63 protein-coding genes, 2 tRNA genes and 1 riboswitch (2 of these 66 cut by a window edge) are annotated in these 53,262 nt (G+C 67.7%); of the genes, 34 read left to right on the plus strand and 31 right to left on the minus strand.

The genetic code is table 11. From position 1 onward, the window contains the following. From rplB to metE, 7 genes are all read right to left on the minus strand, one after another. A protein-coding gene (gene rplB / locus AC07NC_RS12005; RefSeq protein WP_008259904.1) for a 50S ribosomal protein L2 crosses the window boundary here: on the minus strand, window positions 1-105 show its 5' portion. 732 nt of this gene lie to the left of the window's left edge; the window shows 105 of its 837 coding nt (coding positions 1-105); it begins with the start codon at window positions 103-105; its stop codon lies beyond the left edge, outside the window. A 4-nt stretch (window positions 106-109) separates the two neighbouring features. Beyond that, complete coding sequence (locus AC07NC_RS12010) at window positions 110-412, minus strand: 50S ribosomal protein L23 (protein ID WP_008260292.1); 303 nt, start codon at window positions 410-412, stop codon at window positions 110-112. After that, window positions 412-1,050: a 50S ribosomal protein L4 gene (gene rplD / locus AC07NC_RS12015; protein WP_008260438.1), complete on the minus strand. Its 639-nt coding sequence runs from the start codon at window positions 1,048-1,050 to the stop codon at window positions 412-414. The genes AC07NC_RS12010 and rplD overlap by 1 nt, the downstream gene beginning before the upstream one ends. After that, window positions 1,050-1,799, minus strand: coding sequence for a 50S ribosomal protein L3 (gene rplC, locus AC07NC_RS12020; RefSeq protein ID WP_426026204.1), 750 nt, complete (start codon window positions 1,797-1,799; stop codon window positions 1,050-1,052). The genes rplD and rplC overlap by 1 nt, the downstream gene beginning before the upstream one ends. Before the next feature lie 21 nt (window positions 1,800-1,820). Next, a complete protein-coding gene (gene rpsJ / locus AC07NC_RS12025; RefSeq protein ID WP_003164367.1) occupies window positions 1,821-2,126 on the minus strand; it encodes a 30S ribosomal protein S10 in 306 nt (101 codons plus the stop codon). A gap of 296 nt (window positions 2,127-2,422) precedes the next feature. After that, complete coding sequence (locus tag AC07NC_RS12030; RefSeq protein ID WP_372705660.1) at window positions 2,423-3,190, minus strand: acyl-CoA thioesterase; 768 nt, start codon at window positions 3,188-3,190, stop codon at window positions 2,423-2,425. Continuing rightward, entirely contained in the window at window positions 3,187-5,544 is a 2,358-nt protein-coding gene (metE, locus tag AC07NC_RS12035; protein ID WP_494569684.1) for a 5-methyltetrahydropteroyltriglutamate--homocysteine S-methyltransferase, read from the minus strand. The genes AC07NC_RS12030 and metE overlap by 4 nt, the downstream gene beginning before the upstream one ends. Before the next feature lie 107 nt (window positions 5,545-5,651). Continuing rightward, window positions 5,652-5,854, minus strand: a riboswitch (cobalamin riboswitch). 252 nt (window positions 5,855-6,106) lie between these two features. On the opposite strand from metE, the gene AC07NC_RS12040 reads away from it, so the two are divergent. Next, window positions 6,107-6,865 (plus strand): porin, encoded by a 759-nt coding sequence (locus AC07NC_RS12040; RefSeq protein WP_494569685.1) that lies wholly within the window; start codon window positions 6,107-6,109, stop codon window positions 6,863-6,865. A 140-nt stretch (window positions 6,866-7,005) separates the two neighbouring features. On the opposite strand, the gene AC07NC_RS12045 is transcribed toward AC07NC_RS12040, so the two are convergent. The 3 genes from AC07NC_RS12045 to AC07NC_RS12055 form a co-directional block, all read right to left on the minus strand. After that, a complete protein-coding gene (locus tag AC07NC_RS12045) occupies window positions 7,006-7,896 on the minus strand; it encodes a GIN domain-containing protein (protein WP_494569686.1) in 891 nt (296 codons plus the stop codon). A gap of 84 nt (window positions 7,897-7,980) precedes the next feature. Next, window positions 7,981-8,895: a transcriptional regulator gene (locus tag AC07NC_RS12050; RefSeq protein ID WP_494569687.1), complete on the minus strand. Its 915-nt coding sequence runs from the start codon at window positions 8,893-8,895 to the stop codon at window positions 7,981-7,983. A 10-nt stretch (window positions 8,896-8,905) separates the two neighbouring features. Further along, window positions 8,906-10,066 (minus strand): GNAT family N-acetyltransferase, encoded by a 1,161-nt coding sequence (locus AC07NC_RS12055; protein ID WP_494569688.1) that lies wholly within the window; start codon window positions 10,064-10,066, stop codon window positions 8,906-8,908. 174 nt (window positions 10,067-10,240) lie between these two features. Between AC07NC_RS12055 and AC07NC_RS12060 the strand changes: the two genes are divergently transcribed. Further along, window positions 10,241-10,402 carry a hypothetical protein gene (locus tag AC07NC_RS12060; RefSeq protein WP_008259259.1) on the plus strand — a complete coding sequence of 54 codons (162 nt, stop codon included), beginning with the start codon at window positions 10,241-10,243 and terminating at the stop codon, window positions 10,400-10,402. Between the two features lie 46 nt (window positions 10,403-10,448). Then, on the plus strand, window positions 10,449-11,504 hold the full coding sequence (locus tag AC07NC_RS12065; RefSeq protein WP_494569689.1) for a L,D-transpeptidase family protein: 1,056 nt from the start codon (window positions 10,449-10,451) through the stop codon (window positions 11,502-11,504). On the opposite strand, the gene AC07NC_RS12070 is transcribed toward AC07NC_RS12065, so the two are convergent. Together AC07NC_RS12070 and pdxH are read right to left on the minus strand one after the other, a co-directional pair. Continuing rightward, window positions 11,505-13,100, minus strand: a complete 1,596-nt coding sequence (locus AC07NC_RS12070; protein ID WP_494569690.1) for a carboxylesterase/lipase family protein — start codon at window positions 13,098-13,100, stop codon at window positions 11,505-11,507. Window positions 13,101-13,177: 77 nt separating this feature from the next. Then, entirely contained in the window at window positions 13,178-13,852 is a 675-nt protein-coding gene (gene pdxH, locus AC07NC_RS12075; protein ID WP_494569691.1) for a pyridoxamine 5'-phosphate oxidase, read from the minus strand. A 223-nt stretch (window positions 13,853-14,075) separates the two neighbouring features. Here pdxH and AC07NC_RS12080 point away from each other — a divergent pair, with 223 nt between their 5' ends. The 5 genes from AC07NC_RS12080 (at window position 14,076) to AC07NC_RS12100 (ending at window position 17,144) form a co-directional block, all read left to right on the plus strand. Further along, a complete protein-coding gene (locus AC07NC_RS12080) occupies window positions 14,076-14,810 on the plus strand; it encodes a DnaJ C-terminal domain-containing protein (RefSeq protein WP_494569692.1) in 735 nt (244 codons plus the stop codon). 58 nt (window positions 14,811-14,868) lie between these two features. After that, on the plus strand, window positions 14,869-15,072 hold the full coding sequence (locus tag AC07NC_RS12085) for a type II toxin-antitoxin system VapB family antitoxin (RefSeq protein WP_494569693.1): 204 nt from the start codon (window positions 14,869-14,871) through the stop codon (window positions 15,070-15,072). Next, window positions 15,069-15,440, plus strand: coding sequence for a type II toxin-antitoxin system VapC family toxin (locus AC07NC_RS12090; RefSeq protein WP_492070897.1), 372 nt, complete (start codon window positions 15,069-15,071; stop codon window positions 15,438-15,440). The genes AC07NC_RS12085 and AC07NC_RS12090 overlap by 4 nt, the downstream gene beginning before the upstream one ends. A gap of 8 nt (window positions 15,441-15,448) precedes the next feature. After that, window positions 15,449-16,534, plus strand: coding sequence for a chorismate synthase (gene aroC, locus AC07NC_RS12095; protein WP_008263701.1), 1,086 nt, complete (start codon window positions 15,449-15,451; stop codon window positions 16,532-16,534). 268 nt (window positions 16,535-16,802) lie between these two features. Then, on the plus strand, window positions 16,803-17,144 hold the full coding sequence (locus AC07NC_RS12100) for a VOC family protein (protein ID WP_154726798.1): 342 nt from the start codon (window positions 16,803-16,805) through the stop codon (window positions 17,142-17,144). Window positions 17,145-17,150: 6 nt separating this feature from the next. Here AC07NC_RS12100 and AC07NC_RS12105 read toward each other — a convergent pair whose 3' ends face one another. The 3 genes from AC07NC_RS12105 to thiE form a co-directional block, all read right to left on the minus strand. Next, window positions 17,151-18,089: a hypothetical protein gene (locus AC07NC_RS12105; protein WP_494569694.1), complete on the minus strand. Its 939-nt coding sequence runs from the start codon at window positions 18,087-18,089 to the stop codon at window positions 17,151-17,153. Window positions 18,090-18,132: 43 nt separating this feature from the next. Then, a complete protein-coding gene (locus AC07NC_RS12110) occupies window positions 18,133-19,815 on the minus strand; it encodes a sensor histidine kinase (RefSeq protein ID WP_494569695.1) in 1,683 nt (560 codons plus the stop codon). Window positions 19,816-19,888: 73 nt separating this feature from the next. Next, window positions 19,889-20,542, minus strand: a complete 654-nt coding sequence (gene thiE, locus AC07NC_RS12115) for a thiamine phosphate synthase (protein ID WP_494569696.1) — start codon at window positions 20,540-20,542, stop codon at window positions 19,889-19,891. A 131-nt stretch (window positions 20,543-20,673) separates the two neighbouring features. On the opposite strand from thiE, the gene AC07NC_RS12120 reads away from it, so the two are divergent. Beyond that, a complete protein-coding gene (locus AC07NC_RS12120) occupies window positions 20,674-20,859 on the plus strand; it encodes a (2Fe-2S)-binding protein (RefSeq protein WP_183194912.1) in 186 nt (61 codons plus the stop codon). Window positions 20,860-20,997: 138 nt separating this feature from the next. Further along, window positions 20,998-21,498: a bacterioferritin gene (gene bfr / locus AC07NC_RS12125; RefSeq protein ID WP_008259683.1), complete on the plus strand. Its 501-nt coding sequence runs from the start codon at window positions 20,998-21,000 to the stop codon at window positions 21,496-21,498. A 7-nt stretch (window positions 21,499-21,505) separates the two neighbouring features. Here the strand turns inward: bfr and AC07NC_RS12130 are convergent, their stop codons facing one another. Beyond that, complete coding sequence (locus AC07NC_RS12130) at window positions 21,506-22,228, minus strand: ABC transporter permease (protein WP_494569697.1); 723 nt, start codon at window positions 22,226-22,228, stop codon at window positions 21,506-21,508. Continuing rightward, a complete protein-coding gene (locus AC07NC_RS12135) occupies window positions 22,228-23,094 on the minus strand; it encodes an ATP-binding cassette domain-containing protein (protein ID WP_494569698.1) in 867 nt (288 codons plus the stop codon). The genes AC07NC_RS12130 and AC07NC_RS12135 overlap by 1 nt, the downstream gene beginning before the upstream one ends. Before the next feature lie 165 nt (window positions 23,095-23,259). Between AC07NC_RS12135 and AC07NC_RS12140 the strand changes: the two genes are divergently transcribed. The 6 genes from AC07NC_RS12140 (at window position 23,260) to AC07NC_RS12165 (ending at window position 27,455) form a co-directional block, all read left to right on the plus strand. Next, the gene (locus tag AC07NC_RS12140) at window positions 23,260-23,757 is read left to right on the plus strand and encodes a DUF2975 domain-containing protein (RefSeq protein ID WP_494569699.1); all 498 of its coding nucleotides are present in this window, start codon (window positions 23,260-23,262) and stop codon (window positions 23,755-23,757) included. Beyond that, a complete protein-coding gene (locus AC07NC_RS12145) occupies window positions 23,758-24,000 on the plus strand; it encodes a helix-turn-helix domain-containing protein (protein ID WP_035308935.1) in 243 nt (80 codons plus the stop codon). A gap of 55 nt (window positions 24,001-24,055) precedes the next feature. Continuing rightward, the gene (locus AC07NC_RS12150) at window positions 24,056-24,616 is read left to right on the plus strand and encodes a tryptophan-rich sensory protein (protein WP_008261886.1); all 561 of its coding nucleotides are present in this window, start codon (window positions 24,056-24,058) and stop codon (window positions 24,614-24,616) included. 99 nt (window positions 24,617-24,715) lie between these two features. Next, on the plus strand, window positions 24,716-25,282 hold the full coding sequence (gene efp / locus AC07NC_RS12155) for an elongation factor P (RefSeq protein WP_008264088.1): 567 nt from the start codon (window positions 24,716-24,718) through the stop codon (window positions 25,280-25,282). Between the two features lie 117 nt (window positions 25,283-25,399). After that, window positions 25,400-26,206: an inositol monophosphatase family protein gene (locus AC07NC_RS12160; RefSeq protein ID WP_492070910.1), complete on the plus strand. Its 807-nt coding sequence runs from the start codon at window positions 25,400-25,402 to the stop codon at window positions 26,204-26,206. Window positions 26,207-26,429: 223 nt separating this feature from the next. Then, the gene (locus AC07NC_RS12165) at window positions 26,430-27,455 is read left to right on the plus strand and encodes a glycerophosphodiester phosphodiesterase (protein WP_494569700.1); all 1,026 of its coding nucleotides are present in this window, start codon (window positions 26,430-26,432) and stop codon (window positions 27,453-27,455) included. A gap of 13 nt (window positions 27,456-27,468) precedes the next feature. On the opposite strand, the gene AC07NC_RS12170 is transcribed toward AC07NC_RS12165, so the two are convergent. Next, on the minus strand, window positions 27,469-29,349 hold the full coding sequence (locus tag AC07NC_RS12170; protein WP_494569701.1) for an ABC transporter transmembrane domain-containing protein: 1,881 nt from the start codon (window positions 29,347-29,349) through the stop codon (window positions 27,469-27,471). 136 nt (window positions 29,350-29,485) lie between these two features. Between AC07NC_RS12170 and rpmE the strand changes: the two genes are divergently transcribed. Together rpmE and AC07NC_RS12180 are read left to right on the plus strand one after the other, a co-directional pair. After that, window positions 29,486-29,710 (plus strand): 50S ribosomal protein L31, encoded by a 225-nt coding sequence (gene rpmE / locus AC07NC_RS12175; protein WP_008258897.1) that lies wholly within the window; start codon window positions 29,486-29,488, stop codon window positions 29,708-29,710. A gap of 191 nt (window positions 29,711-29,901) precedes the next feature. Further along, window positions 29,902-31,464 (plus strand): L,D-transpeptidase family protein, encoded by a 1,563-nt coding sequence (locus tag AC07NC_RS12180; RefSeq protein ID WP_494569702.1) that lies wholly within the window; start codon window positions 29,902-29,904, stop codon window positions 31,462-31,464. 56 nt (window positions 31,465-31,520) lie between these two features. Here the strand turns inward: AC07NC_RS12180 and rcdA are convergent, their stop codons facing one another. Beyond that, complete coding sequence (rcdA, locus tag AC07NC_RS12185) at window positions 31,521-32,036, minus strand: protease adaptor protein RcdA (protein ID WP_050771718.1); 516 nt, start codon at window positions 32,034-32,036, stop codon at window positions 31,521-31,523. 107 nt (window positions 32,037-32,143) lie between these two features. Next, a complete protein-coding gene (locus AC07NC_RS12190) occupies window positions 32,144-32,347 on the minus strand; it encodes a DUF1192 domain-containing protein (protein WP_008263967.1) in 204 nt (67 codons plus the stop codon). Window positions 32,348-32,438: 91 nt separating this feature from the next. On the opposite strand from AC07NC_RS12190, the gene AC07NC_RS12195 reads away from it, so the two are divergent. Beyond that, entirely contained in the window at window positions 32,439-33,410 is a 972-nt protein-coding gene (locus tag AC07NC_RS12195) for an NAD(P)H-quinone oxidoreductase (RefSeq protein ID WP_494569703.1), read from the plus strand. Here the strand turns inward: AC07NC_RS12195 and AC07NC_RS12200 are convergent. Then, entirely contained in the window at window positions 33,407-34,042 is a 636-nt protein-coding gene (locus tag AC07NC_RS12200; protein ID WP_291755359.1) for a beta/gamma crystallin-related protein, read from the minus strand. The genes AC07NC_RS12195 and AC07NC_RS12200 overlap by 4 nt on opposite strands. 220 nt (window positions 34,043-34,262) lie before the next feature. On the opposite strand from AC07NC_RS12200, the gene AC07NC_RS12205 reads away from it, so the two are divergent. After that, window positions 34,263-34,928 carry a DUF1013 domain-containing protein gene (locus AC07NC_RS12205; RefSeq protein WP_008263868.1) on the plus strand — a complete coding sequence of 222 codons (666 nt, stop codon included), beginning with the start codon at window positions 34,263-34,265 and terminating at the stop codon, window positions 34,926-34,928. Window positions 34,929-35,037: 109 nt separating this feature from the next. Here the strand turns inward: AC07NC_RS12205 and AC07NC_RS12210 are convergent, their stop codons facing one another. Next, a complete protein-coding gene (locus tag AC07NC_RS12210; RefSeq protein WP_494569704.1) occupies window positions 35,038-35,211 on the minus strand; it encodes a YdcH family protein in 174 nt (57 codons plus the stop codon). A 115-nt stretch (window positions 35,212-35,326) separates the two neighbouring features. On the opposite strand from AC07NC_RS12210, the gene AC07NC_RS12215 reads away from it, so the two are divergent. From AC07NC_RS12215 to AC07NC_RS12250, 8 genes are all read left to right on the plus strand, one after another. After that, window positions 35,327-35,926, plus strand: a complete 600-nt coding sequence (locus tag AC07NC_RS12215) for a UbiX family flavin prenyltransferase (protein ID WP_050771658.1) — start codon at window positions 35,327-35,329, stop codon at window positions 35,924-35,926. Beyond that, window positions 35,923-36,408, plus strand: a complete 486-nt coding sequence (locus AC07NC_RS12220; protein WP_494569705.1) for a TIGR02444 family protein — start codon at window positions 35,923-35,925, stop codon at window positions 36,406-36,408. The genes AC07NC_RS12215 and AC07NC_RS12220 overlap by 4 nt, the downstream gene beginning before the upstream one ends. A gap of 36 nt (window positions 36,409-36,444) precedes the next feature. Beyond that, window positions 36,445-36,669 carry a YdcH family protein gene (locus tag AC07NC_RS12225; RefSeq protein ID WP_008264154.1) on the plus strand — a complete coding sequence of 75 codons (225 nt, stop codon included), beginning with the start codon at window positions 36,445-36,447 and terminating at the stop codon, window positions 36,667-36,669. A 64-nt stretch (window positions 36,670-36,733) separates the two neighbouring features. Then, window positions 36,734-37,354, plus strand: a complete 621-nt coding sequence (locus AC07NC_RS12230) for an SAM-dependent methyltransferase (protein ID WP_494569706.1) — start codon at window positions 36,734-36,736, stop codon at window positions 37,352-37,354. A 146-nt stretch (window positions 37,355-37,500) separates the two neighbouring features. Then, a complete protein-coding gene (locus tag AC07NC_RS12235; RefSeq protein WP_494569707.1) occupies window positions 37,501-38,136 on the plus strand; it encodes a M23 family metallopeptidase in 636 nt (211 codons plus the stop codon). 68 nt (window positions 38,137-38,204) lie between these two features. After that, entirely contained in the window at window positions 38,205-40,091 is a 1,887-nt protein-coding gene (locus AC07NC_RS12240) for a CocE/NonD family hydrolase (RefSeq protein WP_494569708.1), read from the plus strand. Window positions 40,092-40,166: 75 nt separating this feature from the next. Then, window positions 40,167-41,117 (plus strand): ABC transporter ATP-binding protein, encoded by a 951-nt coding sequence (locus tag AC07NC_RS12245; RefSeq protein ID WP_035310679.1) that lies wholly within the window; start codon window positions 40,167-40,169, stop codon window positions 41,115-41,117. Continuing rightward, on the plus strand, window positions 41,114-42,472 hold the full coding sequence (locus tag AC07NC_RS12250) for an ABC transporter permease (protein ID WP_494569709.1): 1,359 nt from the start codon (window positions 41,114-41,116) through the stop codon (window positions 42,470-42,472). The genes AC07NC_RS12245 and AC07NC_RS12250 overlap by 4 nt, the downstream gene beginning before the upstream one ends. Before the next feature lie 101 nt (window positions 42,473-42,573). On the opposite strand, the gene rpsU is transcribed toward AC07NC_RS12250, so the two are convergent. After that, on the minus strand, window positions 42,574-42,834 hold the full coding sequence (gene rpsU, locus AC07NC_RS12255) for a 30S ribosomal protein S21 (protein WP_035310689.1): 261 nt from the start codon (window positions 42,832-42,834) through the stop codon (window positions 42,574-42,576). A 187-nt stretch (window positions 42,835-43,021) separates the two neighbouring features. Between rpsU and AC07NC_RS12260 the strand changes: the two genes are divergently transcribed. Then, window positions 43,022-43,681: a COQ9 family protein gene (locus AC07NC_RS12260; protein ID WP_494569710.1), complete on the plus strand. Its 660-nt coding sequence runs from the start codon at window positions 43,022-43,024 to the stop codon at window positions 43,679-43,681. Between the two features lie 141 nt (window positions 43,682-43,822). Here the strand turns inward: AC07NC_RS12260 and tuf are convergent, their stop codons facing one another. The 3 genes from tuf to AC07NC_RS12275 all read right to left on the minus strand — a co-directional run bounded on the left by tuf (window position 43,823) and on the right by AC07NC_RS12275 (window position 45,304). Next, entirely contained in the window at window positions 43,823-45,013 is a 1,191-nt protein-coding gene (gene tuf, locus AC07NC_RS12265) for an elongation factor Tu (RefSeq protein WP_008260274.1), read from the minus strand. A gap of 52 nt (window positions 45,014-45,065) precedes the next feature. Further along, window positions 45,066-45,139, minus strand: a tRNA-Gly gene (locus AC07NC_RS12270). An 81-nt stretch (window positions 45,140-45,220) separates the two neighbouring features. Next, window positions 45,221-45,304, minus strand: a tRNA-Tyr gene (locus AC07NC_RS12275). A gap of 148 nt (window positions 45,305-45,452) precedes the next feature. On the opposite strand from AC07NC_RS12275, the gene rlmB reads away from it, so the two are divergent. The 3 genes from rlmB to AC07NC_RS12290 are packed head-to-tail and all read left to right on the plus strand — an operon-like array spanning window position 45,453 to window position 47,516. Then, a complete protein-coding gene (gene rlmB, locus AC07NC_RS12280) occupies window positions 45,453-46,337 on the plus strand; it encodes a 23S rRNA (guanosine(2251)-2'-O)-methyltransferase RlmB (protein WP_494569711.1) in 885 nt (294 codons plus the stop codon). Between the two features lie 31 nt (window positions 46,338-46,368). Further along, complete coding sequence (locus tag AC07NC_RS12285; protein WP_008262837.1) at window positions 46,369-47,190, plus strand: TerC family protein; 822 nt, start codon at window positions 46,369-46,371, stop codon at window positions 47,188-47,190. After that, window positions 47,187-47,516 (plus strand): rhodanese-like domain-containing protein, encoded by a 330-nt coding sequence (locus tag AC07NC_RS12290; RefSeq protein WP_494569712.1) that lies wholly within the window; start codon window positions 47,187-47,189, stop codon window positions 47,514-47,516. Before AC07NC_RS12285 ends, AC07NC_RS12290 begins: the two co-directional genes overlap by 4 nt. On the opposite strand, the gene AC07NC_RS12295 is transcribed toward AC07NC_RS12290, so the two are convergent. After that, the gene (locus AC07NC_RS12295) at window positions 47,513-47,860 is read right to left on the minus strand and encodes a carboxymuconolactone decarboxylase family protein (RefSeq protein WP_494569713.1); all 348 of its coding nucleotides are present in this window, start codon (window positions 47,858-47,860) and stop codon (window positions 47,513-47,515) included. The genes AC07NC_RS12290 and AC07NC_RS12295 overlap by 4 nt on opposite strands. A gap of 44 nt (window positions 47,861-47,904) precedes the next feature. On the opposite strand from AC07NC_RS12295, the gene AC07NC_RS12300 reads away from it, so the two are divergent. Next, window positions 47,905-48,237, plus strand: a complete 333-nt coding sequence (locus AC07NC_RS12300) for an ArsR/SmtB family transcription factor (RefSeq protein ID WP_050771659.1) — start codon at window positions 47,905-47,907, stop codon at window positions 48,235-48,237. 89 nt (window positions 48,238-48,326) lie between these two features. On the opposite strand, the gene metG is transcribed toward AC07NC_RS12300, so the two are convergent. The 3 genes from metG to AC07NC_RS12315 form a co-directional block, all read right to left on the minus strand. After that, window positions 48,327-50,027, minus strand: coding sequence for a methionine--tRNA ligase (gene metG / locus AC07NC_RS12305; RefSeq protein WP_494569714.1), 1,701 nt, complete (start codon window positions 50,025-50,027; stop codon window positions 48,327-48,329). Between the two features lie 88 nt (window positions 50,028-50,115). Then, window positions 50,116-51,465 (minus strand): MATE family efflux transporter, encoded by a 1,350-nt coding sequence (locus AC07NC_RS12310; protein ID WP_494569715.1) that lies wholly within the window; start codon window positions 51,463-51,465, stop codon window positions 50,116-50,118. 51 nt (window positions 51,466-51,516) lie between these two features. Further along, a complete protein-coding gene (locus tag AC07NC_RS12315; RefSeq protein WP_035311052.1) occupies window positions 51,517-51,915 on the minus strand; it encodes a DUF1489 family protein in 399 nt (132 codons plus the stop codon). A 95-nt stretch (window positions 51,916-52,010) separates the two neighbouring features. Here AC07NC_RS12315 and AC07NC_RS12320 point away from each other — a divergent pair, with 95 nt between their 5' ends. After that, window positions 52,011-52,301, plus strand: a complete 291-nt coding sequence (locus AC07NC_RS12320) for a putative quinol monooxygenase (protein ID WP_292150569.1) — start codon at window positions 52,011-52,013, stop codon at window positions 52,299-52,301. Here AC07NC_RS12320 and AC07NC_RS12325 read toward each other — a convergent pair. Then, window positions 52,298-53,262: the 3' portion of an acetyl/propionyl/methylcrotonyl-CoA carboxylase subunit alpha gene (locus tag AC07NC_RS12325; RefSeq protein WP_494569716.1), read on the minus strand. The gene runs 1,000 nt beyond the window's last position; only the last 965 of its 1,965 coding nucleotides appear in the window; the start codon falls outside the window, past its right edge; it ends in the stop codon at window positions 52,298-52,300. The two genes, AC07NC_RS12320 and AC07NC_RS12325, sit on opposite strands and share 4 nt — an antisense overlap.

Here is a 53,262-nt window from a genome sequence, read left to right on the forward strand (position 1 = left end):
TTCGGTCAGCGACTTTTCCGGACGGCCCTTGTGGAGCTCCGAACGGTCGACCAGCACGAGGGCGCGACGGCCCGGCGAGGTCGGATTGTAATGTTTCAAGGCCATCTGATCAGAGCCCCGTGGTGACGTCGATCGACTGGCCGTCGGCCAGGGTCACGATCGCTTTTTTGATGTCCACGCGACGACCCAGGATACCCCGGAAGCGCTTGGTCTTGCCCTTTTGAACCAGGGTGTTGACCTTCAGGACGTTGACTTTGAACAGGCTTTCGACCGCAGCGGCGATCTCGTCCTTGGTCGCCGTGTCGGCGACGCGGAAGACGACCTTGTTCTGCTCGGACAGGATCGTGGCCTTTTCGGTGATCACCGGAGCCAGGATGGTGTCGTAGTGCTTGGCGGTAGGTTGAGCGGCCATTACGCGGCTTCCTTATCGCTGAAGCGGGCTTCGATCGCCTCGATAGCGGCCTTGGTCAGCACCAGCTTGTCAGCCCGCAGGATGTCATAGACGTTCAGGCCGGCGTTCGGCAGCACGTCGATGTGCGGGATGTTGCGTGCGGCCAGGCCGAAGTTCGTGTCGACTTCCGGACCCGCGATGATGAGAGCCTTGGTCCAGCCCAGCTTGCCGAGCGTCTCGCGCAGCGAGGCGGTCTTGGCTTCCTTGACCGAGACGGTGTCGACGACGATCAGGTCGCCCGACTTCGCCTTGGAGGACAGGGCGTGACGCAGAGCAAGCGCGCGGATCTTCTTCGGCAGCGAGAAGCCGTGGTCGCGAACGACCGGACCAAAGGCGCGCGAACCGCCGACGAACTGCGGTGCACGGCGCGAACCGTGACGAGCGCCGCCGGTGCCCTTTTGCTTGTACATCTTCTTGCCCGTACGAGAGTTCTCGTTGCGGGTTTGAACCTTGTGCGTGCCGGCGCGGCGCTTGGCCAGTTGCCAGTTGACGGTGCGGGCCAGGATGTCGCCGCGGATGTCGGAGATGCCGAAGACGGCGTCCGACAGTTCCACGTCGCCAGCGGCCTTGCCGTCGAGTTGGATGACAGAGAGTTTCATTACGCTTCACCGCCTTCGGTCGCTTCGACGGGGGCTTCTTCAGCCGGGGTCGAGGCGGGTTGAGCAGCAGACTTGCTCGACTTCAGCGCACCGGGGAACGGAGCGTCAGCCGGACGAGCCTTCTTGATGGCGTCACGAACCTTGACGTAGCCGCCGTCATGACCGGGGACAGCGCCCTTGATCAGGATCAGGCCACGCTCGGCGTCCACGCGGACGACGGTCAGGTTCTGGGTGGTGACGGTTTCGGCCCCGTAGTGACCGGCCATCTTCTTGCCAGGGAAGGTCCGACCCGGGTCCTGACGGTTACCCGTCGAACCGTGCGAACGGTGCGACAGCGAAACACCGTGCGTGGCGCGCAGGCCGCCGAAGTTCCAGCGCTTCATGGCGCCGGCGAAACCCTTACCGATGGTCTCGCCCTGGATATCGACCTTCTGACCCACAACGAAGTGTTCGGCCGAAAGTTCGGCGCCCACGTCCAGCAGACCGTCCGCATCGACGCGGAACTCGGTGACATAGGCTTTCGGTTCGACTTCCGCCTTGGCGAAGGTCTCGCGTTGAGCCTTGTTGGTGTTCTTGGCCTTCTTCGTGCCAGCGCCCAGCTGGAGAGCGACGTAGCCGTCACGCTCCTGGGTACGTTGGCCGACGACCTGGCAGCCGTCGAGCTGAAGCACAGTGACCGGTACGTGCGCGCCGTCATCGGCGAACACGCGGGTCATGCCCAGCTTCTTGGCGATCACGCCCGTGCGCATCGGATCCCGCCTCTTTCTACTTTAAATCTTGATCTCGACGTCCACACCGGCGGACAGGTCGAGCTTCATGAGCGCGTCCACGGTCTGCGGGGTGGGGTCGACGATGTCGAGCACGCGTTTGTGCGTGCGGATTTCAAACTGCTCACGCGACTTCTTATCGACGTGCGGAGAGCGGTTCACGGTGAACTTCTCGATCAGGGTCGGCAGCGGAATTGGACCGCGAACGGTCGCGCCGGTGCGCTTGGCTGTATTGACGATCTCGCGCGTCGAGAAATCGAGGACGCGGTGATCAAAGGCCTTGAGCCTGATGCGGATGCTTTGATCCATATCGGTGCTTACTTCCAATGCGGTCGGAGGACCGCGTCCCTGTGAACCATTTCAAAGACCGAAGGCCTTCGGGCATAGAGCCCTCAGGGAACGCAAATCCGCAAAAACGATCGGCCCACGCAGTCGCCTGCGAAGGCCGCTAAAGTCCTGGGTCACTGCAAAGAACAGGGTCTCAGGTCGTTCCTGCGAACCGCGTCTGCATCCGGGGATGCACAGCCGGTCCAACAAGAGTGGGGCTTATGCCTACCGATTCCATTTTCGTCAAGCGGCGAAACCGTGGCGGCGACAGGATTCCGTCAGGCCGGTTCCAGCGTCGCCGCAGGCTTCGAAATCGGCGCAGATCGCCCCGCCTCATCGACCGCCACCATGACGAATTCGGCCACGGCCGACCGCCGTCGTTCGCCGGTCAACAGCGCCTCCGCCCACAGCTCCACCTCTATGGCGACGGAGGAGCGGCCGACCCGCGTGACGCGCGACGCCAGTTCGATCATGTCTCCTTCTCTTATAGGCGACGAGAAGTCGATGCGGTTCGACGCCGCCATGACCATGACGCCCCTGGCCCGTCGCGTGGCGCAGATGAAGGCGGCCTTGCCCATCAGCTTCAGTGCGTCGCCGCCGTAGAGGGTGCCATAGTGGTTGGTCCAGGTCGGGAAGACCATCTCCGCCGTCCGCAGCCAGCCGTCCCCCCGCTCCGCCCGCTTGTCCGGAACCGGCGGCAGGTCGCCCTGCCCCGCTTCGCGGGGCGCCACCATGTTGAACACGCCGCGCGTACACAGGCGGCGCTCGCCGCTGACCGGCGCCTCGGCCCACAGTTCGACCTCGACCCCCATGGAGGTTCGGCCCACGCGCGCCACCCGGCCCGTCGCCTCGACCATTTCACCGATCCGGGCGGGTGCGGCGAAGTCGATCCGCTCGCAGCCCGCCGTGACCGTGTGCCGCCGCGCATGACGCGCGGCGGCCAGGAAGGCGACCTTGTCCAGGTGCGCCAGACCGACGCCCCCGAACAATGTGCCGTGGTGGTTGGCGTCGCCGGGGAACACCATGTCTATAAGCGTGACGCTCATCCCCCTACGGCCTCCAGGCGCGCGGCCTTCGCGGCCGAGACCATATTGGTCAGCGCCGCCTCGGTCTCGGCCCAACCGCGGGTCTTCAGGCCGCAGTCCGGGTTCACCCACAGCCGGTCCGCCGGCAGCTTGCCCGCCGCCGCCGTCAGCAGGGCCGCCATCTCGTCCACAGACGGCACGCGCGGCGAGTGGATGTCATAGACGCCCGGGCCGATCTCGGCCGGATAGCGATAGTCGGAGAAGGCGTCGAGCAGCTCCATCCTGGACCGCGAGGTCTCGATGGAGATGACGTCGGCGTCCATGGCCCCGATGGACTGGATGATGTCGTTGAACTCGGAATAGCACATGTGGGTGTGGATCTGGGTCTCGTCCCGCACGCCCGATGCGGTGATGCGGAAACACTCGACCGCCCAGTCCAGATAGGCGGCCCAGTCGGCGCGGCGCAGCGGCAGGCCCTCGCGCAGGGCCGCCTCGTCGATCTGGATCACGACGGCGCCGGCGGTTTCCAGATCGATCACCTCGTCACGGATGGCGAAGGCGATCTGGCGGCAGGTCTCGCTGCGCGGCTGGTCGTCGCGCACGAAGGACCAGTTCAGGATCGTCACCGGGCCGGTCAGCATCCCCTTCATCGGCCGATCGGTCAGGCCCTGGGCGTAACGCCACCATTCCACCGTCATCGGCCTGGGCCGCGACACGTCGCCATAGATGATCGGCGGCCGCACGCAGCGCGAACCATAGGACTGGACCCAGGCGGCCTTGGTGAAGACGAAGCCGGACAGCTGTTCCCCGAAATACTGGACCATGTCGTTCCGTTCGAACTCGCCGTGGACCAGCACGTCCAGACCCAGGTCTTCCTGCCATTTCACCGTCCGCGCGGTCTCCTCGCGCAGGAAGGCGGCGTAGGCGGCGTCGTCGATGACGCCCTTGCCGTGATCGGCGCGCGCCTTTCGAACCTCGGCCGTCTGGGGGAAGGAGCCGATGGTGGTGGTCGGATAGGCGGGCAGGTTCAGCCGCCGCCGCTGCACCGTGCGCCGGATTTCGAAGCTGGAGGTGCGGGTCGACAGGGCGGGGTCGGCGTCGGCGGCGCGCGCCTGGACCTTCGGATCATTGATGCGCGGCGAGGTGCGGCGCGAGGCGACGGCGGCGGTCGAGGCGTCCAGTTCGGCCTTCACCGCATCGCGGCCATGGTTCAGGGCGCGGGCCAGGATCGCCAGTTCGGCCACTTTCTGCACGGCGAAGGCCAGCCAGTTCCTGATCTCCGGCTCCAGGGCCGTCTCACGCTCCAGATCGATGGGGGTGTGGAGCAGCGAGCAGGACGGCGCCAGCACCACCTGGCGACCCGAGGCGACCAGGGGCTCGACCCGGTCCAATACGGCGTTCAGATCGGCCTTCCACACATTGCGGCCGTCGATGACGCCCAGCGACAACACCTGATCGGGACGCATGTCCGAAGCGACCGGGGCCAGTTGCTCCGGGGCGCGGATCAGGTCGAGATGCAGGCCATGCACCGGCAGCTTCAACGCCGTATGCAGATTGTCGCCCAGCGCGCCGAAATAGGGGGTCAGCATCAGCTTGATCGGCGGCGTCACATCGGCCAGCACGCGATAGGCGTGATCATAGGCGGCCTTGGCCTCGTCGCTCAGGTCCGTGACCAGGCAGGGTTCGTCCATCTGCACCCAGGTCGCGCCCGCGCGCGCCAGCGACCGCAACACCTCGGCATAGACCGGCAGCAGGCGAGGCAGCAGGCTGAGGACGTCGAAGTCGGCCCCGCGCGTCTTGCCCAGCAGCAGATAGCTGACCGGCCCCAGCAGCACCGGCCGGGTGTCGATCCCCTGCCCCCTGGCTTCCAGGTACTCGTCCAGCGCCTTGGTCGAGCCCAGCCGGAAGACCAGATCCGCCGTGAACTCAGGCGCGAGATAATGGTAGTTGGTGTCGAACCATTTGGTCATCTCCATCGCCGGCGCGCCCTCACCGCCGCCGTGGACATGACCGTGTTCGCAGACCGGACTGTCGCCGCCGCGAGACCCCGGCGCCCCAGACCCTCGAGCCATGGCGAAATAGGTCGCCAGATCGACCCGATCCCCGCTCCAGCCATAGGCGGCGGGCACGGCCCCGACCATGGCGGTCAGGTCCAGCACCTGATCATAAAGAGAGAAGTCGTTCGACGGCACGATGTCGGCGCCCAGATCGCGCTGGCGGGCCCAGGTGAGGGCGCGCAGCTCGGCGGCGGTGGACAGCAGGGCGTCCCCGTCGATCCTGCCGGCCCAATAGGCCTCGAGCGCGGTCTTCAGCTCGCGTTTGGGGCCGATGCGGGGAAAGCCGAGGGTGGCGACCTGGACAGTGTGGCGGGTCATGACGTTCGAAACCTGTATTATGGCCAGGCTTCGGACAGGGTCGCGCGGACGCCGACGCGAACAAGGGTCCGGCGGCGCGCATGCGGCCTGACCGGACACCCCGCCGGAGGACGTTATCTGTCGGGGCAGGTCTCCTGGCTCACGGGTCGACGCCTCGGATCCGGCCTTCCCGGCGCGAACGCCAGTGACACGAGATGGACCCTCGACTCGCCGCTTACAGTTGCGGGGGCAGCGCCGGTTTCACACCGGCTTCCCTCTTAGCTCCACGCGCCCCGAAGACCGCGTGCAGACCACGACCCGGGCACATGACCGCAATGAAGCGCAGCCGTCAATACATATAAGGATATCCTTATATGATTATATGATTTCGGCCCGTTAACTCCTTGCCGCAGGAAACGCGCTCGAGTGACACATTTTGACCACAAGGCGTGGCAGATGAGACACATGTCAGTTTCAAGACACTTATGTAACGACGGTTTATTGCTCAGCTTCTCGCGCCGGCTGGTAGCAGCCGCCCTCCCCGGGCCTCCACCCGGGCACAGACTGCTAAGGACAAAAGAAAATGAAGACGATCCTCCTCGCCTCGGCCGCCGCCGCCGCCACCCTGTTCGCCGCCCCGGCCTTCGCCCAGAACGCCATCGGTTCGGTCGGCGTGACCTACTCCAACCCGTCGGTCGAAGTCGCCGGCGATGACGTCGACGCCGACGTCTGGACCGTGGACGGCACCGTCGCCCTGCCGGCCGCCGACTGGACCGTGACCCTGAACGGCGCCGTCGACTACACCAAGGCCTTCGGTGAAGAAGACGTCACCGGCGTCGCCGCCGCTCACCTGACCAAGATGTGGACCTCGGACGTCCGCGCCGGCGCCTTCGTCGCCGCCAACGACATCGGTTCGGGCAACGATCCCGTCTGGACCGTCGGCGCCGAAGCCCAGAAGTACCTGTCCAACGCGACCCTGACCGGCCTGGTCGCCTACACCACGTCTGACGACAGCGACGCCGACATCTGGACCGTCGGCGGCGACGCCGCCTTCTACGTCATGCCGAACCTGCGCCTGAACGCCGGCGTCAGCTACAACAACGTGGACGTGGCCGGCGGCGACGTGGACGCCTGGACCTATGGCGTGGGCGCCGAGTACGAAATCGAGAACACCCCGTTCTCGGTCGGCGCCGCCTACACCCGCGCCGACGTCGACTCGATCGACGTCGACACCTGGTCGCTGGGCCTGCGCTACAGCTTCGGCGGCGGTCTGCAAGCGCGTGACCGCGCCGGCGCCGGCCTGAACGTCTCGTCGATCACGAGCGTCCTGGGCGGCCTGTAAGCAACGGCCTCCCTCACGGTGTGAGAAGAGCCCCGGCGGAGCGATCCGCCGGGGCTTTTTTCATGTCCGGATCGACGCACGAAAAAGGCCCCCAGGGTTCCACGACCGGGGGCCTTTCCTCTCGCGGCGAGATACGGGTCTTAACGCCCGATATGAAGCGTCCCGGATCCGACGACGGTGCGGGACACTGAGCCTGTGGCGGCGGCGACGCGGACGTTCCCCGAGCCGGCGATGGCGACGCTGAGGTCGCGGGTCGTTCCGCCGTAGCGGACGTCCCCGGACCCGCCGATGGCGACCGACAGCTTGTCCATCCGACCCTGGCGGACGTTCACCCCGCCCGAGCCGCCGATGGAGATGTCGCCCTGACCATTGGCGCTGGCGACCTCCACATTGCCCGAGCCGCCGACGGCGACCTTGAGGTCGCCGGTGCCGCCGGCCGAAACCGAGCCTGAACCGCCGACGCTGGCGTCCAGCGCCCGCGACGTCCCGGCGCGGATCGCCCCCGAACCGCCGACGCCCAGCTCAAGGTCGCCGTCCACATTGGCGATGGTCCAGCCGCCGCAGCCGCCGCTGTCCAGTTCGACCGAGCGCGCGCCGCGTCCCACGGCGCCGAACACGGCGCCGCCGGCGCTGACATCCACGTTCCGCGGCGTGCGCAGGATGATCAGGGGCGCGTCCTCCAGCCGGATGCGGCCCAGATCGCGCACCTCGACCGTCGCGCCCTGGCCGGGCTGGGCTGCGTCTGCGCGGCCCGAGTTGCAGTTGCGTATGCCGTCGCCACGACCCCAGAGGCCATTGCGGCGGAGCCCGCCGTCGATCTCCACGTCACGGCCGTTGCGCCGCACCTGTACGGCCGGCAGCCGTGACCGGCCCTGCGTCACCTCGACGGCGATGTCCTGGCGGTCCTCGACGATGACGACCACGCGCGCCACGGCGTTGCGGATCTCGACTTCGCCGGCCGATGCGGGCGCGGCGGCGGCCAACCCCGTCAGGGCGGCGACGGCGGCGGCGGCGATCAGAGCGGTTTTCATGGAGGCGTTCCCTTTCCCGGATATGAGGAAAAGGTGCGCGCTGGCGACCCGCGAGTCATTTTAACTCGAGGTCATGAACTCGAATTAACGGGTGGCGTTCAAGGCGCCCGCGCCGTCCGCAGCCCCGACCTCGGGCTGGAAGTCGCGCTCGAAGGTCGCGATCCGGCTCTTCATCGCCCCGGCCCGCTTCAAAGCGAGCGACGCGACCCAGCGCGCCGCCAACTCCGGCGCCGCCATGCCGTCGGTGAGGCGCGGCTCGCCGCCCCGGCTGCGGATCACGGCGTTAGTGAACAGCGCGCCGTTTCTGAACCGCGACGGCCAGGTCTGGAAATCCATCGACAGGCTGACGCAGAACCGGTCCAGGTTCTCCACACGATGCGGCGCATACAAGGGCCAGGTCAGGGCGCGGCCGGGCTCCAGATCCATGATCTGGGCGTCTTTCTCGAACGCCAGATCATAGGGCAGTTCCTCCGTCGTCTGGCGCGCGACGACCTGTTCCATGCTGCGCTCGGGCAGATGCCGCTCGTCGCCCGGATAGACGAACAGCCGCTTGCGCCCGCGCAGGTGGAACAGAACTACCCCCGCCGCATCGAAATGATAGGGCACCCGCGCCTTGGGCGAGGACAGGATCAGCTGACCGGCGTTCCGCACCGCCCGCAGGCCTGGATAGCTCGCCTGGATCGCGGCGAAATCCTTCATCGCCGCCGCCCACAATTCGGGCCAGGCCGTCTCGACCCCGCGCAGATTGACCCAGAGCCGGCCCTGTTTGATCGCCTCCAGGAGATCCTCGCCCGACAGCCGCCCCCGCGCGCCGGTGCGCAGGCTGACCTGGCCCGCGTCGTCGTAATCGTACAGATTGATGTCGAACAGTTCGGCCGGATAGCGGTCCAGCACGGCGGCCAGGGCCGCATCCTCGGCGAAGCCCTGTTCGACCAGGCTGTGCGGATGGGTCTTGGCCTCGGCGATGGGGCCGGGATAGCGGGTGCGGCGGCCGCTCATGATCCTATCCTCAGACATGGGCGACGCGCGTGGGCGTCTTCCTGCGGGCGGCGGCCTTGCTGACGGCGGATCGAACCGCGACGGCCGCGCCGCGCAGCCGCCCGACGGGCGAGGCCTCGCAGGCCTCGATGGTGGACCAGCGACGGCGCAGCGACGCCCGCAGCGCCTCGCCCCGGCCGCCCGCCTTGTCCAGCACGCCTACCGCTGCGTCGCCCAGCGCCTGGGTCAGGCCGGGCCGCATCACCACCGCCTCGCGCACCGTCTGCCGGGCGTTGACGAAATACTTCTTGTAGCTCTCGCCCTCGAACCCGAAGTCGAAGACCCGGAAACCCTCGGCCGAAGCCAGCCGCATCGTGTCCATGCTCAGCAATATCCCCGGCGAGCAACGCGCCAGGCTGGGTTCATAGACCGGGAACCAGAAATGATAATGCCGACCAGCGTGTAGCGAGAACTCGATCGCCACCAGCTTGTCCCCCGCATGCATGGCCGCCATCGAGGCCCCGAAGTCCGGCCGGGGGTCCGCCATCAGGGCGTGGAGCAGGTCGCGCGTCCAGCCACAGGCGAAAATGTCGTGCAGGCCCGAGCGGCGATACTGGGCCGCCTTCAGATCGATCAACTGGTCCAGCAGGGCGGGGGCGCGCAGGCCGCGTTCGACCCGAACGGGGCCCAGCTCGGCCTCCAGGCTGCGGCGGGCCCGTTCCTTGTCCTTGAAATATTTGCCGAAGGTCACGCGACGCTCGGCGTACCAGGCGTCGAAGCCGGCGTCCGGCATGGCGACCTGAACGGTCTCACGCGCCTGGCCGGTCTCGGCCGCGCCGATCCAGCCGGGGACGTTCAACCGGCGTGCATGAAGCAGGTGCGCCACCTGTTCCAGCGTGATGGTCTCGCCCTCGGCGGCGATCACGCCATGATAGTCGTTCATCGGCGCACCCAGCGGCTGCACCGATCCGCCGCGTTTCTGATGCGGGAAGAAGCCGACGATCCGCCCGCCGCGCCGAAACACGGCCACGGCCGCGCCCGGACAGACGCGGGCGGCGATCTGCGTATAGTCCCAGCGGAAATAGGGACTGGTCAGGGCCGGATTGGTCGTCGTCCAGTCGCGCCACAGGGCGATCGCGGCGGCGTCCATCGCCTCCGCGCTCATGATCTCGACCTGCAGCGTTTCGGCCATGCGCGTCCTCATGCGACCCTTGGGAGCAAGGTCCATTCCAGAAACCATGCGCCACGGCCCGTTTCGGTATGGTTCATCGTCATGGTGAACGGGGTGATATCGCCACAGCCGGGAGCCCCGCCGCCCCGCGCGCGTTGACATCCCTGCGGAGGCCTGCTCCGCCAGGAGACCCAGATGACAGACGCACGTCCCGACAATCGCAACGTAGAGAACGAAAACCTGCGTCCGGACCACGACGGCGAACCGCCGCGCCCCGCGACCGAACCCAAGGGCTCAGAAGGCTCCAGCAACTCCGGCGAGACCGCGACCGATCCCGCGACGGGCGAAGAGAACTGAACCCGACGCCACCACGCCCTTGTCTGTCGCTTCCGAAAGCTCCCGAATGAACCGCCGTTTCGCCTGCATCGCCTCCAGTCTCGCCGTCCTGACCCTGGCCGCCTGTTCCCCGCCCGCCGACCATGACCGAGATGCGGCGACGTCCCCCGCCGCCGAAGTCGGGCAGTCAGGGCCCCTGTCGCGCGACGCCATCGAGAACAGCGCCTATTCGCCCCCCGCGCCCGACGCGCCTCCGACGACGGCGCAGAATCCGGCTCAACCGGAACCGGCCCTGATCCGCGCCCAGATTTTGCTGGAACGGGCGCGGTTTTCGCCCGGCGCCATCGACGGACTGGCCGGCTCGAACATGCGTCAGGCGATCTCGGCCTTCCAGGAGGCGCAGGGTCTGCCCGTCACCGGCGAACTGGACGCCGACATCATGGGCCGGCTTCGCGCCGTGGGGATCGGCGCCGTGACCTCGACCTATCGGATCACCCAGGAGGACGTGGCCGGCCCCTATATCGGCGTGGTTCCGACTGATCTGGAAGCCCAGGGCGAGGCGGCCGCCATGGGCTACGCCAATATCGTCGAGGCCCTGGCCGAGCGGTTCCACGTGACCGAGGGCCTGCTGAGGGCGATGAACCCGGGCGCGGACTTCAACCGCGTCGGCCAGACCCTGCTGGTTCCGGCGGTGAACACCACGCCCCTGCCCGCCGAGGTGGACCATATCGACGTCGACAAGGCCGAAGGTTCGGTCAAGGCCTTCGCCGCCGACGGCAAGCTGATCGCCTATTTCCCGGCCACCATCGGCAGCGGCGATAATCCGACGCCGACCGGGACGGTCAAGGTCAACGGCGTCGCCCGCAATCCGAACTATACCTATGACCCGTCCAAGCTGAGCTTTGGCGAAGGGAGCCGCAAGGTCGTGGTTCAGCCGGGACCGAACAATCCGGTCGGCGTGGTCTGGATCGATCTGAACAAGCCCAGCTACGGCATCCACGGCACGCCCGACCCGCATCTGGTCGGCAAGACCGCCTCGCACGGCTGCGTCCGCCTGACCAACTGGGACGCCTGGATGCTGGCCGACAAGGTCAAGCCCGGCGTGACCGTGCGGTTCGTCTGACTACTGAACCGCGCCGAAAGGCGTTCCGTCCCAGAAGTCGCAGTGGTGGCGGCCGAAGAAGTCCTTATCCAGTCGGTCGCCCTGGGCCGTGAACACCCGCACCGGCCCCGCACCCTCGACGCGGGGCCATTCGGGGCCGAAGTCGCCCTGGCCGAAACCGGCCCACAACCTCTGCATCCGGTCGGACAGGACCTTCTGTCGGGGTGTGAACCGCTTCACATCGGTGAAGACCCAACTGGTCCCGAACACATAGGCCAGTTCGCTGGCGTGATAGGCGCCCAGGTCGAGGCCGACCAGCCAGTCCGGCAGGACGAAGGGCGCGCCGCGATCCGCGAACTCATAGCCCCAGACCGGCACATAGCGGGACAACTGACGGCGCAGGGCCTGGGACGGACAGGCGAACCTCTGGTCGGTGAAGTTCGCAGCGATGGCGTAGGCCGGCCCCTCAGGACCGACCGGATAACGGTCCAGCACGCGCGGGCCGACATCGCCGTACATCCAGATCGTCTCCTTCTGGTAGCGATCCATGTCCTTGACCTCATTGGCGAACAGCCGCCCCTCGTCCAGGTTCGTGCCGACGATGACCGGCACGCGGGTGAAGCGGCCCTCGTGGATCGCCAGGGCCGGGTTTTCCGGCACGGTCGCGTCGGTATGAACCGGTCCCCAGGATCCAGGCCCATTGATCCCCGCCCGCAGGGACGGCGCGCGCGCCAACCGCCAGGCCGGCAGGGCCTTCAGACAGTCGATCTGATCGAGGCCGCCACACCCCAGGTTTTCCGCAAACTTCGGCCCGGTCCTAGCCGCCTCCTCCGCGCTGACCAGGGACGACGGCTCCAGACATCCGCCGCTTTGCATGATGACCCGCTGGTACAGGCCCTCGGATTTGGGCGAGGCCATCAGGTAGCAGGCCGTCCACGCGCCTGCGCTCTCGGCGAACAGGGTCACATTGGCCGGATCGCCGCCGAAGGCCGCGATGTTCCGATTCACCCATTGCAGGGCCGCCTGCTGGTCCATCAGGCCGAAATTGCCGCCGAAGCCTTCGCTTTCCGCCTGGAATTTCGGATGGGCCAGCCAGCCCAGGGCGCCCAGGCGGTAGTTCAGGGTGACGACCACCCGATCCTGATCGGCGGCCAGTTTCGACGGATCATAGTTGACGCCCGAGCCGACAGTGAAGGCGCCCCCGGGAATATAGACCATCACCGGCCGCAGCTCGGCGGCGTCTCCGGCGGGCGCATAGATGTTCAGATACAGACAGTCCTCGCCCCCCACGACGAGGCCGCCGCCCCCGCCCAGAATGGCCTTGCGCCCAATGGCCTGGGTGCAGTCCGATCCCGGCCGGGTCGCATCGCGCACGCCGGTCCAGGCCTGGACCGGCTGGGGCGCGCGCCAGCGCAGATCGCCGACCGGCGGACGGGCGAAGGGCACGCCCAGAAAGGCGCGAACTCCCGCGCCCTGAACGCCGCGCACCGTCCCGGCCTGTGTCGCCGCCAGCACGGACCGGGCGTCGCCGGCGAACCGGACATGAGAGACCTTGCCGGGATGGGTGGCGCAGGCCGCAAGCAGCAAAGACGCGAACAGAAGCGGCAGAAAACGCATGAAGACCCTTGGCCGAGACGAGCGAGCTTAACGCGGCCGAAGCCAGAGCGTTTCGTTCGCGCCGAACGGCCGCAACATCAAGGCCAGAGGCGTTCGCGGCTCCAGGCGTCGCCGTCGCGCGTGAAGCGCAGCCGGTCGTGCAGGCGGAATGGACGGTCGCGCCAGAATTCGACGCTTTGCGGCGTCACACGCCAGCCGGTCCAGCGTTCGGGGCGCGGCACCTCGTCGCCCTCGAACCGGGCCGTCTCGCGCGCCACGGCGCCTTCCAGCGTCGCACGCGCGTCGAGCGGACGAGACTGGTCCGAGGCCCAGGCCCCGACCCGGCTCTCGCGGGCGCGGCTGGCGAAATAGGCGTCGGCCTCTTCCTTGCTGACCGGCTGCACCTGGCCGCGCACCCGCACCTGACGCCGCAACGACTTCCAGTGGAAGGTCAGGGCGGCCACCGGACGGGCGTCCAGCTCCAGACCCTTGGCGCTCTCGCGGTTCGAATAGAAGGTGAAGCCGCGCCCATCCACGTCCTTCAGCAGGACGATCCGGGCGTCGGGCATGCCGTCAGCGTCCACCGTGGACAGGGTCATGGCGTTGGAATCATTGACCTCGTGCCCCCCCGCCTCGGCCAGCCATTCGACGAACAGGCCGATGGGCTCGACCCGGTCAAAGATCGTCTCGTCGCCATTGGCGGCAAGGGCGGCGGCATAGTCGCGCGCGTACTCTTCGCGCGACGGGCTGGGCGGGATCACGGGGGGGGTCATGCGCCTGACTTAGCGCGGGACAGAGGCGGTGGAAATGATCCGGATCAAAACGCCCCCCCCCCGGGCTCAAGTAGCGCGAGGCGCGGTAGCCCCCCGACATAAATGGCCTCAAGTCGCGCGAGGCGCGGTAGCCCAACATGAATGGCCTCAAGGTGCGCGAAGCGCGGTAGCCTGAAAAGTTAAGTTAACCCGGCATTGACCCTAAGGCGCGAACGGTACGGGAATGAGCGCCATCCGTTCCACCTCCGACGCCGCCGCCGTTCGCGAAGCCTTGTCGATCCTGGGCCTGCACGGCGCGGCCGACGCCGCCGCCCTGAAGGCCGCCTTCCGCGCAGCGGTGAAGGCGGCGCGCCCGGACCAGGCCGGCGGAGACGCCGAACGGTTCCGGCGGGTGATCGCCGCCTATCGCCTGATCCAGGCCCATGTCCCCGCCCGCCCCAGTCTGGCCGCCCCCGCCGAACGCCCTGCGCCGAGGCCGGTGCTGGGGCTCAACCCGATGCAGGCTCTGGCCGGCGCGCGGGTCGAACTGAGGCTGGGCGCGCGCACGGTTCGGGTCGCCGTCCCGGCGGGCCTGCGCACGGGCGAGCATCTGCGGCTGCGCGGCGGCGCGGCGGACGGGTCGGACCTGTATCTGGCGGTGTTGATCCGGCCCGAGGACGGGCTTTCAGTCATGGGCGACGACCTGTTCATGACCTGGCCCACCCCCTCGCGCCTGCTGGACGAAGGCGGCCGGGTCGAGATCGAAACCCACGCAGGCCCCCGCTCGGCCTGGATCACGCCCGAGATGGCGGCCCCGGCGCGGGTGCGGTTCAAGGCCATGGGCCTGCCGGCGCGCGGCCCCCATCCGGCGGGCCATCTGTTCGTGACCCTGACCCCGTCGTCGGAGGCGCCCTCGGCCGCCGAGGATATGCTGGTCCGGTTCACCCGCGCCTGGGCGCCGGAGCGTCTGGCGGCCTGATCTTGAAGCGTCACCTCATTGAGCGCATCATCTGGTGACGTTTTTGATGAGGCACGCCATGCGGACCCCCGTGACACTCGATGACGAACTGATGGAAATGGCGGCGGAATACTCCGGTCTGTCCGAGCGGTCCGCGATCATTCGTGAAGCCCTAAAGGCGTTCGTCGCCCGCGAGGCGGCGCGTCGCCTGGCCGCCATGGGCGGAACTGACCCCAAAGCCACAGCCGCGCCTCGGCGACGCCCCGAATTGGTCGAGGAATGATCCTGGCCGACAGTTCGGTATGGATCGCGCACCTGCGATCAACAGACCAGACCCTGGTTGAGCGGCTTCGTGGCGAGGACATCCTGTGCCATCCCGCCATCATCGGTGAACTGGCCGCTGGAAACCTCGCCAACCGCCGCGCCTTTCTCGACCAACTCTCGCGATTGCCGACCGCTGTCGCCGCCTCGCACCAAGAGGTGCTGACCCTGATCGAAAAGAACCGGCTTTTCGGGATTGGCGTCGGCTATCTGGATCTTCACCTCCTCGCCTCCACCCGACTGACGCCCGGCGCGCGGCTGTGGACGCGGGATCGTCGGCTACAGGAGGCCGCCCGGACACTGGACCTGGCCGCCGTCCTCGACCATTAGGTTGCGCCATGTCGCACAACACCTTCGGCCATCTCTTTCGCGTGACCACCTGGGGCGAGAGCCATGGGCCGGCTATCGGCTGCGTCGTGGACGGCTGTCCGCCGCTGATCCCGCTGACCGAGGCCGATCTCCAGCCCTGGTTGGATCAGCGCAAGCCCGGGGGTTCGCGCTTCGTGACCCAGAGGCGCGAGAGCGATACGGCCCAGATCCTGTCGGGCGTGTTCGACGACGGCGAAGGCCCGGTGACCACCGGCACGCCCATCTCGATCCTGATCCAGAACGAGGACCAGCGGTCCAAGGACTATGGCGAGATCGCCCGCGCCTATCGGCCGGGCCACGCCGACTTCACCTATCAGACCAAATACGGGGTTCGTGATCCGCGCGGCGGCGGACGGTCCTCGGCGCGGGAAACCGCCAGCCGGGTGGCGGCGGGCGCCGTGGCGCGCAAGGTGCTGGGCGACGGCGTGAAGATCCGCGCCGGCGTGGTCCAGATCGGGCCGCACAGGATCGCCCCCGAAGACATCGATTTCGACGCCGTCCACGACAATCCCCTGTTCGCCGCGTCGCGCGCCGTCGTGTCCGCGTGGGAGGCCTATCTGGACGATATCCGCAAGGCCGGCTCGTCCATCGGCGCCGTGGTCGCGCTGGAGGTCACAGGCGTGCCGGCCGGCTGGGGCGCCCCCCTGTACGGCAAGCTGGATTCCGAACTGGCCGCCGCCCTGATGTCGATCAACGCCGCCAAGGGCGTCGAGATCGGCGCCGGCTTCGCAGCCGCTGAACTGTCGGGCGAGGACAACGCCGACCAGATGCGGCTGGACCTGAACAAGCAGCCGGTCTTTCTGTCCAACCATGCGGGCGGGGTTCTGGGCGGCATATCGACGGGGCAGCCGGTGACGGCGCGGGTGGCGTTCAAACCCACCTCCTCGATCCTGACGCCGCGCCAGACCATTACCCGCGACGGCGAGGAGACCGACCTGCGCACCAAGGGCCGCCACGACCCCTGCGTCGCCCTTCGCGCCGTGCCGGTTGTCGAGGCCATGGCCGCCTGCGTCCTGGCCGACGCCCTGCTGCGCCACCGCGCCCAGGTGGGCTGACGGCCAAGGACTGAGGGCGGGTCGATCAGCCCGGTCGGGCGCGCAGCTTTTGACTGTCCGAAACCACTGTCGGGCGGACAGGCGCGCGCTCTTCCGTTCGTGCGGCCGTCTTCTCATCCTGTCGCATCAGAGCCATCAGGCCGGTTAGACCCGTCGTCATCACGATCATCAGCGACTCCTGCAACTGCGAACCGTTTGCAGGTTTGCGCACATCCGGGCGGCGTGCAAGAGAGGTTCGTCGGTGGCGCCGCACCCCAGGAGATCACCCGTGCGTGAAGACGGAAAACTGGACTACCTCGAACTGCCCGCCGCCAGCCTGCCCGAAACCAAGGAATTCTACAGCCGGGCCTTCGGCTGGACCTTCGTCGACTACGGCCCCACCTACGCCGCGTTCGACCAGGGACTGGATGGAGGGTTCGACGCCGATCAGGCCGAGCGGACCAAGACGCCCCTGCCCATCCTTTACGCCCACGATCTGGAAGCCATGCAGGCCAAGGTCCAGGCGGCGGGCGGCGTGATCCTGAAGCCGATCTACGCCTTTCCCGGCGGCCGGCGGTTCCACTTCGCCGATCCGGCAGGAACCGAAATGGCGGTCTGGTCCGAAAACTGAGATCGCCTAGCGGGCGTCGACCGACTGGGCGATCCGTTCGCCCTGTTCGCGGTCGGCGCCGTCCGGCGACGCCACCCAGACGTGGATTTCCAGCGGCGCGGTCGCACGCTGGAACAGATGCTCGATGGCCAGGCGGCGTCCGCCCTCGGTCACGACGATGGAGGCCCGTCCGCCGGCCTGGATCATCTGGCCGTCATAGATGGGAAACTGCGACGCCGGCCCCGCGTAGATCATGACCAGAACCGTGTCCGCGCGACGGACGGCGTAGATTCGGGCGTCAGCGCCGGCGCGCGACTGGGTCAGCACGGTTCCGGACGGCAGATCCAGCGTGAACGGCAAGGCGGCCATGGCCGCAGCGTCCAATCCTTGAGGCGCGACGGGCGGCGCAGGCGCCGGAGCGACCGTTGACGGCGTCTGGGTTGGCGCGGGCGCAGCAGGCGCGTGCCGCACGGGACTGGCCTGAACCGGCGCAGGCGTCGGCGCAACGGTCGCGGGGCGCTGGGCGACGGGGGCGGTCGATGGAGACCGGACAGGGGTCTGCGCAGGCGGCGGCGTAACCGGCCTCTGGGCAGCAGGCGTCTGGGCAGCAGGCGTTTGGGCGGCGGGCGTCTGGGCAACAGGCGTCTGGGCAACAGGCGTCTGGGCAACAGGCGTCTGGGCCCCGGGCGTCACGGGCCGGGCGGTCGAGGCCGGCGCGCTGTTCAGGTCGCGGGTCAAGGTCGAGGGCTGGGGCGCTGGTCTGGACTGCGGGGCCGGCTCCACCCGGACGGGCGCAGGCGCAGGCGCAGGGGCGACCTGCGCGGGGGCCGAAACAGGAGCCGAGGTCGGGGCGGAGGTCGCGAACGGCGGTCCGCTGTTGAGATCGCGCGTCAGATCCGAGGCCGAGCGCGGCGTGGACGTGTCCTGCCCGGACACAAGAGCGACGGCGAGAGCGATGACGACCATGGCCGGACCATTACCCGGCGCCGAAGGAACCGCAAGCGTGCGGTCAGGCGTGCGGCAGATTCACCCAGAAGGTCGCGCCCTCGCCGGGGCTCGAGATCACGCCGATGGCGCCGCCCTGCAGTTCGACCAGTCGTTTGGCGATGGCCAGACCGACGCCGTGGCCCTCCACGCTGGATCGCTCCAGTCCCAGACGATTGAAGGGCTCGAACAGCTGCGATTGCTTCTGCGAGGACAGGCCCGGGCCGAAATCGACCACCTCGATGCGGATATGCTGGTCCGCACGAAGCGCCCGCAGAATCACCCGCCCGCCCGAGCCGCCGTATTTGAGGGCGTTGCTGGTCAGATTGTCGATCACCTGCGCCAGTCGCTGGGAATCGGCCACCGCGATCAGACCGTCGCCCTCGCAGACCACCTGCACATCCACCGACTGGGCTTCCGACCTGAGCATGGCCGCGCGCCTTACGTCTTCCAGCAGGCCGGGAATATCGGTCGGCCGCAGATCGACCTTGACCGCGCCGGACTCGGCTCGCGCCACATCGAGCAGGTCGTGGGCCAACGCCTCCACCTGGCGCGCGGTCTTGACCAGCACGTCCGCCATTTCCGACTGCTGGGGCGTGACAGGCCCGAGCTGGCCGGTCGACCACAGATTGCCGATGCCGATCACGCCGGCGACCGGGCTCTTGATCTCATGCGCCACATTGGCGAGCAGGCGCGACTTGGCCTCCGAGGCTTGCTCCGCCCGGACCTGCCCGGATCGCGCCCGTTCGGACAGACGGTCGCGCTCCTCCAGAAGGGCCGCGACCAGCAGGATCGGCATATAGCCGACCAGAACCTGGAGCTGGGCCGCCAGAACCTGTTCCGACCGGCTCAGGGTCTCGAAATGGGGACCGTAGCCGAGCATGGCGCCCCCGACCGACAGCAGGGTGACGACCAGCAGGCTGAAGGCCGTGCCCGCGACGCCGAGTCGGACCGCGACCCCGAGCAACAAGGGGATCATCGCCACACCGATCTCGGCACGGCCGGTGAGGCCGAAGAACTGGACAGCCAGCACGCCCGCCAGCAACAGGCCGGCCTCCAACAGCGCGCCGGGGCGGGTGAGACGGGCCAGGGTGGACCAGGTCAGAGACAAGCCGAGCGTGCCTATGACGGCCAAGCCCAGCGCATGACCGAACCACCAGGTCTGAAACGTCTCCAGCACATCGCCCGAACCGAACGGCGCCAAGGCGATCGACGCGAACACGCCCGCCGGGATCGGCGCGAGAGCCGCGGTGCAAATGAGAAACCGCGCCACGCCGTTCAGGCTGGACACGTTCAGCGTCGGGGCGAAGCGGCGCGCCAGAAGAACCGCCCCGATGATCTCCACCATGTTCGCCAGGGCGAACAGCAGGGACAGCATGGGCTTGTAGCCGGCGATCAACTCGCCGATCAGGATGCTGATCATCAGGACGGTGGCGAAGGCCACGTCGTGACGCCGCCCCCGCCCGGTCCGAAGCCAGACGGCGACCGCCACCCCGCATACGCCCCAAAGTCCCGAGATGAGCCCCAGACTATGGGCCCAGCCGATGGACACCGCCGCCAGAACAGCGACAGCCACGCCGGTCATCACGGGAATCAAGGGGTGGGCGAAGACATCGCCGCTGCTCGGCTCAGCCGCGCGCATGCGCGCGCCCGACGGCTGCGTCGGCGGCGCCGCGACATCGATGTCGAGCACACGGCTCAGGGGCATGCAGGGTCTCGAGGCAATTGATCGCGCCATCAAACCATGCGGTTCCTAATATCCCCTGAAACATGGTCACATGCTAATTATTCAATCTATGATTGAAGTCCTTAACCGCTGAAGCTGGACCTGTGTCATAAGACCAGACCCCGGCGCTGACGGCGATGAAATCTGCGCCCGCACGCGCCACCTCCGCCGCCGTCTCGACGGTGATTCCGCCGATGGCGACGCAGGGCGTCTCGACGGTCTCCTGCCAGACCGTCAGGATCTCCAGACCGGGTCGGTGGACCGTCGTCTTGGTGTCGGTCGGATAGAAGGCGCCGAAGGCGACATAATCCGCCCCGCCCTCGGCCGCGTCCCAGGCCAGGTCGCGGTCGTCGTGGCAGGTCACACCGATCATGGCGTCCGGCCCCAGGATGCGCCGCGCCTCGGCCAGCGAACCGTCCTCCTGACCGATATGAACCCCGTCGCAGCCCGTGGCCTTCGCCAGATCGGGTCGGTCGTTCAGCAGGACCGCCACCCCATGACGCCGCGCGATCGGCGCCAGCCGCTCAACGGCCGCGCAAATGGCGGCGTCGTCGGCGGGCTTGAGCCGAATCTGCAGGGCGGCCACGTCGCCGGCGCCCAGGGCCTCGTCCAGGGTCGCGGCGAAGGCGTCCAGATCGGGAATCGCGGGCGGGGTGATCAGATACAGCCGGCAGGGCGGGCGGTCGGGAACGGTCGGGGTTCTGGCCATGGGGCTGACTTCCCCCTCCTGCGACCATTCGTCAACGGGTCCGTCGTCGCACACCCATGCGAACGACTTGCAATCGCCTTAAGGCCTGCTATAGCGAACCATTCTCAGTCTATGGAACGCGTAGAACCCTCGTGTACGTCTGTAACTGCAATGGTCTTCGCAAGCGGGATGTGGCCCAGGCCATCGAGGCCGGGGCCTGTCGCCCGCGCGACATCTTCGCCAGCCATCAGTGCCAGGCCCAATGCGCCAAATGCGTCTGCGAGATGCGCCAGATGATCCAGGACAGCCGCGAAGCCTTCGCGCTGGCGGCTGAATAGCCACCGCCCCGCTGCCGAAAATCACTCGCACTATCAATGCAGTGATAAAAACTCGCAAATAAGCAGGGTCGATTTTACTGTGGTATTGCGTCGCTCGACAGACGGCGAAGGCGCCGTCGCAAGACCAAGGACACGGCCATGAAGGGCGACCCCGCTATCCTCCGCACGCTGAACGCGGTGCTCACCAACGAGCTGACGGCGGTGAACCAGTATTTCCTGCATGCGCGCATGTTCGAAAGCTGGGGTCTGGCCCACCTGGGGCACGTCATCTACGAAGAATCGATCGGCGAGATGAAACACGCCGACATGCTGATCAAACGCATCCTCTTCCTGGACGGCCTGCCGAATCTGCAGGACCTGCACAAGCTGAAGGTCGGCGAGGATCCGATCGAATGTCTGGGCGCCGACCTGCAACTCGAGCTGGACAGCCGCGTCGCGACCGCCGCCGCCGTGACCCTGTGCGAAGAGACCCGCGACTACGTCAGCCGCGACCTGCTGATGAAGATTCTGGCCGACACCGAGGAACACATCGACTTCCTCGAGAACCAGCACAAGCTGATCGAGCTGATGGGCGCGCAGAACTATCTGCAGTCGGCCATGAAGGAAATTGTCACCGACAACAGCGCCACCGGCGGCTGATCGATCCTCAGCCCTCGCGGCGGGCCAGGTGGATCACCGCCGCCGCGAGGACGACGAGACCCAGACCGCCGCCCAGGGTCAAGGCGGTCTGAACGCGCCACGCCTCGGTCGCCAGGATGTTCACCGGCATCTGCCAGGGCATGAAGACGCCCTGTTTGGCCGAAGTCGCGACCACGGCGAAGAAGGTGCCGCCGATACCCAGCACCAGACCAGGCACGAAACTGGCGAACCGGATCGCCGTCCAGAACTGGATGGCGATCATAAGCACCGCCGCTACGGCGATCCGGATCAGGGTCCAGGCATAGCCGGCCAGGTCCAGACGGCCGACCGCCGCGACCTCGGGTTTGACCATGCCGCCCAGAACGACCGCCCCAACCGTCATGCCCAGGACGGCGGCGCTCATCACCAGAACCAGACCGATCACGCAGATCGCCTTTGACGCATAGAGGGTCCAGCGCGGAACCGGCAGGGCGCGCAGATGGTCCCAGCTGCGCGGCGCATGTTCCATCTGGGCGATCAGGGCGGTCAGGGCGGTGACGCACATGGGCATCAGGAAATAGGCCCATATGGCCAGGCCACTGCCGATCCACATGTCCCATTCCGACGGCTGTCGCGACCGCAACATCATGGCGAAGGCGAAGATGGCGATCAGGGCTGGGGCGGCCGCCGCCAGCAGCAAGGCCAGAGACCGGTTCAACTTGCGGATTTCGACGGACAGGACGGCGAGCATCAGACGGTCTCCAGGTGGCGGGAGGGGATCGGGGTGGAGGCGGCGCGGTAGATGCTTTCCAGCGAACGCGCGCGCGGCCCTATGGCGAAAACGGACACGCCGGCGGCGATCAGATCGCGATTGAGGGCGGCGGAGACCTGGTCGTGATCGTCGCCGGGACGCAGCCGGGCCACGAGGCCTTCGGCGTCTTTGCTCAAGGTGAGATCACGGGTCCGCAGCACCGCACTGGCCCGATCCGGATCATCGACGCGCAGACCGATCTCGGGCGCCAGATCGGCCTTCAGCCGGCTCAGTTCCCCCTCCACCACCAGCCGACCCTCGTGAATGATGCCGACGTGGCTGGCCGTCTGTTCGATCTCGCCCAGCAGGTGGCTGGACAGCAGCACGGTCGCCCCTGCCCGGTCCGGCAGTTCGCGCAGGAAGCGTCGCATGTCCGCAATGCCGTCGGGATCCAGGCCGTTGGTCGGCTCGTCAAGCAGGAGCACCGGCGGCGAGCCCAGCATGGCCCGCGCGATACCCAGCCTCTGACGCATGCCCAGGGAATAGTCGCTCACCCGGCGCCCGCCGTCGCGCAACATGTCGACAACCGCCAGCACCCGGTCGATCTCGGTCGCCGGTAGGCCCAGCAAGCGTCGGGACAGGTCCAGGTTCTCGCGGCCCGTCAGATGGCCGTAGAAGCCATGCGCCTCAAGCAGGGCGCCGATCTTACGCGCCGCCCCCATTCGGTCCCGCGCTACATCGACGCCGCAGACCCGCGCCACGCCCGAGGTCGGGCGCAACAGGCCGATCAGCATCTTCATCGTCGTGGTCTTGCCGGCGCCGTTGCGCCCCAGGAACCCATAGACCGCATGCTTGGGGGCCGTCATGGACACCGAGTCCACCGCACAACGACGACCGAACATGCGCGTCAGCCCTACTGTCTCTATGGCCGCTATAACCCACCCCGCATTTAACTCTTAGATAAAGTTGCGCGAGGAGGATTTTTAAGTCAAGATTAAAGACACGACAGGTTCAGCTCCGCAGGGAAACCCATGGCCGCCGACGATCTCGCCCGTTTTCGCCGCATGTGCCGGCAGTTTCGCTGGCTCGCGGTTTTCATGGTTTGCAGCGTCGGCGCGATCTTGGGGCTGATGTATGTGATCGTGCCTGCGGTCTTCGCCGCACGCGGAGAACACAGAGACCTCACCCTCCTGCTTCGGGAGATCGTCTGGGCCTCGCCGACGCTTCTCTACCTGTTCGCCGTCTGGTCGATCGGGTCGGCGCTAGGGCAGTTGGCCAAGGGGCGGCTGATCCAGCCGACCCTGTCGTCCGCCCTGCGTCGTGTGGGGATGGCGCTGGGCTTCGGCGGGCTGCTCAGCGTGTTCGGCGTCACCAATCTGATGCGGCTTCTGGGCGACGAGCGGAGCAGTTGGGCCTATTTCGACGTCGCCGGCATGACCCTGGGCATGATCGGCGGCGCCCTCTTCCTTCTGGGACGGGTGATCGATCAGGCGGGCCTGCTGCAGGCCGAGATGGACGAAATGATCTGAATGCCCGTTCGCGTGACCCTGAATGATCTGATGGTCCGCAAGGGCCTGAAGGCGCGCGATGTCGCCGCCCAGGTCGGCCTGAGCGAAACCCAGTTCTCCCTGTTCCGGTCCGGCAAGGTGAAGGGCATTCGCTTCAGCACCCTGTCGCGACTATGCGCCGTTCTGGAGTGTCGCCCAGGCGATCTGCTGGACTATGATTTCGATCCGCGCGAGATGGAACCGGTCGAGCCGGAAGAGGTCTGACGGAACCGCGTCCGGTCCCGGCCATTAGATTTCGACGGGCAAGCTGGAGCGGACCATGACGGATATCGACGACGCCATTGATGATGTGCGCGACGCGGCTGTGGACCTGCTGAACAGCGAGGGGCGCAGCGCCGGGCATGTGGCCATGGGCGTCGCCCTGACGGTGGGGTTCGCCTTGCTGGCGACGGGCATAGCCTCTGGCGCGCTGAGGCCGAAACGGTCCTTGAGACAGGTTCGCGACCGCGACCTGCCGATCACCGAGAAGCCCCACGGCGCCTTCAGTCTGATCCTTCCTGCGGTGTTCTCGGCCACCACCCTGTCGGCCGTGCGTGTCTGGAACGCCCCGCCGGCGCGCGAGCGGACCAGAGCCATGGGCCTGTGGGTCGCGGCCCAGACCGTCAACGCCGTCTGGCTGGGTCTGCGCCCGTCGTCGATGTGGAAACAGGTGCTGGCGGCCATGTCGTCCGCGGGCCTGGCCGCCGCCTTCGCCCACGAGGCGCGCAAGCTGGACGAAGGGGCGGGCAAGATGGCGGCGCCGACCGGATCGGGCGTGCGGATGGGCAATCTGCTTCATCGCAAGGCGGACGACGTCTCGGGCGGCCGCAGCCTGCATTAGGCCGCCTTGCCCTTTGCCGGGGCTTCCTCTAGGGATCGCGCCCTATTCGCCACGCCCCATCCGGGCGCGTGGGCGCAACCCCATTCCCGATGTGACCCCATGAAGATCAACGGCAACACCATCAAGCCCGGCATGGTCCTGCAGCACAATGGCGGCCTGTGGGTCGTCACCAAGGCCAGCCACGTCAAGCCCGGCAAGGGCGGCGCCTTCGCCAACGTCGAGGCCAAGAACCTCGAGACCGGCAACAAGCTGAACGAGCGCTTCCGGTCGGAAGACAAGGTCGAGCGCGTGACGCTGGAGCAGAAGGACTTCTCCTATCTGTTCGACAACGGCGACAGCCTGGTCTTCATGGACGACGCCACCTACGAGCAGATCGAGCTGCAGAAGGACTGGGTCGGCGAAGAGCGCATCCCCTATCTGCAAGAGGGCATGAAGGTGATCATCGAGATGCACGAAGAGCGTCCGATCGGCCTGGAACTGCCGGATCAGGTCGTGCTGGAAGTCGCCGAAACCGAGCCGACCGTGAAGGGCCAGACGGCCTCGTCCTCGTACAAGCCCGCCATCGCCTCGAACGGCGTGCGGATCATGATCCCGCCCTATATGTCGGCCGGTGAACGCATCATCGTCGACACGACCAGCGGCGAATACGTCCGCCGCGCGGACTAAGACACACTGCCGGCCTCATCCGGGGCCGTTCCCTTTCTTGCACTTCTCCGCATGTCCGGGCTCTCATCCTACTGAAGAATGGGCCTTTTCAGGACATGCGGACCAGGAGATCCGCCGATGGCCCTCGCTTCCGCCCTGCTCCAAGTCATGCTCGACGCGGTGCGCAAGACCGCACGCCCCATGCTGCGCGACTTCGGCGAGGTGTCGCAGCTTCAGGTGTCGAGGAAGGGGCCGGGCGATTTCGTCACGACCGCCGACCTGCGCGCCGAAGACACCCTGTACGAACTGCTGATGAAGGCCCGCCCGGGCTACGGCTTCCTGGGTGAAGAGCGCGGCATGATCGAGGGGACCGACAAGTCCCACACCTGGATCGTCGATCCCATCGACGGCACCACCAACTTCATGCACGCCATGCCGCATTTCGCCGTCACGGTGGGGCTGGAGCGCAGGGCGCCCGACGGTTCGAGCGAGATCGTGGCCGGCGTGACCTATAATCCCGTGATGAACGAGCTGTTCTGGGCCGAAAAGGGCAAGGGCTGCTATCTGAACGACCAGCGGATCCGCGTCGCCGGCCGTCGCGACCTGTCGGAGAGCCTGGTCGCCACGGGCCTGCCCTTCATCGGCAAGTCGGGCCACGCCCAGGCCATCAAGGACATCCACGCCATCGGCCAGCGCGTCGCCGGCATCCGCCGCCTGGGCTCGGCCGCCCTGGACTTCGCCTGGGTCGCGGCCGGCCGCTACGACGCCTTTTTCGAGCGCGGCCTGAAGCCCTGGGACGTGGCGGCGGGCATCCTGTTCGTCACCGAGGCCGGCGGGTCGGTGACCACCATCGAGGCGGACGGCGATCCCAAGACGGGCGTGTCGGTTCTGGCCAGCAACAGCGAACTGCATCCGCAGCTGCGCAAGGTGCTGCAGGCGTCCTGAGGCCGCATAGCCGCCTCTCTCCCTCCCCGACCGGGGAGGGGCGTCGCGAAGCGACGGGGTGGGGGCGGCGAGGCCAGGGCGCACGGACTGAGGCGATCCGGTCTGTGGGACTTCGCCCTGCCCGTCCCACCCGGCTCCGCTGCGCTTCACCCCCCTCCCCCGCAGGAGGAGGGAGAAACGCCGTCGTCATTCGGTTGTCGCGCGGCGCCCCTATCCAAGGAGCATGATCCGCGCCATCGTCACCGCCCTCGCCCTGCTCGTTGGAACGCCCGCCGTGGCCCAGCCCCTGATCATCGCCCATCGCGGCGCGTCCGGCGAACGGCCGGAGCATACGCGCGCGGCCTATCAACTGGCGATCGAACAGGGCGCCGATGTGATCGAGCCGGATCTGGTGATGTCCAGGGACGGGGTCTTCATCGACCGGCACGAGAACGAGATCGGCGGCACGACCGACGTGGCCGACCGGCCCGAGTTCGCGGATCGCAAGACCACCAAGACCATCGACGGCGCGGCCATCACCGGATGGTTCACCGAGGACTTCACCTTGGCCGAGCTGAAGACCCTGCGGGCCAGGGAGCGGCTGCCCGAGTTCCGGCCCGGCAATGTCGCCTATGACGGGCAAGAACCCATCCTGACCTTCGACGAGGTCGTGGCCATCGCGCGCGAAGCCTCCGCCCGGACCGGCCGCACCATCGCCGTGGCCCCCGAGCTGAAACACCCGACCTATTTCGCCGCCATCGGCCTGCCGATGGAGGACGCCTTCGTGATCGAACTGGAACGGCTGGGCCTGACCGGGGCCGATGCGCCCGTCATCGTCCAGTGTTTTGAGGTCGGGCCTCTAGAGCGGCTGTCACAGCGGATCGACGTCCCGCTGGCGCAACTGGTCAGCGCAGCCGGCGCGCCGGAAGACCGGCCGTCGCTGACCTACGCCCAGATGATCACGCCCGAGGGGCTCAACGCGATGGCCGCCTATGCCGACTGGATCGCGCCGGAGATGACCCTGGTCCTGCCGCGCGACGCCGAAGGCCGCACGACCGCGCCCAGCGCCCTGGTCACGGACGCCCATGCGGCGGGGCTGAAGGTGGTGATCTGGACCCTGCGGGCCGAGAACGCCTTCCTCCCGGCCGAGCGGCGGCGGGGCGAAGGGTTCGCCGACCATGGCGACATGGCGGGCTACGCCGCCGCCTTCGCGGAGGCGGGTGTGGACGCCGTCTTCTCCGACTTCCCGGCCCTGGCGCGATCCAGGTAGCCGGACCGCGCGTCTATCCGGCGCGGAACTGCAGTTCGGCCAACCGCGCGTAAAGCCCGCCCTTGGCCACCAGTTGGTCGTGCGTCCCCTCCTCCACCACGCGGCCGTCGTCCATGACGACGATGCGGTCGGCGCGAAGCACGGTGGCCAGGCGGTGGGCGATGACCAGGGTGGTGCGTTCCTGCATGGCCTGGTCGAGGGCGATCTGGACCAGACGCTCGCTTTCGGCGTCCAGGGCGCTGGTCGCCTCGTCCAGCAGCAGGATGGGCGCGTCGCGGACCAGGGCGCGGGCGATGGCCAGACGCTGGCGCTGACCGCCCGACAGGCTCTTGCCGCGTTCGCCCAGGGGGGTGTCGAAACCTTCCGGCAGGGCGTCGATGAAGCCCAGGGCCTGGGCCTTGTCGGCGACGGCGCGGGCCTCTTCCAGGGTGGCGGTCTCGCGGCCGAAGCGGATGTTCTCCAGGGCCGAACCCGAGAACAGCGGCGTCTCCTGCGACACCCAGGCGAAACGGTCGCGCACGGCGACGGGATCGGCCTGGCGCACGTCGACGCCGTCGACCGAGACCACGCCGGTCTGGGGGTCATAGAAGCGCAGCAGCAGGCGGAAGACAGTGGACTTGCCCGCCCCCGACGGACCGACCAGGGCCACGGTCTCGCCCGGACGCACGGTCAGGCTGAACCCCTTCAGGGCCGGCAGGTCGGGACGGCCGGGATAGGAGAAGCCGACGGCGGACATGGACACCTCGCCGCGCGGCGGCGACGGCAAGGTGACAGGCTGGGCCGGCGGGGCGATGTCGGGCGTGGCCTGCATCAGCTCCTCGATCCGCTCCATGGCGCCGGCGGCCTTCTGGACATCGCCCCAGCTTTCGCCCAGGGCGCCGACCGCCCCTGCGGCGAAGACCGACAGCAGCACGAACTGCAGCAGGGCGCCGGGCGTCATCACCCCCGCCACCACGTCCAGCGCCCCCAGCCACAGCACCAGGGTGACGCCGCCGAACATGACGATGATGATCAGGGCGGTCATCCAGGCTCGCGCCCGCATCCGGGTCAGGGAGGCGGCGAAGGCGTCCTCGACCGCCGCGCCGAAGCGGGCGATGGCGCTGCGTTCGCGGCCGAAGGCCTGAACGGTCTCGATGGCGTCCACGCTCTCGCCGGCGAAGCCGACGGCGTTGGCGAACCGGTCCTGAGAGGCGACGGTCAGTTTGCGCACCCGGCGGCCGAAGATGAAGATGGGGCCCAGCAGGAAGGGCACGATCAGCATGACCAGACCCGTCAGCTTGGGGCTGACGAAGAACAGCAGGGCGACCCCGCCGATCAGGGTCAGGAAGTTGCGCAGGGCATAGGAGACCGAGGTGGTCATCAGGGTCTCGACCAGGGCGATGTCGGTCGTCAGGCGCGACAGCACCTCGCCGGTGCGCATATGGGCGTAGAAGGACGGGTCCAGCGTCAGGATGCGGCCGAACAAGCCCTTGCGGACATCGGCGATGACGCGCTCGCCCGTGCGGGTGACGTAGAAATAGCGGGCGGCGGTGGCCAGGCCCAGGAACAGGGCGTTGGCGCCCAGCAGCAGGAACCACCGGTTCAGATTGGCGCCGCCGGCCTCAAACCCGTGGTCGATGGCCCCGCGGGCCAGGACCGTCAGCCCCAGCGAGGCGGTGGTGGACAGCAGCAGCCAGAAGACCGCCATCAGGGCATGGCCCTTGTGGCGCATGGCGAAGGGGATCAGGCGCGCCAGGGGGCGAATGTCGCGGCGTTTGGCGCGTTTCTCGCCCGCCTCGGACATCTGCTCCATCAAAAGGGCCCCGGCGCTGGGTCGGCCTTCGGCCGTTCCGACGCCGGAGGCGCGCCCCGAAACGGCGGCGGAACGGGCGGGAGCGGCGGTTTGATCGGTCATTGCGCCCGCCTCTTGCCCCGGAACGCCCCCCGGTGTAAACGCCCCGCTCTTTCCCGCTGACTCTTTCGGCGGGATTCTCAATTTCACGCGCACCGACGGTCGGCATCGTCACCGCGCCAGAGACCGGACGACGACCATGAAGGCCGATACGCACCCCGACTATCACTTCATCACCGTGGTGATGACCGATGGCACCTCGTACCAAACCCGCTCGACCTACGGTAAGGAAGGCGGCACGCTGAACCTGGACATCGATCCGCTGACCCACCCGGCCTGGACCGGCGGCAACGCCCACCTGCTGGACCGCGGCGGCCGCGTTTCGCGCTTCAACAACAAGTTCGCCGGCTTCATCAAGAAGTAAGCGCGTCCTGGCTGCGACACGTTGCAGCATTTGGGCAGCATCTGAGCAGCAATCGGCTCACGAAGAGCGCCGGTCCCGGGACCGGCGCTTTTTGTTTGCCGGGAACATCGGTAACATAAGCGGCGTTCGCACATACGGCGAAGCAAGGGCGTCGATCCACGGGGATCGACCCATCGGGAAGCGGACGGGTTATGAATAGACGGGAACTGGGTCTGGGCGTCGCGACGGCGACCGTGACCCTCGCCTCCACGGCGCGCGCGCAGCAGGTGACCGTGCAGCGCGGTTCGCAGGCGACCGCCTTCTACAACAGTTTCAACGACCAGATTTCGCGTCTGCCCGAGATGCAACAGGCCGACGTCCGCGCCTTCTATGAAATGAACGGCTGGCGGCCGGTGTGGACCGCCGATCGGCTGCGCGCCCTCAACGCCGTCGCTGGTCGGACCGAGCGGCACGGCCTGTCGGCCGGCGACTATTTCGACTTCGTCGGCCTGGCCGCCGATCCCGCCTCGTCGGATCTGCGCACCACGGCCGCAGCCCTGGCCTATGGCCGCGTCCTGGCCGAGGGCAAGGTCCGACCCGAGACGGTCGAAGACCTGTGGGAGATGCAGAAGAACCGCGTGGACCTGCCGCGCGGCCTGAGCGACGCCCTGGCGCGCAACATCCTGCTGGACTGGTTCGAGGGTCTGGCGCCGACCGACATCGGCTATCAGAACCTGTCGGCGGGCTATGTCCGTTATCGTCGCCTGGCGGCCCAGGGCGGCTGGCCCGCCTTCCCGGCCGGGCCGACGATCGAGCCGAACATGAGCGACCGGCGCATCCCGGCCCTGATCGACCGGCTGACGGCCGAAGGCGACCTGACGGCGGCGAACGGCGCGCGGCTGAAGACCGAGGGCCTGACCTATGGGTCGGAGCTGCAACAGGCGGTTCAGGGCTTCCAGGTCCGCCACGGCCTGGGCGCCGACGGCCGCATCGGCACGGGGACCCAGCGTTCGCTGTCGGCCTCGGCCGAGGACCGCGCCCGCCAGATCGCCCTGAACCTGGAACGCCGCCGCTGGCTGAAGCGCGAGGTCGCGCCCGAGCGGATCGAGGTCAACACCGCCGCCGCCATCATGGTCTATTGGAAGGACGCCAAGCCGGTCCACTCCAACCGCGTCGTCGTCGGCTCGGCCGAAAACCAGACGCCCAGCCTGGAGAAGCCCTTCGCCTCGGTGGTCGCCAATCCGCCCTGGTATGTCCCGGCCAGCATCGCCCGCCGGGAGATCCTGCCCAAGGGGCCGGCCTATCTGGCCGCCAACGACATGTATGTTCAGAACGGCACGGTGATCCAGCGCGCCGGGCCGAAAGCCGCACTGGGCTATGTGAAGTTCGAGCTGCGCGACAGCTACGCCATCTTCCTGCACGACACCCCGTCCAAGGCGGCGTTCAACCTTTCAATGCGCCAGCGCAGCCACGGCTGCGTGCGGGTGCAGAATGCGGTCGAGTTCGCGCGGCTGCTGCTGTCGCCCGACCCGGTTAAGCTGGCGCAGTTCGACACGGCCCAGGACACGCGCGAGACGACCCGCGTCACCACCGGCCGCGAGATCTCGGTGCGCCTGCTCTATTGGACCGCCTTCGTGGACGGTCAGGGCCGGGTGGCGTTCCGCGAGGACGTCTATGGCCGCGACGACAAGCTGGCCCAGGCCCTGGGCATCGCCGTCAGCCTGCCCAAACCGGTCGACGACGGCCGCCGCGACGTCAACGACGTCGGGCCGTAGAACTCATAGTCGTCTCCCTCCCCCTGCGGGGAGGGAGAAGTTCAGCGTTATACGCTTCAGCCCTTGAACGCGGCTTCCAGCAGGCCGTGCTGGCTCAGCACGGGATTTTGCGGCTGCTCTTCCTGGACGTCCAGATACATGCGGCGGTCCAGATATAGCGCCCGGTCGAACAGTTTTTCGGACCGGACCAGATATTCCACCAGGGCGATGGGCAGTTCGGCGTGGCTGGGTTCGCTCTCGATCTTGCGGTCGTTCAGGCGATAACGCGGCTCGCAGGCGGCGTCCGGCGTCATGTCATCCTCGCGCACGGCCCGCTGGACCAGCAGCCACGAGGCGATCTGCATCAGGCGCGTGGTCAGCTTCATGCTCTCGGCGGCATAGGCCAGGGCGGCGGCGCGGGACAGCATCTTGGAATCGCGGCGCCCCTCCCCGTCCAGATAGGCGGCGGTCTCCTCGACCAGCTCCATCCCCTCGCGGAAGGTGCGGTCGAACAGTTCCGAGCGGGCGAAGTCCTGCACCTTGCGACCGCGGTCGGCCTTGGAGCCCGTGCTCTGGGTGTCGCTCAGGGTCATGGTGGACATCATCATCGAGAGTGGACGCTTGTTCTGACTTTGGGCAAGGACGGCGCCCGTGTCGTCAGGACTGCAACCGTCATGCCACGGTTTCGATCCTTGCGCGATCACGCTCCAAATTTGAACAGGGCGTCGGCGGCGCTCTTCTTGGATTTCTTGCCTTCTATGGCCGAGCGGGCGCGCTGTATCTCATGGTCCAGCGCCTCGATCCGTTCCTCGAGGTCGTCGATCGAATAGAGGTCCAGATCTTCGCGCCCCAGGGCCGTCAGGGCCTCGCCGCGCCGGGGGCGGGGTTCGATATCCTCGAACATCGTCGTCGCCTTTCTTCATTCTGCCATGGCCGCGCGCGGCCGGGGCGCCTATCTGAACGCCCGGACACGGACGATTGCAAGCGGAGCGACTATGCGGGTCATCGAGATCGAAGGCGGTTCAGGACCGGCCGAGGCGCTGCGGCTGGCGGACCGGCCCGACCCTGTGGCCCGCGCCGGCGAGGTGATGATTCGGGTTCACGCGGCGGGAATCAATAGGCCGGACCTGTTGCAGCGAAATGGCGTCTATCCGCCGCCGCCGGGGGCTTCGGACATCGTGGGGCTGGAAGTCGCCGGCGAGGTCGAGACCGTGGGCGAGGGCGTGACGCGCTGGGCCGTCGGCGACCGGGTCTGCGCCCTGCTGGGCGGGGGCGGTTACGCCGACAGGGTCGTGGTGGACGCCCGGCATCTGCTGCCGATCCCGGACGGACTGGACTATGTGCAGGCGGCGGTCCTGCCCGAGACGGTCTTCACCGTCTTCGCCAATGTGTTCGAGGCGGGCGGGCTGAAGGCGGGCCAGACGCTGCTGATCCACGGCGCGACCAGCGGCATCGGCGTCACCGCCATCCAGATGGCCAAGGCCGCCGGCGCGACGGTGATCGCCACCTCGCGCGGGGCGGACAAGACCGCCGCCGCACGCGCCCTGGGCGCCGACGTCAGCCTGGACGCCAAAACCGACGATCTGGCCGCCGCCATCGCCGAGGCGGGCGGGGCCGATGTGGTGCTGGACATGGTGGGGCGGGACTACGCCGAACTGAACCTGAAGGCGCTGAAGGCCGGCGGGCGCTGGGTGGTCATCGCCTCGCTGTCGGGGTCCAAGGTCGAGATCGACCTGATGCGGGTGATGCTGAAACGACTGGTGCTGACCGGCTCGACCCTGCGCAGCCGTTCAGCCGACGAAAAGGCCCGGTTGACCGCCGCCGTGGAGGCGACGGTCTGGCCCTGGGTGGTCTCGGGGGCGGTCCGGCCGCCGGTGCAGGCGACCTTCCCGCTGGAGCGCGCCGCCGACGCCCATCGCGCGCTGGAGGCGGGCGATCACGTCGGCAAGTTCGTGCTGACGGCCTAGTAGCGACCGCCCCGCACCGGGCGCATCGACGAGATGCTGTCGTTGAAGCCGCCGCTCAGATTGCGGATGTCGCCCTCGACGATACGGCAACGGCCCCGGAACTCGGCGTCGGTGCAGACTTCCCACCGCCCCTGGACGCGCACCGAACTGATCCGGTCATTGAAAGGCGTGCGGCCCAGGTTGCGGTCCTCGCCGACGAATTCCCGCGAGGCGCCGCGGAAGTTCGAATTCTCATAGACGGTGATCGAAGACCGGCCCCAGCCGCCGCCGTTCCACCCCCCGCCGTGGCCGCCGTTCCAACCGCCGCCATTTCCGCCGTTCCAACCACCCCCATTGCCGGGCCCGCCGCCGGGCCGATCGGGCTGGCGATCCTCGTAGTCGCCCCGGAACCGGCCGCACACCAGCAGGCCGTTGTCGTTGTTGATCTCCTCATCGCCGCAGCGCGCCAGCTCGATCGAGGTGCCGCGAATCTGGCCGCGCATGTCGCGACAATCGGCGTACAGGCGGCCCCGGTGCGTATAGGCCTCGGTGCAGGACCGGGCGTAGCTGCCGCGCGGCGCGACCCGCTGGGCGGTGATGTCCTGGCCCGAAGCCAGGGCTGCGGCCATGGCGGCCCCAAGCAGAATGGACATGATGTTTCTCCTCTCCCGAAGGCGAAAGCCTCGACTACCGCGAAGGTTGCCTCGGCGCACATGAACCGTGGCTGTACGTGAATGTTCGGCGGCGTTTTCTTTTCGGGCGAATAGGCCTATATCGAAACCATAAGCGCCCGGTCGAAAGGCCGGGCGCCGTCGTATCCAACGCCAGCCGAACCCCCATTCGGCGGCCCCACCATTCCGGGACGAACGCCCCATGAGCGACATTCTTATGCCGAAGGCCACTGCGGTCTGGCTGGTCGACAACACCTCCCTCAGCTTCGAGCAGATCGCCGATTTCTGCGGCCTGCATCCGCTTGAAGTGCGCGGCATCGCCGACGGCGACGTGGCCCGCGACATCCGCGGCGTCGATCCCGTCACCGGCGGCCAGCTGACCCGCGAGGAACTGGACAAGGCCCAGGCCGACGAGAACTATCGCCTGAAGGCCATCGTCAGCCGTCACGCCGAACTGATGAAGTCGGCCAAGCCTGCCCCCAAATACACGCCGGTCTCGCGTCGCCAGGACCGTCCGGACGCCATCGCCTGGTTCGTGCGCAACCACCCGGAAGTGACCGACGCCCAGATCGCCAAACTGCTGGGCACCACCAAGTCCACGATCGAAAGCGTGCGCAACCGCACCCACTGGAACAGCGCCAACATCAAGCCGGTCGATCCCGTCACCCTGGGCCTGGTCGGCCAGCTGGTGCTGGACGAAATCGTCAAGAAGGCCGCCGACAAGAAGACCAAGGACGACCTGAAAAAGGGCGGCGGCACCATCCAGCCGGTGGAGGAAGTCGAGGCCGAACCCGAGTTCGTGCCGGAAGCCCGCCAGCGTCCCGGCGCCGAACCGACCGCCGCGTCGGTGTTCGGCACCAAGGACTGAGACGCGTCGCCTCCTCCCATCGCTACGCGACAGGGCGGAGGCAGAACGAAAAACGGCCCCGGAGATCGCGCTCCGGGGCCGTCGTCGTTTTCGGGAGGTCGAGCGCCCCTTAGTGGGCCCGCGCCTCCAGACTGGTGATTTCTTCCTTCAGCCGGAGCTTCTTCTGCTTCAGCTCCCTGACCTGCAACGTGTCCACGGACGGACGGGTGAGCTCCTTCTGGATGGTCTCATCCAGGGTGCGATGACGATTACCCAGTTCGCGAATACGAGCCTCGATGGTCATGGCTTGCGCCTCCGTAGGTTAGGGACCAGTAGAGTGAGCGCCCGGTTCGGCAGGCTGTGGAATCACATTCCAGTGACAGCCGGTCTCGCCGGACCCACGGAGGCTGACCCTTAAAATGGTCCATGATGTGAACGGAGCCATACGGAACCCTCCTTATCGGCTGGTCGTAGGAATTTCAGGGGCTTCCGGAGCGATTTATGGCGCACGGGTGCTGGACGCCCTGAAGGATCTCGGCGTCGAGAGCCATCTGGTGGTGTCCAAGGCGGCCCTGCTCACATTGTCGCAGGAGACGGATTTGTCGCCTGCCGAGCTGACCGCCAAGGCGACCGTCGTCCACAAGATGGCCGACGTCGGGGCCACCATCGCGTCGGGGTCGTTCAAGACCCTGGGCATGATCGTCGCCCCCTGTTCAGTGAAGACGATGAGCGAGATCGCCACCGGCGTGACCTCGTCCCTTCTGACCCGCGCCGCCGACGTGACCCTGAAGGAACGTCGGCCTCTGGTGCTGATGGTGCGCGAGACGCCCTTCCATCTGGGCCATCTGCGGACCATGACGGCCCTGACCGAGATGGGGGCGATCATCGCCCCGCCCCTGCCCGCCTTCTACGCCCGGCCGGCGTCGATCCTGGAGATGGTGGACCAGTCGGTCGGCCGGTCCCTGGACCTGTTCGGCCTGGACTGGAGCGCCGTGCGGCGCTGGGAGGGGCTCAAGTGACGGCCGCTCAATCCACACCCCTGTGGGACTGGGCGGTCGCCGCCTATGGCGCGCCGGGCGTCAGCGAGGCCTGTGTGGCCTTGCAGGACAATCATGAGCAGAACGTGCCGGTCCTGCTGTGGTCCGCCTGGATCGCGGCCACGGGTCGCAATCCGGACGCCGAGACCATCGAGGCCGCCTGCGACACCGCTCGCGCCTGGGACAGCGTCGTCGTGGCGCCGCTGCGCGCGATCCGCCGCACCCTGAAGGCGCCGATCCCCGACATCGACGACGAACCCCGCCAGGCCGTGCGCGACCGGGTCAAGGCGCTGGAGCTGCTGGCGGAGCGACACCTGCTCGAGGCCTTGGAGGCCCTGGCGTCGGAGGCCCCGACAGGCTCGCCTCGCCCCTTTGTCGAGGCCCTGGTCGCGACGGCGCGGGTCTGGGCCCAGGTTACGCCGCGTCCCGCCCTGATCCGGCTGGCCGACGCCCTTCCGGCCTGAGACGCCGGTGGCTATAATCGTTTCGGGGATTGCACGATGAATGACGACGTTCCGGAATACAGCGAGGAAGAGGCGGCGCTTCACGCCCGCGTCAAACTGCTGCGCCTCGAACATTCTGACCTTTCCGCCTCCATCGACGCCCTGACCGAAGCCGCCGTTCCCGACCAGCTGATGATCGCCCGGCTGAAGCGCAAGAAACTGGCTATCAAGGACGAGATCGTGAAGATCGAGGACCAGATCCTGCCCGACATCATCGCCTGACCCTTCGGCGGATTGCGCCGGGCGCGGAATGTTGATAACGACTCGCAAAATAACGAGGGCGATCATGGCGACTGCAAGCACCGGCTGGGACGCGCGCTATGCCGCGACCGACGACTATGTGTTCGGCACGGCCCCCAGCCGCTTTCTGCTGAACCACGCGAAGGCTCTGACACCGGGCAGTCGGATTCTCGCCCCCGCAGACGGCGAGGGTCGCAACTCCGTGTATTTGGCGTCTCTGGGTCACGATGTGGTGGCGACCGACATCTCGCCATCCGGCCAGGACAAGGCGCGAAGCCTGGCTCGCGAAGCGGGCGTGGAGGTGGATTTCAGGGTGCAGGACCTGCAGGACTGGGCTTGGCCCCAGGCCGCCTATGACGCCGTGGTCGCTGTCTTCATCCAGTTCGCCGCCCCTGATTTCAGACACCAGATTTTCGAGGGCATGAAGAGGGCCGTCAAACCCGGCGGCTTGATCCTGCTGCACGGCTACACCCCGCGCCAGATCGAATACGGCACCGGCGGTCCGCCCCAGGTGGACCACCTCTATACGCCGGAGCTGTTGCGCCAGGCCTTCGGGGATTTCGAGATCGAGACGCTGGACGCTTATGACGCCGATCTTCACGAAGGTTCGGGCCACCATGGCCGCTCGGCCCTGATCGATCTGATCGCACGCCGTCCCCTGGGCTGACGCTCTGCGACCATCCGCCGCCAGACGACGGCCCAAAAGTCGCCCCAGCCGCCGGGCATAAGCCGGCCTCCCCTGGGACGGCCGCCGCGAGATCGCGCCGCCGCGCCTTCAAATCCAGAGCGTGAATACGCTGGAGACGCCGCCGAATGCGACGCCTGCTGACCGACGCGCCCCTGGCGCGCTGCAAGAGCCTTCTGATCCACTCCGGCCAGACGGTCGCCTTCGCCGCCGTGGCCGTGCTGGCCGCCGCCGCCGCCCCCGGCGTGACGCGCGAGACCCCGCCGCCCGTCCTGGCCGCCGCCCCCGTGGCCCCGCCGGTCAAGGCCCAGGTCGAGGCGCCCGGTCCGGTGATGCGCCAGATCGTCTTCTCGGCCCCGGTGCGCGGCTATGCGATCAACTCGCCCTATGGCCTGCGCAAACTGGCGATCAAGGCCCGGGCCCGCGCCCACAAGGGCGTCGACATCGCCGCGCCCAAGGGAACGACCGTCTTCACCGCCGCCGAGGGCCGGATCGTCCGCACCGGCTATGACGCCGGCGGCTACGGCAACTTCATCGAAGTCCGCCACCCCAACGGCCTCAGCACCGTCTATGGCCATCTCAGCCGCATCGACGTGGCCAGCGGCGACGCGGTCACGCCCGGCCATCGCATCGGCCTTGTCGGCTCCACCGGCTATTCCACCGGTCCCCACCTTCATTTCGAGGTCCGCCGCAACGGCGGCCAGGTGAACCCCACCAAGGTCATGGGCCGACATTTCGACGTGGCGGTGAAGGCCAAGGCCTGAGCCTGAGCAATCCGTTGCGACGCGGGCCGAGATCGTCCTAACCTCCCCTTTCTGTGGAGGGACTGGATATGAACAGATTTGTCGCCGCCGTTGTCGCGGCCGCCTTGTCAGCCGCCCCCATCGCCGCCTCGGCCCAGAACTACAACCGCTACAGCGACGCGGCGGCCCAGTCCGAACTGTCCCGCATCGCCGATGTCGAGATGGCGGTGATGGTTCCGATGCGGGACGGGGTGGGCCTGGCGACCAACATCTATCGGCCCAAGGGCGCCAAGGGCCCCCTGCCCACCGTCTTCGTCAGAACGCCCTATAACGAACTGGCCTACAACGCCCGCTCGACGCGCAGCGCCCTGACCTGGGTCAGCCGGGGCTACGCCCTGGTGATGCAGAACGAACGCGGCCGCTACTTCTCGCAGGGCGATTACGAGATCCTGGGCTATCCCCAGACCGACGGCTATGACGCCCTGACCTGGATCGCGGCCCAGCCCTGGTCGAACGGCAAGGTCGGCACCCTGGGCTGTTCCTCCTCGGCCGAGTGGCAGCTGGCCCTGGCCGCCCAGAACCACCCGGCCCACGCCGCCATGGTGCCCCAGGCGTCCGGCGCCGGCATCGGCAAGGTCGGCCGGTTCCAGGAACAGGGCAACTGGTACACGGGCGGCGTGCCCCGCAACCTGTTCTTCGTCTGGCTGTACGGCGTGGACAATCCGCAGCGGGCCCAGATCCCCGGCGATATCGATCAGGAAACCCGCGCCCGGATCGTCCGCTACAACGACCTGGACGCCGAGAAGCCGGACGTGAACTGGCCCAGCCAGATCCGCCACCTGCCCGTCAACGAGATGATGAAGGACCTGGGCGAGCCGCCGGCGACCTTCGAGGCGTTGATCGCGCGGACGCCGGATGATCCGGCCTGGCGCGAAGGGGGCCTGTATCACGACGACATGGGCTGGGGCGTGCCGTCGCTGTGGTTCAACAGCTGGTACGACGTCTCCATCGGCCCGAACATGGAGCTGTTCAACCACGCCCGTTCCACCACCCAGGACCGCGAGGCGGCCGAGAACCAATATGTCGTCGTCGGACCGAACAACCACTGCGCCTTCGGCGGCCTGGGGCCGAACTTCCGCTCGGGCGACCGGCCGCTGGGCGACGCCAGTTTCGACAGCGACGCCCTGGTCGCCGCCTGGTTCGACCGCTGGCTGAAGGGCGAGGCCCGCGCCTTCCCCGCCACCACCCCGCATGTCCAGTATTTCAACATGGGCGAAAACAGGTGGCGCACCGCCGCCCAGTGGCCGCCGCAGGGCGTCAAGACGGTGCGGATGTATCTGCGCTCGGGCGGCGAGGCCAACAGCCTGAACGGCGACGGCCGCCTCAGCCTGGAGGCGCCGCCCGTCGGCGAAGCGGCCGACCGCTATCGCTATGACCCGATGAACCCGGTCCAGACCATCGGCGGCGGCGACTGCTGCAACGGCGGCCTGGTCACGGCCGGCGCCTTCGACCAGCGCCCGATCGAGGCGCGCAACGACGTGCTGGTCTATACGTCCGAGCCGTTGACCGCGCCGATGCAGGTGACCGGCTTCATCGATGCGGTGCTGAAAGTCTCGTCGTCGGCGCAGGACACCGACTTCGCCGTCAAGCTGGTGGATGTGGCGCCGGACGGGACGGCCTATATCCTGGGCGACACCATCATGCGGGCGCGCTACCGCGACGGCTATGCGCGGCCGACGCCCCTGGTCCCCGGCCAGGTGGCGACGGTGCAGCCCACGCCGATGACGATCAGCAACACCTTCCAGCCGGGCCACCGGATCCGCGTGGAGGTGACCAGCTCCAACTTCCCGAAGTTCGTCCGCAACCTGAATACGGGCGGTCCAAACGAGACGGAAACCCAGGGCGTGATCGCAGACAACGCCATCCACCACGCGGGCGAGGACGCCTCCTATATCGACCTGCCCGTCCTGAAGTAGGGGCGCGACGCCGAAGCGGCTGGCCTGAACCGCTTCGGCCTTGCTAGGCTGACTGCAACTGTGGGGGGAGACGAGATGACGGCGGCGTTGACGCTGGAGAGCGTAAGCAAGCGGTATGGCGGGTTCGACGCCGTGCGCGATCTCAGTTTTCAGGTGCCCAAAGGCTCGATCTGCGGCTTTCTGGGCCCGAACGGGGCGGGCAAGACCTCAACCCTGCGGATGATCCTGGGGCTGCAGGAGGCGACCGCGGGGCGGATCGATATTCTGGGCGCGCCCAATGGGCGGCTCGTGCGCGACCGGATCGGCTTCCTGCCCGAGGAACGCGGCCTCTACAAGAAGATGACCCCGGTCGAGGCCATCGCCTTCTTCGGCGCCCTGAAGGGCCTGCCGATGAACGAGGGCAAGAAGCGCGCGAAACTTTTGCTGGAGCAGCAGGGCCTGGGCGCGGCGCAGAAGAAGAAGATGAAAGAGCTGTCCAAGGGGATGGCCCAGAAGGTCCAGCTGATCGCCGCCGTGGTCCACAAGCCCGAGTTCGTCATCCTGGACGAGCCCTTCTCGGGCCTGGACCCGATGAATCAGCAGGGACTCGAAGAGATGATCCGGGGGCTGGCGGCGGACGGGGCCACCGTCCTGTTCTCCACCCATGTGATGCAGCACGCCGAACGGCTGTGCGACAAGGTCGTGCTGCTGGCCCGGGGCAAGAAGGCGTTCGAAGGGTCGGTGGACGAGGCCAAGGCCACCTCGCCGCGCTTTCTTGATCTGGACGGCGCCATCACGCCCGAGGCTGCGGCGGCCTTGCCCGGCGTGGCGGGGGTCGAGACCCTGTCCGACACGGACGGGGTGCGGCGGCTGAAGATCGCCCTGGCGCCCGGCGCCGGCGGCCAGGAGACGCTGAAGGCGGCCTTCCTGAACGGGCTGGACGTGCGCGGCTTCGCCCTGAAGGAGCCGACCCTGCACGACGCCTTCATCGGCCTGACCGGGGACAATCCCGATCAAGCCGTCACCCTTTCGGAGGCGGTCCAATGAAGCGCACCCTGCTGATCGCCCGGCGCGAATATGTCGCCTACGCCAAGACCGTGGGCTTCTGGCTGTCGCTGCTGGCCTTGCCGTTGTTCGCCGTGCTGGGCGGCGGCATTCCCCTGCTGATCCAGTCGGCCGAACCGATCAAGGCCGTGGCCGTCGTCGAGGACGGTCCGACCGCCACGGGCCTGGCCGCCGCCGTGCGGGCCTCGCTCCAGTCCGATCTGGACCGTCAGAACGAGCGTCTGCGCGAAGCCGCCGAAAAGGGACAGGCCGGTGCCGGCCGCGCCGTCGCCTCCATCAGCGGTCCCAAGATCCGCCTGGTCGCCCCGCCGCCCGCCATCGCCGAGGCGACCGGCCCGGCCCGCGACGCCGCCATCAAGACGGCCCTGGACAAGGAGACGCCCAAGGACCGCCGCCTGGACGCGGTCGTCTTCCTGAGCCGCGTCGACGGCAAGCCCGCCGCCCAGGTCTGGACCGGCCGCGCCAATGACAACGACGTCTCCGGCTTCATTCGCGGCGCCCTGCGCGACGCCCGCCGCACCGAACTGCTGACCGCCGCCGGGGTCGCCCCGGCCGTGGCCCAGGAGGTGCAGAGCTTCCGCCCCGAGGTGAAGGCCTTCTCGCCCAACGCCGCCAGCGGGGGCGAGGTCTCGATGCGCGACCGCATCCCCTCCTTCATCGGCCTGGCCGCCGGCTTCCTGCTATGGTCCCTGGTCATCACCGGGGCCTCCATCCTGCTGAACAGCGTGATGGAGGAGAAGTCGAACAAGATCCTGGAGGTCCTGCTGTCATCGGCCTCGGCGACCGAGATCCTGACCGGCAAGGTGCTGGGCGTGGCGATGCTGACCCTCAGCGTGCTGGTGGTCTGGGGCGGGATCGGAACGTTCGGCCTGCTGTCCGCCTCGCCCCAGACGGCGGCGACGGTCGGACAGGTGCTGATGCACGACGGCCTGGTCTTCTATTTCATCGCCTATATGGTCGGCGGCTATCTGATGTACGCGGTCCTGTTCGCGGCCATCGGCGCCTTCTGCGAGACGCCGCGCGACGCCCAGACCCTGATGGGACCGATCATGATGATCCTGGTCGTGCCCATGCTGGTCATGCAGATGGCCCTGACCAGTCCCGACGCGCCGGTGGTCAAGGTCCTGTCGTGGATTCCCTTCTTCACCCCCTTCCTGATGAGCGCCCGCGCGCCCAGCGATCCGCCTCTGGTCGAGATCGTCCTGACCCTGATCGGCATGTTCGCCACCGCCGCCCTGATGGTCTGGATCGCCGGCCGCGCCTTCCGGGCCGGCGCCCTGTCGGACGTCAAACTGAGCTGGAAGAGCTTCGGCCGGGCGATCACCGGCCGGGGGTGAGGGCGCGACGCGGTCTCCTCCCCGCTTCGCAGGGATGAGACAAAGAAAAAGGCCGCCTCCTTGCGGAGGCGGCCTTGAATCTTTTGGCCTGAGCCTGAGCCTTAGCGGCTGCCGCCAGCGGCGCCGGGGCCGGGAACCCGCGGCTTCGGCGGGGGCAGCAGGCCTTCGCGCTGAGCGCGCTTGCGGGCCAGCTTACGGGCGCGGCGGACAGCTTCGGCCTTTTGACGGGCGCGCTTTTCCGACGGCTTTTCGTAATGCACGTGGCGCTTCATTTCACGGAAGCTGCCTTCGCGTTGCATCTTCTTCTTGAGGGCTTTCAGCGCTTGATCGACGTTATTATCGCGAACGAAAATCTGTACCAGGTTGAACTCTCCTTTGGCCGCCCGCCGCGTCCTGTGAGGGAGACGGGCGAACAAAATAAAATTGTCTTCCGAAAGTCGGGCTCCCGGATGAAGGCGCGCTGATACACGAGCCGCCCCATTCTGTCCAGTTCGTCGCAACCATTCTTCGAGGCTCGAAAGCCCGATGAGACGGGCGTATGATCCGCCCATGACACAGAACGACGATTGGGCCGACCGGACCGAACAGACCGTGCTGGATGCGGCCGTCGCGCGCGCCCCCGCCCTGGGCTGGAACGCCCGTCTGGTGCGGGAAGCCTGCGAGGCCTGCGGCCTGTCGCGCGGCGACGAGGAACTGCTTCTGCCCAATGGCGCGCGCGATCTGGCCGCCCTGTTCTCGCGCCGCCATGACGCCCGTGCGCTTGAGGCCCTGGGCGTAGTCGACGCCAAGTCCTTGAAGATACGTGAGAGAATCGCCCGCGCCGTGTCCGAGCGGATGGAGGCCGGCGCCGCCGACCTGGAGGCGACCCGTCGCTGCGCCGCCTTCCTCGCCCTGCCGACCAACGCCGACCTGGGGCTGAAACTGGCCTGGGAGAGCGCCGACCACCTGTGGCGCTGGGCCGGCGACGAGACCACGGACTGGAACCACTATTCCAAGCGCACCATCCTGTCGGGCATCCTGATCCCCGCCCTGACGATGCGCTGGTTCGACGGTCGCGCGCCGGCCGAGGCCTTCGTCGCCCGCCGAATCGAAAACGTCATGGCCTTCGAGAAATGGAAGGCCGGCAAGGATTTCGAGGCGCCGTTCCGCAGGGTGAGCGACGCCCTGAGTCGGATGCGCTACGGGGCGAAGGACCAGCCGGCGTCCTGATTCGCGCGTCGGCCGCGCCAAAGCCGCCAGCCTCCGCCCCACAGCAAAACGGCCCCCGGATCGCTCCGGGGGCCGTTCTGTTAGGCGACGACATCCGTCTGGCCTCAAGCAGCGCGTGAGCGCGTTAGGCCAAAAGAATGATTACTCGATGATCTTGGCGACGACGCCGGCGCCGACGGTGCGGCCGCCTTCACGGATGGCGAAGCGCAGGCCCTGGTCCATGGCGATCGGGGTGATCAGTTCGACGTTCAGCTCGGCGTTGTCGCCGGGCATGATCATTTCGACGCCTTCCTTCAGCTGCACGATGCCGGTCACGTCGGTCGTGCGGAAGTAGAACTGCGGACGATAGTTGGTGAAGAACGGGGTGTGACGGCCGCCTTCTTCCTTGGTCAGGATGTAGGCTTCGGCCAGGAACTTGGTGTGCGGGGTGATCGAACCCGGCTTGCACAGAACCTGACCGCGCTCGACGTCTTCGCGCTTGGTGCCGCGCAGCAGAACGCCGACGTTGTCGCCCGCTTGACCTTGGTCCAGCAGCTTGCGGAACATTTCGACGCCCGTGCAGGTCGTCTTCTGAACCGGACGGATGCCAACGATTTCGACTTCTTCACCGACCTTGACGATGCCTTTTTCGACGCGGCCCGTGACCACGGTGCCGCGGCCCGAGATCGAGAAGACGTCTTCGACCGGCATCAGGAAGGGCAGGTCGACCGGACGTTCCGGCTGCGGGATATAGGCGTCGACGGTTTCCATCAGGGCCAGAACGCGCTGTTCGCCGATTTCCGGGTTCACGCCGTCGGTCGCGGCCTTGGCCGAACCCTTGGTGATCGGAATATCGTCGCCCGGGAACTGGTACGAGCTCAGCAGCTCGCGCACTTCCATCTCGACCAGCTCGAGCAGTTCTTCGTCGTCGACCAGGTCGACCTTGTTCATGAAGACCACCAGGGCCGGCACGCCGACCTGACGGGCCAGCAGGATGTGCTCGCGGGTCTGCGGCATCGGGCCGTCAGCGGCCGAAACCACCAGGATCGCGCCGTCCATCTGCGCCGCGCCGGTGATCATGTTCTTCACATAGTCGGCGTGGCCGGGGCAGTCGACGTGGGCGTAGTGACGGTTGGCCGTCTCATATTCCACGTGCGCGGTGTTGATCGTGATGCCGCGCGCCTTTTCTTCCGGCGCAGCGTCGATGTCCGCATAGGCCATCGCCTTGGCGCCGCCAGCCTTCGCCAGCGTCATCGTGATCGCCGCCGTCAGCGTCGTCTTGCCGTGGTCAACGTGGCCGATCGTGCCGATGTTGCAGTGCGGCTTCGTGCGTTCGAACTTTTCCTTGGCCATGGCCAAACTCCTGATGGCCCGGGTTGAGGGGCGCGATGCTGATCAAAAAACCTGGAGCGGGTAGACGGGATCGAACCGACATCCTCAGCTTGGAAGGCTGCTGCACTACCATTGTGCTATACCCGCGCGGAGACTGCGGAAGTTCTTGGGGAACGCCGCAGCCGGTTCCTCTCCGTCGTCCTGATCCATCGTATCCGTCAAGGCGCGTGGTGGGGGAAGAAGGACTCGAACCTTCGAAGCTTACGCAGGGGATTTACAGTCCCCCCCCTTTGCCACTCGGGACATTCCCCCAGCGCGCCTTGTCGAACCGATGGACCCCTCGTTCCGCCCTTAATCAAGCGGGACGAAACAAAAGCCTTCGGCTTGTCGCCTCCTCTAGGATAGAGGGGGCGCCCAGACCCGAAAGCCCTTGGGGCTCCAAATCGGAGGGCGTCTTATAGTGTCGTCGAAAACAGAACGCAACGACCGTAAAAGCGGTAAAAAACCGGTCTTCGGAAACCGGTCTTCCGGCCCGCGCGAAAAGGGGCAAAAGCCCGTCGCACAAGGCTTTTCCAGCCGCGAGGAGTCCCCTCGCGCGCCCCGTCCGGCGGACCGGAGCAAGTCCGACGCCGATAATTTTCTCTGGGGCCGTCATCCGGTCCTGGCCGCGCTGGCGAATCCCGCGCGTCGCGGCATGGGCCGGTTGCTGGCCACGGCCGAGCGCGCCGCCGAGATCGAACAGGGCCAACTGGCCCACGGCCACAAGATCGAGGTCGTCGAGGTTCAGGCCCTGACCCGGATGCTGCCGGCCGGCGCCGTCCACCAGGGCCTGGCCTTCAAGGTTCAGCCGCTGGAGGGCGTTTCGCTGGAAGAGCTGGCCGAGCCGGCCCAGGGCGTCATCGTCATGCTGGACCAGCTGACGGATCCCCAGAACGTGGGCGCCATCTTCCGCTCGGCCCTGGCCTTCGGCGCGCGGGGAATCGTCGTCCAGGACCGCCACGCCCCCGCCCTGGCCGGCGCCCTGGCCAAGGCGGCGGTCGGCGCGACCGAACGCCTGCCCCATGCGCGGGTGACCAATCTGTCGCGCGCCCTGGAGCGACTGGCCGATCTGGGCTGGCGCGCCGTCGGCCTGGACGGCGCCGGCGAACAGACGCTGGAAGAGGCGCTGGACCGCCAGCCGACCGTTCTGGTCATGGGCTCCGAAGGCGACGGCATCCGCCGCCTGGTGGCCGAACACTGCGATGTCCTGGCCAAGATCCCCATGCCCGGCGGATTCGAGAGCCTGAACGTCTCCAATGCGGCCGCCGTCGCGCTTTATGAGGCGACGCGCGCGCAACGCGGCTGACAGACGGCCGCACCGGCGTTAAGGAGCGGAAATGGAATTTCTCTCGTCTCCCGAACTCGCCAGCCAGGCCACGGCGCTGGGCCAGGTCCTGCTGATGGACCTGGTCCTCGCCGGCGACAACGCCGTCGCCGTGGGCCTGGCCGCCGCCGCCCTGCCCCAGGATCAGCGCAAGAAGGCCATTCTGATCGGTCTGGCCGCCGCCGTCGTCATGCGCATCGGCTTCGCCCTGATCACGGTCCAGCTTCTGGCCCTGGTCGGCCTGCTGCTGGCCGGCGGTCTGCTGCTGCTGTGGGTCTGCTGGAAGATGTGGCGCGAACTGCAGGAGCAGCGCACCCACGACCAGGCCGAGGCGGAGAAGGAGCTCGAGCTCGCTATGAGCATCGAGCACGGCACCGGCCCCTCGCCCGAAGAACTGGGACTCAAGCGCAAGTCGTTCGGCGCCGCCCTGCTCCAGATCATGGTCGCCGACATCACCATGTCGCTGGACAATGTGCTGGCCGTCGCCGGCGCCGCTCATGAACATCCGTGGATCATGGTCTTCGGCCTGATCCTGTCCATCGCCCTGATGGGGGTGGCGGCGACCTTCATCGCCAAACTGCTGCACCGTTTCCGCTGGATCGGCTATATCGGCCTTGTCGTGGTTCTGTACGTCGCCCTCCACATGATCTGGGACGGCGCCCGCCAGGTGGTGGTCCGCACCGGCAATATGGATGAGTTCAACGCCTCGGCCCCGGCCTTCATCGAGATCAGTCCCGAGGAAGCCGCCAAACACCTGGGCCACAAGCGCACCGAGACCAGCCCGACCCCGGCCCCGGCCGAACCCGCCGCGCCTGCGCCGACGCCCGCGCCATGACCGTCGCCACGGTCGATGTCGAAATGGCCGCCGCCTGGCTGCGCGCGGGCGAGGCCGTTCTGATCGACGTGCGTGAGGCGGATGAGTTCGCCGCCGCCCGCATCGACGGCGCGATTCTGGCCCCCCTCAGCGCCATGCCCGCCGCCTGGGAGGCGCTGGACCTCCCGGCGGATCGCCGGATCATCGTCATGTGCCTGCGCGGCGGCCGCAGTCACCAGGTCTGCGCCTTCGTCGGCCCGACCGGCCCCGAGGGCCAGCCCCTGTTCAACCTGACCGGCGGCATCCAGGATTGGCGCGCCGCCGGTCTGCCGATCGTCGAGGCCTAGGCCGCTTCGGGATACTGGTCGAACGCCCTCAGGGCGTCGGCCGCGTACATCAGGGCCGGCCCGCCGCCCATATAGACGCACATCGCCATGGCCTCGGCGATCTCGTCGCGCGTGGCTCCCAGATCCTTCAGCGCCTTGGCGTGGAAGCCGATGCAGCCGTCGCACCGCTGCGTCACCCCGATGGACAGGGCGATCAGTTCCTTGGTCTTCTTGTCCAGCGCCCCCTCGGCCGTGGCCGACTTCGCCAGTTCCGAAAAGGCCTGCATCGGCCCGGGCTGCAGCCGGCGCAGTTCGCCGATGTAGGTCGAGATGTCGCGGGTCAGCGCCGCATAGTCCTTGGCCATGACAGCCTCCTTCTCAATTCATATTTTTACGATATGAGACGAGCATGGAATGTAAAGACGCCTTGACGGTGAAATTGTCCCACGCGCTTCCGCAGCGCGTGGACGACGCCTCCGCCTTTCTGAAGGGTCTGGCCAATCCCCACCGGCTGATGATCCTGTGCGCCCTGGCCCAGGGCGAGCGGAACGTCTCGGCCCTGATCGCCGAAACGGGCGTGGCGCCCGCCTCCATGTCGCAGCATCTGTCCAAGCTGAAGGACGAGGGGGTGGTGGATTGCCGCCGCGACCACCGCACCCTGACCTATTTCATCGCCCATCCCGCGACGATCCAGATCATGGCCGTGCTGTACGACCATTTCTGCGCGCGCGACGACGCCTGACCGGGCGCGGCTTTAGCGCCGCGCCCGGGGCGCTCAAGCGTAGAGTTTAATCCGTTGTCCCTGCCTTCAGGGGGAACCGGACGTTCGGCTTAGTCCGCCCCGCCGAACCGTTCGGACCATTCGGCCACCTGGGCGTCCTCGATCTTGGCGAACAGAACGCCCTGGGCCGCCACGGCCTGACCGACGGCCAGGCTGTTCAGCACATCCTCGTCAGCCCCGGGCCAGCTCAGGTCGCTGGACCCGACCGACGCCGCGATCTTCTCGGCCGAGAAGGGCAGGATCGGCGCCGCCAGACGCGCGAACAGGGCCACCAGATTTAGCCCGGTCCGCACACCCACCGCCGCGCGGTCGCGGTCGGTCTTCAACGCCGTCCAGGGCGCCGCGACCTGCAGATATTCGTTGCCCAGCACCCAGACGGCGCGCAGCGCGGACGCGGCCTTGCGGAACTCCATGGCCTCGAACTGTTCGGTCGCCTCGGCGATTCCCGCCTTGATGTCGGCTTCCAGCTGGATCTCGACCGGACCCGCCTCGCCGCCCTCGGGCACGACGCCGTCGAACTTGGACTCGGCGAATTTGACGATCCGGTTGACGAAATTCCCCAGCACATCGGCCAGATCCTTGTTGGTCGAGGCCTGGAAATCCTCCCAGGTGAAGGCCGAGTCCGCGTGTTCCGGCCCATAGGCCGTCAGGCGCCAGCGCCAGTAGTCGGCCGGCAGCAGTTCCAGCGCCTGGTCCATGAAGACGCCGCGCTTCTGGCTGGTCGAGAATTTCCCGCCGTACCAGTTCAGCCAGTTGAAGGCCTTCAGCTGATCGACCGTCTTCCACGGCTCGCCCGAGCCGATGATGGTCGCGGGGAAGCTGACGGTGTGGAAGGCGACGTTGTCCTTGCCCATGAACTGAACATAGCGGACGTCCTCGGCCCCTTCATCCAGCCGCCACCAGTCGCGCCACGATCCGCCGGTCGCCTCGGCCCATTCCTCGGTCGCGGCGATATATTCGATGGGGGCGTCGAACCAGACGTAGAAGACCTTGTCCTCCATGCCCGGACGCGGGAAGCCGTCCTTCAGCACCGGCACGCCCCAGGCCAGGTCGCGGGTGATGCCGCGGTCGATCAGCCCCTCGTCCAGATGCTTGTAGGCGATGGACTTGGCCAGCACCTGCCAGCCGCTCTTGCCGTCGACCCAGGCGCGGATCTGAGGCTCGATCCTGGTCTGCAACAGATAGAGATGGCGCGTGTCGCGCACCTCCAGGTTCTTGGAGCCTGACACCGACGAATAGGGATCGATCAGGTCGGTCGGATCCAGCAAGCGCCCGCAGTTGTCGCACTGGTCGCCGCGCGCGCCGACATGGCCGCAGTGCGGGCAGGTGCCCTCGACATAGCGATCGGGCAGAAAGCGGGCGTCGTCGATCGAATAGATCATCCGATCCACCCGCTCCTCGATCAGGCCGTTCTTCTCCAGGGCCTCGGCGAAATGCTGGGTCAGGCGATGGTTCTGCGGGTTGGACGACCGGCCGAACCAGTCATAGCTCAGGCCGAAGGCCTGGCCGGCCGCCTTCTGGATCTCGTGCTGCTCGTCGCAATAGGTGCGCACGTCCTGGCCGGCGGCGGCGGCGGCCAGCTCGGCCGGGGTGCCGTGCTCGTCGGTGGCGCAGATGTAGAGGACCTCATGCCCCTGCGCCCGCTTGAACCTCGCCCAGACGTCGGCCGGCAACATCGAGCCCGCCAGATTCCCCAGGTGCTTGATGCCGTTGATGTAGGGCAGCGCCGAGGTGATGAGGATGCGGGCCATGATCGTCCAGGAGTTCGGGGAAGCGCAGGGATATAGAGAGCGGAAGCGGCGACGTCACCTCTCCCTCCCCTACATGGGGACGGAGATTCTATGGCAGGCGCCGCGCCACCCTGACGAACCGCCCGGTCAGCAGGACAGACGAGGCCAGGCTGGCGATCACCACCGCCCAGACCAGACCGTCGACGCCCATCCGGTGCGCCAGAATCCAGCCCAGCGGCATCATCACCGCCCCATAGGCCACGAAATGCATGATCGTGGGCCACCAGACGTCGCCCGCCGCCCGGTTCGCCTGGGCCGCCACCACCTGGATTCCGTCCGCGACGAAGAACAGGGTCGCCAGCACCAGGGCCGGGGCGGCGATGGCCAGCAGGACCGGATCGCGATTGTAGGCGCCCACGATCAGATGCGCGCTGGGCCACACCAGCAGGGCGACCACGAAGGTCATGGCGCTGACCACCCCCAGCCCGACCAGACCCGCCCGCAACACCCCTCGCCCGTCGCCCGCCCCATAGCTGCGGCCCACCAGCACCGCCGTCGCCGACGACAGGCCCATGGGCAGCATGAAGACGATGGCCGAGACGTTCAGCACCACCGCCCAGGCCGCCGTCTCGGCGGCGCCGATCTGGCCGGCGAAGAAGGTGAAGCCCGAAAAGGCCCCGACCTCGATGAAATAGGACGCGCCGGCGCCCAGGCCGACCTTGACCTGTTCGCGCGCCGCCTTGGGGTCGCGTTCGGGCTTGTCGAAGATACCCAGCGCCCGCGCCTCGGGCAGGCGCAGGATATAGACCACCAGGAAGATCGCCAGCGCCGCCCGCGCCCCGAACGTCGCCCAGGCCGAGGCGAAGGCGCCATCGAAGCCGATGCCCAGCAGGTCCGGCACCAGCACGATGTTCAGCGCCAGATTGACCCCGTTGGCGATCCACATGGCCACCATGCCGGGCTTGGGCCGCCCCAGGGCCTCCAGGAAGAACTGGCCCGTCACCGAGATCAGATAGAAGGGCATGGACAGGGCGAAGACCACTAGGGCCGGCCCCGCCCCCTCGGCCAGTCCGTCCTCCAGCCCGATCTTGCCCAGGCCCCAGGGACCGACGGCGATCAGGGCGATCATCGACACCACCCCGATCTGCAGCGAATAGGTCATGCCCCGCCTCAGCACAGACCCGACCGCGTGCCGCCGTCCCTCGCCCAGCATTCGCGCCGTCATCACCTGCACGCCCAGCATCAACCCGACCGCCGTCGTCACCACGATCGACGTCGGCGCCCAGGCCAGCGAATGAAACGCCAGTTCCTTGCTGGAGAAATTCCCCACCACGATGGCGTCCGTCAGCCCCATGGTCATGATGCCGATCCGCGCCAGGATCACCGGCCATGCCAGGTGCAGCAGGTCGCGAAAGGCGGAACGGGTCTGGAAACTGAGCGCGATCATCGGAGCCGGCACAGGCCACGCCCGACCGCCCCGGTCAACACCCAAAAACCGTGTGGCTCTGGCCTACCAGGCGCCCAGTTCGCGAAGCTGGCGCACCAGTTCCTCCGGCGCCTCGCCCGCGTCGAGGTCGGTCAGATCGACCGGCGCGTCCTTGGGCTCGAAATAGCGCCAGCCCTGGAAGGGCCGGCGCGCCATCGGCGCCGTGCGAACGACCTTGGGCTCCAGCGTGATCTCGCACCGGCTCTGCTTGCCCTCGCCCAGGGTGGCGATGTCGAGCACGCGCTGGCGGCAGACGATCACGCCCTTGACCACCCAGTACAGCGACCCGCCGTCCTCGATCTCGGGCGCGCGTTTCGGCGTCATCCGGGTATGGACCACCAGCGGCCCGCCCTTGGCCGCACGGGCCTCCAGCCAGTCGACGTCGGGAACCCCGACGCCCAGTTTGATCATGTGAAGCGGCATGGCGCCCACGTAGTCGCCCTTATCCGCCTTGGCCAGATTCTTTAACGACGAAGCCGGATCATGGCCCGCGCGCTACGGGACGCCACGGAACCAGTATGTACGGATTGATCACGCGCCTGACCGCATACCCGGGTCGCCGCGACGAACTCGCTCTGCTCCTGATGGACCCCGCCGTCAGGAAGCACGGCTGTCATTCCTATATCGTCGCGCACGATCTGGTCGACGCAGACGTCCTCTGGGTCACGGAGGTCTGGGCCGATCAGCCGACCCATCTGTCCTGGAGCGAGGATCTGCGTCAAAGCGGCGCCTGGCGCCCCATCTACGGCCTGATGGCCAAGATGGACGACTCGATCCTGACCCGGCCGCTGGGCGGTCTCGGGCTTTAGTCCGCCGCCTTCACCACCGCCAGCACGGCCGCCTCGACCACCTGATCGCCCACAGCCGCCACATGCTCGACGACCCCGTCGAAGGGCGCCGTCAGGGCGTGCTCCATCTTCATCGCCTCCAGCACCACGACCGGCTGGCCCTTGGCGACGACGTCGCCCGCCTTGACCGGCGCAGCGACGACCTTGCCCGGCATGGGGGCGCGAAGGGCGCCGTCGGAGACCGCCCCGGCCCCTGAGCCCACGGCGGCGCGATGCGGAGTCACCCGGCGCGCCTCGCCGTCCACGAACAGGACGAAGCCGTCGTCGATCACCTGATAGCCGAACAGCGCCTCGCCGGCCTGCACCTGGTCGAATCCGATCTGGGCCGTCCTTCCCTCGGCGCCGCGCCATCCCGCCTCGACCGGGGTCACGGCCCCAGACACGCCCTGGCCGTCCACATGCGCCCAGACCATCGTCTGAGCGGGCGCGTTCAGACGAACCCCATATGAGAGCCCCGGCTGGCCGCCCCAGGGGCTGAACCGGTCAGACCCGGCCGCCTCTCCATCGCTCGCCGCCTCCGCGATCAGGGTCAGGGCCGCCAGCGTCGCCTCGGCGCTCTCGTCAGGCTGCAGCGCCGCCTCCTCCGCCGCGATGAACCCCGTATCCACATCCCCCGTCACGAAGCGCGGATGGTCCAAACAGCGTTTCAGGAAGCCCGCATTGGTCTTGACCGGCCAGACCTCGACCTCGCCCGCCGCCTCGGCCAGCCGCGCCGCCGCCGCCTCGCGCGTGTCCTCATGCACGATCAGCTTGGCGATCATCGGGTCGTAGAACTGGCTGACCTCGCCGCCCTGTTCCACGCCGGTGTCGACGCGGATTCCTTCGGGCATGACGAAATGCTCCAGCCGCCCGATCGACGGCAGGAAACCGTTCGCCGGGTCCTCGGCATAGAGGCGCGCCTCCATGGCCCAGCCGTTCAGCT

This window comes from Brevundimonas sp. GW821-FHT10A07 (assembly GCF_059415785.1).

Excerpts from the sequence above, each read along its gene's own strand:
- rcdA (WP_050771718.1), bottom strand. The coding sequence starts at position 32,036 with ATGACCCTGAGCGACACCCAGAGCACGGGCTCCAAGGCCGACCGCGGT.
- AC07NC_RS12070 (WP_494569690.1), bottom strand. The coding sequence starts at position 13,100 with ATGCGTTTTCTGCCGCTTCTGTTCGCGTCTTTGCTGCTTGCGGCCTGC.
- AC07NC_RS12170 (WP_494569701.1), bottom strand. The coding sequence starts at position 29,349 with ATGACCGATCAAACCGCCGCTCCCGCCCGTTCCGCCGCCGTTTCGGGG.
- rpsJ (WP_003164367.1), bottom strand. The coding sequence starts at position 2,126 with ATGGATCAAAGCATCCGCATCAGGCTCAAGGCCTTTGATCACCGCGTC.
- AC07NC_RS12030 (WP_372705660.1), bottom strand. The coding sequence starts at position 3,190 with ATGAGCGTCACGCTTATAGACATGGTGTTCCCCGGCGACGCCAACCAC.
- efp (WP_008264088.1), top strand. The coding sequence starts at position 24,716 with ATGAAGATCAACGGCAACACCATCAAGCCCGGCATGGTCCTGCAGCAC.
- AC07NC_RS12055 (WP_494569688.1), bottom strand. The coding sequence starts at position 10,066 with ATGGCCGAAACGCTGCAGGTCGAGATCATGAGCGCGGAGGCGATGGAC.
- AC07NC_RS12060 (WP_008259259.1), top strand. The coding sequence starts at position 10,241 with ATGACAGACGCACGTCCCGACAATCGCAACGTAGAGAACGAAAACCTG.
- AC07NC_RS12150 (WP_008261886.1), top strand. The coding sequence starts at position 24,056 with ATGACGGATATCGACGACGCCATTGATGATGTGCGCGACGCGGCTGTG.
- metG (WP_494569714.1), bottom strand. The coding sequence starts at position 50,027 with ATGGCCCGCATCCTCATCACCTCGGCGCTGCCCTACATCAACGGCATC.
- AC07NC_RS12190 (WP_008263967.1), bottom strand. The coding sequence starts at position 32,347 with ATGTTCGAGGATATCGAACCCCGCCCCCGGCGCGGCGAGGCCCTGACG.
- AC07NC_RS12285 (WP_008262837.1), top strand. The coding sequence starts at position 46,369 with ATGGAATTTCTCTCGTCTCCCGAACTCGCCAGCCAGGCCACGGCGCTG.
- AC07NC_RS12180 (WP_494569702.1), top strand. The coding sequence starts at position 29,902 with ATGAATAGACGGGAACTGGGTCTGGGCGTCGCGACGGCGACCGTGACC.
- AC07NC_RS12320 (WP_292150569.1), top strand. The coding sequence starts at position 52,011 with ATGTACGGATTGATCACGCGCCTGACCGCATACCCGGGTCGCCGCGAC.
- AC07NC_RS12085 (WP_494569693.1), top strand. The coding sequence starts at position 14,869 with ATGCGGACCCCCGTGACACTCGATGACGAACTGATGGAAATGGCGGCG.
- AC07NC_RS12165 (WP_494569700.1), top strand. The coding sequence starts at position 26,430 with ATGATCCGCGCCATCGTCACCGCCCTCGCCCTGCTCGTTGGAACGCCC.
- AC07NC_RS12010 (WP_008260292.1), bottom strand. The coding sequence starts at position 412 with ATGGCCGCTCAACCTACCGCCAAGCACTACGACACCATCCTGGCTCCG.
- bfr (WP_008259683.1), top strand. The coding sequence starts at position 20,998 with ATGAAGGGCGACCCCGCTATCCTCCGCACGCTGAACGCGGTGCTCACC.
- pdxH (WP_494569691.1), bottom strand. The coding sequence starts at position 13,852 with ATGACCCCCCCCGTGATCCCGCCCAGCCCGTCGCGCGAAGAGTACGCG.
- AC07NC_RS12205 (WP_008263868.1), top strand. The coding sequence starts at position 34,263 with ATGAGCGACATTCTTATGCCGAAGGCCACTGCGGTCTGGCTGGTCGAC.
- AC07NC_RS12090 (WP_492070897.1), top strand. The coding sequence starts at position 15,069 with ATGATCCTGGCCGACAGTTCGGTATGGATCGCGCACCTGCGATCAACA.
- tuf (WP_008260274.1), bottom strand. The coding sequence starts at position 45,013 with ATGGCCAAGGAAAAGTTCGAACGCACGAAGCCGCACTGCAACATCGGC.
- AC07NC_RS12210 (WP_494569704.1), bottom strand. The coding sequence starts at position 35,211 with ATGACCATCGAGGCTCGTATTCGCGAACTGGGTAATCGTCATCGCACC.
- aroC (WP_008263701.1), top strand. The coding sequence starts at position 15,449 with ATGTCGCACAACACCTTCGGCCATCTCTTTCGCGTGACCACCTGGGGC.
- AC07NC_RS12140 (WP_494569699.1), top strand. The coding sequence starts at position 23,260 with ATGGCCGCCGACGATCTCGCCCGTTTTCGCCGCATGTGCCGGCAGTTT.
- AC07NC_RS12225 (WP_008264154.1), top strand. The coding sequence starts at position 36,445 with ATGAATGACGACGTTCCGGAATACAGCGAGGAAGAGGCGGCGCTTCAC.
- AC07NC_RS12295 (WP_494569713.1), bottom strand. The coding sequence starts at position 47,860 with ATGGCCAAGGACTATGCGGCGCTGACCCGCGACATCTCGACCTACATC.
- AC07NC_RS12315 (WP_035311052.1), bottom strand. The coding sequence starts at position 51,915 with ATGCCGCTTCACATGATCAAACTGGGCGTCGGGGTTCCCGACGTCGAC.
- rpmE (WP_008258897.1), top strand. The coding sequence starts at position 29,486 with ATGAAGGCCGATACGCACCCCGACTATCACTTCATCACCGTGGTGATG.
- AC07NC_RS12135 (WP_494569698.1), bottom strand. The coding sequence starts at position 23,094 with ATGACGGCCCCCAAGCATGCGGTCTATGGGTTCCTGGGGCGCAACGGC.
- AC07NC_RS12290 (WP_494569712.1), top strand. The coding sequence starts at position 47,187 with ATGACCGTCGCCACGGTCGATGTCGAAATGGCCGCCGCCTGGCTGCGC.
- AC07NC_RS12200 (WP_291755359.1), bottom strand. The coding sequence starts at position 34,042 with ATGTCCATTCTGCTTGGGGCCGCCATGGCCGCAGCCCTGGCTTCGGGC.
- thiE (WP_494569696.1), bottom strand. The coding sequence starts at position 20,542 with ATGGCCAGAACCCCGACCGTTCCCGACCGCCCGCCCTGCCGGCTGTAT.
- AC07NC_RS12160 (WP_492070910.1), top strand. The coding sequence starts at position 25,400 with ATGGCCCTCGCTTCCGCCCTGCTCCAAGTCATGCTCGACGCGGTGCGC.
- rplD (WP_008260438.1), bottom strand. The coding sequence starts at position 1,050 with ATGAAACTCTCTGTCATCCAACTCGACGGCAAGGCCGCTGGCGACGTG.
- AC07NC_RS12240 (WP_494569708.1), top strand. The coding sequence starts at position 38,205 with ATGAACAGATTTGTCGCCGCCGTTGTCGCGGCCGCCTTGTCAGCCGCC.
- AC07NC_RS12105 (WP_494569694.1), bottom strand. The coding sequence starts at position 18,089 with ATGGTCGTCATCGCTCTCGCCGTCGCTCTTGTGTCCGGGCAGGACACG.
- AC07NC_RS12230 (WP_494569706.1), top strand. The coding sequence starts at position 36,734 with ATGGCGACTGCAAGCACCGGCTGGGACGCGCGCTATGCCGCGACCGAC.
- AC07NC_RS12040 (WP_494569685.1), top strand. The coding sequence starts at position 6,107 with ATGAAGACGATCCTCCTCGCCTCGGCCGCCGCCGCCGCCACCCTGTTC.
- AC07NC_RS12235 (WP_494569707.1), top strand. The coding sequence starts at position 37,501 with ATGCGACGCCTGCTGACCGACGCGCCCCTGGCGCGCTGCAAGAGCCTT.
- AC07NC_RS12300 (WP_050771659.1), top strand. The coding sequence starts at position 47,905 with ATGGAATGTAAAGACGCCTTGACGGTGAAATTGTCCCACGCGCTTCCG.
- AC07NC_RS12195 (WP_494569703.1), top strand. The coding sequence starts at position 32,439 with ATGCGGGTCATCGAGATCGAAGGCGGTTCAGGACCGGCCGAGGCGCTG.
- AC07NC_RS12215 (WP_050771658.1), top strand. The coding sequence starts at position 35,327 with ATGGTCCATGATGTGAACGGAGCCATACGGAACCCTCCTTATCGGCTG.
- metE (WP_494569684.1), bottom strand. The coding sequence starts at position 5,544 with ATGACCCGCCACACTGTCCAGGTCGCCACCCTCGGCTTTCCCCGCATC.
- AC07NC_RS12245 (WP_035310679.1), top strand. The coding sequence starts at position 40,167 with ATGACGGCGGCGTTGACGCTGGAGAGCGTAAGCAAGCGGTATGGCGGG.
- AC07NC_RS12130 (WP_494569697.1), bottom strand. The coding sequence starts at position 22,228 with ATGCTCGCCGTCCTGTCCGTCGAAATCCGCAAGTTGAACCGGTCTCTG.
- AC07NC_RS12050 (WP_494569687.1), bottom strand. The coding sequence starts at position 8,895 with ATGAGCGGCCGCCGCACCCGCTATCCCGGCCCCATCGCCGAGGCCAAG.
- rplC (WP_426026204.1), bottom strand. The coding sequence starts at position 1,799 with ATGCGCACGGGCGTGATCGCCAAGAAGCTGGGCATGACCCGCGTGTTC.
- AC07NC_RS12250 (WP_494569709.1), top strand. The coding sequence starts at position 41,114 with ATGAAGCGCACCCTGCTGATCGCCCGGCGCGAATATGTCGCCTACGCC.
- AC07NC_RS12080 (WP_494569692.1), top strand. The coding sequence starts at position 14,076 with ATGAGCGCCATCCGTTCCACCTCCGACGCCGCCGCCGTTCGCGAAGCC.
- AC07NC_RS12065 (WP_494569689.1), top strand. The coding sequence starts at position 10,449 with ATGAACCGCCGTTTCGCCTGCATCGCCTCCAGTCTCGCCGTCCTGACC.
- AC07NC_RS12145 (WP_035308935.1), top strand. The coding sequence starts at position 23,758 with ATGCCCGTTCGCGTGACCCTGAATGATCTGATGGTCCGCAAGGGCCTG.
- AC07NC_RS12260 (WP_494569710.1), top strand. The coding sequence starts at position 43,022 with ATGACACAGAACGACGATTGGGCCGACCGGACCGAACAGACCGTGCTG.
- AC07NC_RS12110 (WP_494569695.1), bottom strand. The coding sequence starts at position 19,815 with ATGCCCCTGAGCCGTGTGCTCGACATCGATGTCGCGGCGCCGCCGACG.
- AC07NC_RS12045 (WP_494569686.1), bottom strand. The coding sequence starts at position 7,896 with ATGAAAACCGCTCTGATCGCCGCCGCCGCCGTCGCCGCCCTGACGGGG.